The sequence below is a fragment of the Parapedobacter deserti genome (assembly GCF_042646065.1).
GTDB classification, from domain to species: Bacteria; Bacteroidota; Bacteroidia; order Sphingobacteriales; family Sphingobacteriaceae; genus Parapedobacter; species Parapedobacter deserti.
This window is the reverse complement of record NZ_JBHRTA010000058.1, coordinates 1-49,340: the sequence shown is the minus strand read 5'-3', so window position 1 is coordinate 49,340 and position 49,340 is coordinate 1. Positions and strand designations below refer to the sequence as shown.

Annotated in this window: 30 protein-coding genes; 20 read left to right on the top strand and 10 right to left on the bottom strand. The window is 46.5% G+C overall.

The window, feature by feature from the left end; all coding sequences use genetic code 11:
• Nucleotides 1–268: 268 nt before the first annotated feature.
• Genes ACFOET_RS18590 through ACFOET_RS18580 form a run of 3 tightly spaced genes read right to left on the bottom strand, consistent with a single transcriptional unit; the run spans nt 269 to nt 6,320 of the window.
• On the bottom strand, nt 269–2,539 hold the full coding sequence (locus ACFOET_RS18590; RefSeq protein WP_379025474.1) for a dienelactone hydrolase family protein: 2,271 nt from the start codon (nt 2,537–2,539) through the stop codon (nt 269–271).
• A 25-nt stretch (nt 2,540–2,564) separates the two neighbouring features.
• Nucleotides 2,565–5,324: an isochorismatase family protein gene (locus tag ACFOET_RS18585; RefSeq protein WP_379025472.1), complete on the bottom strand. Its 2,760-nt coding sequence runs from the start codon at nt 5,322–5,324 to the stop codon at nt 2,565–2,567.
• Nucleotides 5,325–5,342: 18 nt separating this feature from the next.
• Nucleotides 5,343–6,320 (bottom strand): metallophosphoesterase, encoded by a 978-nt coding sequence (locus tag ACFOET_RS18580; RefSeq protein ID WP_379025470.1) that lies wholly within the window; start codon nt 6,318–6,320, stop codon nt 5,343–5,345.
• Between the two features lie 381 nt (nt 6,321–6,701).
• Between ACFOET_RS18580 and ACFOET_RS18575 the strand changes: the two genes are divergently transcribed.
• From ACFOET_RS18575 to ACFOET_RS18565, 3 genes are all read left to right on the top strand, one after another.
• Nucleotides 6,702–7,610: an AraC family transcriptional regulator gene (locus ACFOET_RS18575; protein ID WP_379025468.1), complete on the top strand. Its 909-nt coding sequence runs from the start codon at nt 6,702–6,704 to the stop codon at nt 7,608–7,610.
• A 172-nt stretch (nt 7,611–7,782) separates the two neighbouring features.
• Nucleotides 7,783–8,523: an SDR family NAD(P)-dependent oxidoreductase gene (locus tag ACFOET_RS18570; protein WP_379025466.1), complete on the top strand. Its 741-nt coding sequence runs from the start codon at nt 7,783–7,785 to the stop codon at nt 8,521–8,523.
• Between the two features lie 26 nt (nt 8,524–8,549).
• Complete coding sequence (locus tag ACFOET_RS18565) at nt 8,550–9,812, top strand: MFS transporter (RefSeq protein ID WP_379025464.1); 1,263 nt, start codon at nt 8,550–8,552, stop codon at nt 9,810–9,812.
• A gap of 49 nt (nt 9,813–9,861) precedes the next feature.
• Here the strand turns inward: ACFOET_RS18565 and ACFOET_RS18560 are convergent, their stop codons facing one another.
• Complete coding sequence (locus ACFOET_RS18560; RefSeq protein WP_379025462.1) at nt 9,862–10,893, bottom strand: LacI family DNA-binding transcriptional regulator; 1,032 nt, start codon at nt 10,891–10,893, stop codon at nt 9,862–9,864.
• 364 nt (nt 10,894–11,257) lie between these two features.
• On the opposite strand from ACFOET_RS18560, the gene ACFOET_RS18555 reads away from it, so the two are divergent.
• The 9 genes from ACFOET_RS18555 to ACFOET_RS18515 all read left to right on the top strand — a co-directional run bounded on the left by ACFOET_RS18555 (nt 11,258) and on the right by ACFOET_RS18515 (nt 25,065).
• Entirely contained in the window at nt 11,258–12,844 is a 1,587-nt protein-coding gene (locus ACFOET_RS18555) for an alpha-L-fucosidase (protein ID WP_379025460.1), read from the top strand.
• A 53-nt stretch (nt 12,845–12,897) separates the two neighbouring features.
• On the top strand, nt 12,898–14,070 hold the full coding sequence (locus ACFOET_RS18550; RefSeq protein ID WP_379025458.1) for a PHP domain-containing protein: 1,173 nt from the start codon (nt 12,898–12,900) through the stop codon (nt 14,068–14,070).
• A 358-nt stretch (nt 14,071–14,428) separates the two neighbouring features.
• Entirely contained in the window at nt 14,429–17,596 is a 3,168-nt protein-coding gene (locus ACFOET_RS18545; protein ID WP_379025456.1) for a SusC/RagA family TonB-linked outer membrane protein, read from the top strand.
• Between the two features lie 49 nt (nt 17,597–17,645).
• The gene (locus tag ACFOET_RS18540) at nt 17,646–19,361 is read left to right on the top strand and encodes a RagB/SusD family nutrient uptake outer membrane protein (protein WP_379025454.1); all 1,716 of its coding nucleotides are present in this window, start codon (nt 17,646–17,648) and stop codon (nt 19,359–19,361) included.
• 10 nt (nt 19,362–19,371) lie between these two features.
• Complete coding sequence (locus ACFOET_RS18535) at nt 19,372–20,562, top strand: Sb-PDE family phosphodiesterase (protein ID WP_379025452.1); 1,191 nt, start codon at nt 19,372–19,374, stop codon at nt 20,560–20,562.
• 54 nt (nt 20,563–20,616) lie between these two features.
• The gene (locus tag ACFOET_RS18530; RefSeq protein WP_379025450.1) at nt 20,617–22,254 is read left to right on the top strand and encodes an endonuclease/exonuclease/phosphatase family protein; all 1,638 of its coding nucleotides are present in this window, start codon (nt 20,617–20,619) and stop codon (nt 22,252–22,254) included.
• 408 nt (nt 22,255–22,662) lie between these two features.
• Complete coding sequence (locus tag ACFOET_RS18525; RefSeq protein ID WP_379025448.1) at nt 22,663–23,070, top strand: hypothetical protein; 408 nt, start codon at nt 22,663–22,665, stop codon at nt 23,068–23,070.
• Between the two features lie 101 nt (nt 23,071–23,171).
• On the top strand, nt 23,172–23,444 hold the full coding sequence (locus ACFOET_RS18520) for a hypothetical protein (RefSeq protein WP_379025446.1): 273 nt from the start codon (nt 23,172–23,174) through the stop codon (nt 23,442–23,444).
• Between the two features lie 214 nt (nt 23,445–23,658).
• Entirely contained in the window at nt 23,659–25,065 is a 1,407-nt protein-coding gene (locus ACFOET_RS18515) for a tail fiber domain-containing protein (protein ID WP_379025444.1), read from the top strand.
• Nucleotides 25,066–25,150: 85 nt separating this feature from the next.
• On the opposite strand, the gene ACFOET_RS18510 is transcribed toward ACFOET_RS18515, so the two are convergent.
• From ACFOET_RS18510 to ACFOET_RS18490, 5 genes are all read right to left on the bottom strand, one after another.
• A complete protein-coding gene (locus ACFOET_RS18510) occupies nt 25,151–26,371 on the bottom strand; it encodes a metallophosphoesterase (protein ID WP_379025442.1) in 1,221 nt (406 codons plus the stop codon).
• Between the two features lie 32 nt (nt 26,372–26,403).
• Entirely contained in the window at nt 26,404–28,167 is a 1,764-nt protein-coding gene (locus tag ACFOET_RS18505; protein WP_379025440.1) for a SusD/RagB family nutrient-binding outer membrane lipoprotein, read from the bottom strand.
• 9 nt (nt 28,168–28,176) lie between these two features.
• On the bottom strand, nt 28,177–31,725 hold the full coding sequence (locus ACFOET_RS18500; protein ID WP_379025438.1) for a SusC/RagA family TonB-linked outer membrane protein: 3,549 nt from the start codon (nt 31,723–31,725) through the stop codon (nt 28,177–28,179).
• Nucleotides 31,726–31,899: 174 nt separating this feature from the next.
• Nucleotides 31,900–32,874 (bottom strand): FecR family protein, encoded by a 975-nt coding sequence (locus ACFOET_RS18495; protein WP_379025436.1) that lies wholly within the window; start codon nt 32,872–32,874, stop codon nt 31,900–31,902.
• Between the two features lie 73 nt (nt 32,875–32,947).
• Nucleotides 32,948–33,535, bottom strand: coding sequence for an RNA polymerase sigma factor (locus ACFOET_RS18490; protein WP_379025434.1), 588 nt, complete (start codon nt 33,533–33,535; stop codon nt 32,948–32,950).
• Between the two features lie 319 nt (nt 33,536–33,854).
• Between ACFOET_RS18490 and ACFOET_RS18485 the strand changes: the two genes are divergently transcribed.
• The 8 genes from ACFOET_RS18485 to ACFOET_RS18450 all read left to right on the top strand — a co-directional run bounded on the left by ACFOET_RS18485 (nt 33,855) and on the right by ACFOET_RS18450 (nt 49,093).
• Nucleotides 33,855–34,415 (top strand): RNA polymerase sigma-70 factor, encoded by a 561-nt coding sequence (locus ACFOET_RS18485; RefSeq protein ID WP_379025432.1) that lies wholly within the window; start codon nt 33,855–33,857, stop codon nt 34,413–34,415.
• 116 nt (nt 34,416–34,531) lie between these two features.
• The gene (locus tag ACFOET_RS18480) at nt 34,532–35,587 is read left to right on the top strand and encodes a FecR family protein (RefSeq protein WP_379025430.1); all 1,056 of its coding nucleotides are present in this window, start codon (nt 34,532–34,534) and stop codon (nt 35,585–35,587) included.
• A 110-nt stretch (nt 35,588–35,697) separates the two neighbouring features.
• Complete coding sequence (locus ACFOET_RS18475) at nt 35,698–39,297, top strand: SusC/RagA family TonB-linked outer membrane protein (RefSeq protein ID WP_379025428.1); 3,600 nt, start codon at nt 35,698–35,700, stop codon at nt 39,295–39,297.
• Nucleotides 39,298–39,317: 20 nt separating this feature from the next.
• Nucleotides 39,318–41,099 carry a RagB/SusD family nutrient uptake outer membrane protein gene (locus ACFOET_RS18470; protein ID WP_379025426.1) on the top strand — a complete coding sequence of 594 codons (1,782 nt, stop codon included), beginning with the start codon at nt 39,318–39,320 and terminating at the stop codon, nt 41,097–41,099.
• A gap of 184 nt (nt 41,100–41,283) precedes the next feature.
• A complete protein-coding gene (locus tag ACFOET_RS18465) occupies nt 41,284–42,276 on the top strand; it encodes an endonuclease/exonuclease/phosphatase family protein (protein WP_379025424.1) in 993 nt (330 codons plus the stop codon).
• 154 nt (nt 42,277–42,430) lie between these two features.
• Complete coding sequence (locus ACFOET_RS18460) at nt 42,431–44,950, top strand: phosphocholine-specific phospholipase C (RefSeq protein ID WP_379025422.1); 2,520 nt, start codon at nt 42,431–42,433, stop codon at nt 44,948–44,950.
• Between the two features lie 58 nt (nt 44,951–45,008).
• Nucleotides 45,009–48,266, top strand: coding sequence for a TonB-dependent receptor (locus ACFOET_RS18455; protein ID WP_379025420.1), 3,258 nt, complete (start codon nt 45,009–45,011; stop codon nt 48,264–48,266).
• 20 nt (nt 48,267–48,286) lie between these two features.
• A complete protein-coding gene (locus tag ACFOET_RS18450) occupies nt 48,287–49,093 on the top strand; it encodes a S1/P1 nuclease (RefSeq protein ID WP_379025418.1) in 807 nt (268 codons plus the stop codon).
• A gap of 101 nt (nt 49,094–49,194) precedes the next feature.
• On the opposite strand, the gene ACFOET_RS18445 is transcribed toward ACFOET_RS18450, so the two are convergent.
• A partial coding sequence (locus ACFOET_RS18445; RefSeq protein WP_379025475.1) for a winged helix-turn-helix transcriptional regulator occupies nt 49,195–49,340 on the bottom strand: 146 nt, incomplete at its 5' end.

Here is a 49,340-nt window from a genome sequence, read left to right as displayed (position 1 = left end):
ACTTTTGCCTTGAATGCTGCGCTAAACTTTCTGCGTTCCTTCTTCATTTTACAACTGCTAATTTAGAAATTAATTCAGTTGTCTAATATTTGGGGGAAACCGCAAAGTCTATTTGAATGAAAAATTTAAGTGGGCGGTGAATAATATGGAAAGTAACGGCTTTTACCAACTTAATTGCAGGAGCTAACAAGAACGTTTGCCAAAAAAGAAGCAAGCCCAGGTTGAACCCTGGGCTTCTTAGGCATCTGGAAGTTGACTATGTCGATGTCTAGTTTAGCGGAAGAAACCTGTAAATAAACTTTAACGCACTCTTTTCTTCGGTGATGTGGCCGCCGACAAAGTACGTAAGCGGCACGTAATCTTCCGGTAACCCCGATAGCATATAATGCCGGCGTACCTTTGCATGTTCCCCGGCAACCATGTCATCTCTCCCAACATTGTCGAAGGATCCGCGCTGGGCCATGAAAGGTCTCGGAGCGATTAACGCCACTTTTTCTGCGGTATCAAATGTGTGGCCGAAATCCCAGTCTTGGATTTCGTATTCCGAATTGTACATGTAGCTGAAAGGAATGTCTATAGATGCACATTTTTTGACCCACTGGTTGAAGTTGGCAACGCAGATGGACAGTTTATAATCGGTAACAATGGCTGGAACCCGAAGTGCCGTGGTGCCGCCGTAAGACAAGCCGAAAAATCCGATTTTTTCGTCATTGACAAATTGAAGTGATTTCAGCCATTCGATAATGCGTTGATGCTGGCCGGTGATGAACGAAAACATAGACAAGCCTAAGGGATTCGCTTTCCGTTGGATTTGACGGAAATAGTGGTCTCCGACGTACGGATTGGCCGGCATAAAGGTAATGTATCCATTTTCAGCAAGCGTCAAAGGCATCGCTTTGAAATAATCGTACTGCCGAGTGGCGGTGTTGGTATTGATTAGGTAATAAGGGGATTGCTCAAGCCCGTGTTGGCATACTACTACCGGACGTTGTTCTCCCGGCTTTATGGCATTGGGCACCACTAAAATCCCCCAGGTGAATACTTCATCCCATACGTTCAGTTTCACGACGTAGCTCGTCCACCGTTCGTTTTTTTCAAGTATGCATGCCTCCGTGTTGAGAGGCCCCGACGGTATGGGAAGTTTGCCGATTTGGTTCCATAGAAGCGTTCGCAACGAGTCTTTTGCCACCTCCTGATTGGTATAGTCCCCTTTTAAGTTGTCCCAGAAGAAGCTATCGCGTGCGTTTTCACACAATTGCAACACGCGTTGGACGAGTGCGGTCATCTCAACGACATTATTTTGCTGTAGTTGCTGGCTGTCGATCCATTCGTTGACCGTTGGAATCGCCTGTGTTTTGCGCAATTTATTGCTGTTGGCGAAAAGGCTTATCGCTTGGTCCGAGAACGGTTGGCTGAGGGGACTCTGCCCGTCGGCTACCCAGTTAAGGTGCGGTTGGTTTTCGGGCACAATGGCTTTTGCCCGAACAAATTCAGCCCATACTTTTTCTGTATCAGGCGTTCCGATACGTCCGGGAGCCCCTCGGCCTCCAAACGAGGTGACGCTATCGACCAAAGCATGTTCGATCACGAGTTTTCGCGGCCAACACATCGCCGCCAATTCGGCGTCACCAAAGTCTTTCAACAAACCGAAGACATTTCGGTACACAGGTTCCTGCCATAGATCAGACCGGTTGTTGAAATAGCCGCTTATCACGGTCGTCGCAATGCGGGGGTCAAGTGCTGCGGCGTAAAGCGCTAACATCCCACCTTCACCGTAACCGGCTACACCTATCGGGCTGTTTGAAGATTGCTCTAGTTGCTCCAGCCAATCGATAGCCGCAAATATTTTTTGTAATTCATAGCCGATGACATGCCTTCCCAGCATATAGGCTTGTCTGTAAATCCATTCGCGGTGGGTAAGCGAGCTGTGCAAGCCTAGGGTGGCGTTGCCAGCATACGCTTGGCCGAGGTCTACCAACAACGGGATGACTACCATCCAGCCCTGGCTGGCCAATCGCTGGGCGCGGGCAAAACCTGGAAGGTCGGAAGCGACGATTCCGGCCAGGTGTTCTGGAGGCATGCCGGCATCGGGAACCAGTACAGCACGTCCTTTCACGGGCCCCTTTGGGTAAATTACCAATCCACTGGCTGAAAGTCCTTCCAGCACGTTCCAATGCACCGCTTCCATGCGATATCCCTTATTTTGAACCCGTGTTTGTTGATCGGTTGCTTGGTAGTAGCCCAACATCTCTGGTTCCAGCCGTTTGTCCACAACACCGAGTTGCTTGGCCAATAGGACGCGCTTGGATGCGACAAATGAATGGAAGTCATCGACGGAGTGGTGTTGCGCCCATTCTTTATCGCGGGAAGAGGTCACTTGTGAGACATACCTGTCAAGGAATCTGTGAATAGAAGAAACCATGTCTCCCGTTAACTGCTCGGTCTCCGCTAGCGGTTTATGGTCGAAAGGGATTTGTTGGCCGTGAGCCAGATGTCCGATTGATAACACAAAGCTAAGTAATGCGGTTTTAATATACATTTGGCGATATTTAGTCATGATTAAATTATTTTAGGACCAAAAGCCGGTCGTCCCGGTCGCCTTTTACCGAAATGACCAGGTGATCGCCATCCTCTTTAAGTTCGGCGTTCAGTTCACTGCTTTCGGGAAAGGTTGTGTCGATTTTGCCAAAGCCGGCAAAGTTTTTTTTTATACGGATTTGGTAATCCCCATCATCGATTAGGTGCAATATCCATCGGCTTTGGTCGGGCTGGTGTGTGAGGACGACCTGTTTGCTGTTTTTAACCTGGATTGGAAGTTCGCCGACATAGCGATGTGTTGCTTCGTTGAGTATGGCCGCTGCACTCGCAGATGCAACGTATATCGCCTTTCCCTTTCCGCAATCGTTGATGTGTATCAAAGGGATTTGTTGGCCTTGATGCGATAGCGATTCCACAGTTTTGCCACGGATAGGGCGTACATGGGTCAGGTCTGTGATTTTTTCGGTGGTCGATGCATACGTTACAGGCAGCTCATCTTGTATGGGGATATTGCGTATTAATTGTACGCCCATCTCCTCTGCTAGGGCAAAGTCGCCCAGTTGTTCGCCTTCTTCGTTGTAACATAGCGCATCACCCATTATGACTAGGTTCCCGCCATTGTTGACGTATTCTTTTACTATGTCCAGCTCGGATGTGGTAAGGCCGCTCGTATAAGGTAGTATCAATATGCGTAGCTTTGAAAGCTCTTTTTTTGCCAGATCAAGTACGTTGATGTATTCAACGGGCATGCTTGCTTGAAGGTAGTTATTGGTGATATTTTCGCAAGCCTGCATATATGTCTTTCGGTCATAATGAGGGAATCGATATCGGGTGTTTTCTGAAAAGAGTATACCGACGTCTGACAAAGGCGTGGCGTTCTCCAGATAGGGTTGGACTTCGGATACCATCTTGAAAAACGGCGATAGGTCTTCCTTCACCCAGGTTAGTTCGTCTCCTACCGGCAGTGCCGTCTCTTGGTCAACCTTGATGTACTGATAACATCGGGCACCTAAAGCCATGATTAATCGCCTTATTGGGCTTTTTAGTGTCTGGCCTACGATGATGCCTTTTTTATCCAAAATGCCACGCAATGCAAGTAATCGGAATGGGGTGCCATATTCAACGTAGGCGATATCATAAAGACGTCCGGTGTTGATGTCGGCTTCCATTGCTGGGTCAAGATGGTTTTGCCATACTTCTACATTGGGTTTTACGGAGCGGCATGCGTCATTTAGTTGATGTGCAGCCCTTTTCAGTGTGGCGATATTGAACGTTAGGTACCTGCTTGAATCCGCACTGCTACGGATTTCATGCCAACTTGTAAATTCCTCCTTGTAAACTTGCTTATAGTACGATTTGCAACCATTGCAATCGCATCCATAGGGACTGACCATGAAATCATAACGTATCCCATCGATGGGGTAGTGGGTAAGTAATTCTTTGCTATAATTCATGACAAGATCGAGGTACCCGGGCGCGTTAAGGCATAACCCGCGTCCGCCAAACTGGCCCTGGCTTTCCATGCCGCTCCGGATTTGCGGTAGACCCACATGATCACGCATGAATTTGAAGTTGGCACCCAGCGTGACGTACCCAAGTGCACTAATATCTCTTTTATGGAGTTCGTCAACCACTTGGCCGAACCAATCGTAGCCTAAACCAGGGAATAGCTCGCCATAGTCGGATACGTGCGTAGTATAACCGTGATGGGGCACCGCAAGTACGAGAACTGCATCCATGTTGGCTTGTTTGCTTAGTTCAGCATACTCGGCTGGGCTTGATTTAGTGAATTTTAAGGGTAGATTGATTAATTCCCGGCCTTCCCAGTTGTAATCATAACAAAGTTGCCTAAAAGATTGTGTGGGCCCCCGGGGTATGTAATTTTTGACGTACTCAGTATCAAAGGTGCGAGGAGGCGCAGGCCGGGCCTTTTTAATGGAAGCTTCTCGTCCACTGGCGAGCAGGAGTTGGTTGCCCGATATCGTAGGGCAGATATGTTGCTCGATATGCTCGATGGTTCTTTTTGAGCCGTATTCAGGTGTTAATTTCGGATCAAGAGCCTTTCGGTCGGGGTCATAACCATTTCCGCTTATGGCTGCTACAAGGTCTCTGACAACGATGCATTCGTATCCATAACGCGTCATCGGCAATACGGAAAACGAGCGAGTCCATGTAACGCACATGTTGGAAGCCTCTCCGACATACAGCAGTGTTTTTATGCCTCTTTCCCGGCATAAAGCGTGTATCTCTTCAACATTATCCGATATCAGGTCATGCTCATTGATCACTAGGTCTTCGTGCTGCCTGCTCCATGCCGCGTATTCCTGGCAAGGTCTTTCTGGTCCGCATTCACAACCACCGGTTCTCCCCCAGGGTAGTGGCTTCGGATCAAAAACATTTACTGGCACAGGTGCAGCGTGCTTTGCTCGCATTGCTTCGCGCTGCGGGAACTCAGCATAGAAATCGACGGTTTCTGACGGTGCAAAAATAATTTGGATACCAAGTTCCCGTGCAGCTTGGAGCGTGGCGTTGAGGTGTGGGATGAGTTCTTTTGATTCTTCCGTGAACGACTTGCACCAATGTTTATCCCACATGTCAACCACAATGATGGCCGTCTCACTGCCGTGGTACACTTCGTTTCGTACGTAAATGGCATTGGTCGATGAGTCACGTGTTTGAAGTGTCAGGTAAAGCGGATTGGGTTGCTGCGCAAAGACCGCTTGAATCATACCGAACAACATCCAAAGTGACCCACCCAAATAAAGGAAGTTAGTTCGCCTTTCCATTTCTAAAGCTTATTTGTCTTAAAACGAGGCATTTGTAAGAATGAATTGGTGTTCTTCCGTGGTTTTATATTCATCGATGTGTGGCGAATAGGTTTTTACGGATATGGTTTTCTGTTTGGGGTCAATGGTCAATATCCGTAAGAAACCATTACCACCATTTATGGAGCCCTCCACACCGCCCTGAAAGTTGGCCAGCATTTGGTATACGTTGTTACCATGGTCGCCCTCACTAACCAACGTGCCAACACCGTCGTTGAGCACATGACCACTCACCACTATGCAGATGTTCGCATGTTTTTTGACCAATTTTTCCCACATTTCCTCCCCGTTATTTACCAAGTCAACACTATCCTTTCCCAAGCCATAAGATTGTGGCAACCAGTGATGGCTACGGTCGGGGCTCATGCGGGTCTCGTCAGAATACATGTAAGCATGGGTATTGATGATAATCTTATGCTGTGGGTGGGCTTGGATTACCGTATCCGCCCATTTCAACACACTATTCCGTGGCCCGAACTCCAGATTCAGGACTAGCCAATCCATGCCTCCACCGGAAAACTTGCACCAATAGTTGTCTAACTTTCCTGCTTCCATGGCGCCGCCGAAGTAAGGCATGGTGCTATAACGATCGAAAGGGAAGTATTGGTTGAAATAACTGAGGTCGCGGGTTCCGGCATGTCCCTTTTCGCCATTATCGTGGTTGCCGGTAGCTAGGGCGTACGGTACGATGTTGTCCATATGTTGTAGTGCTTCAGCGGCTACTTTCCACTGTTCGGGGACATTGTGGTTGGTAATATCACCTTGCTGCAAAACAAACGCAATGCTATCTTTATTATTGACAATCCACTCGGTCTGTGCCTGAAAAATTTCAGGATAGGATTCAGAATATACTTGGGTGTCTGGAAGAAGTACAATTCTAAAACTCTTTTCCTCCTTACAGGACAATGACAGGGTCAACAAGATACCGATCATCAGGTTGTTAATTTTTTTTTTCATAACGGGATGCTTTTACTAACACATTGGATTGAAGTCCAAAAGTAGGACAAAGATCCAAAGCGGTATATTAATATTTTAGCCCAACCCTCCTTGATTTTAGCGCTTGCGATGAAAGGAAAGAAATCTCGAAAGTCTGAAAAGCTTTTTTCAGAAATGATGGTACCCAGGATTTGGTAAACAAGCTTAAGCGAAAATAACTGAAATTATTTAGGAAATCGATTTCTTGATTTTTTCTTTATACTTTGATAACATGCAACTGGTTACTTTGTCGTGAAAAAATAATGCCTATATATGAGGTATTAATGATTTTACGATAGATGGTTTATTTTTTGTGTAAACATTATATTTTTGAAATCGATTTCCTAAACATTGAAACTAACCATGGAAACAAAACTTACTAAGCACTTCCAACCTGTATATCGAAACCTAGAATGGGGGATGTCTTCCGCCGTCAACGTGAAGATCGACTCGGGCAAAAACTTGATGGAAACGTTCCATTATCACCCGCAGCTGGAACTGATATCCCTTCGCAATTGTAAAGGTAATGTCATCGTGGGTACAAAGGTCTGGTCTTTAGAACATGATGAAATATTATTGATCGGCAAGAATACTCCCCATGGATTTTTCTATCGTCATGAAATGGATTCCCAGGATGGTCAACAAGCTCCTCATGCAGTGGTTGTACAGTTCGATGAGTATTTCATGGGGCGGGATTTTTTCGCTATTCCAGAGTCACATAGCATCAAACGGCTATTGGCTGCGGCGCAAAATGGTTTGCTAATTAGTAAGGGAAAAAGGGAGCATGTTGCTAATCTCATGGAGTGTATGTTAGATAAGCATGGCTTTAACAAACTACTGACGCTGTTGGAAATATTAAGTTTGGTGCAGGAACATGAAGACAACTATGAAGTGATGCGTGAAACAGACCGGTTTGCAGATAAGGTGCCGGTAAACGATGATATGCGATTGAGGGAGGTTTGGGATTATACAGCAAAGCATTACCATCAATCTGTCCGCATCGATGAGGTGGCTTCCCGAATAAACCTGACCAAAGAATCTTTTTGCAGGTTTTTTAAGGTGAAGACAAGTATGACATACATGGAATATCTGTTTTCATACCGGATTGACAAGGCCAAGGCAATGATTATGGAAAATAGGCTGTCTATCAAAGAAGTCGGCTATGCTTGCGGCTTTCTCAGCCTTTCCAATTTCTACTACCAATTTAAGAAGATAATGCGTTGCAGCCCATTAGCGTATCAAAACGAACTATTCGCCAAGCTACGTGAATGAGGTGGTATCGATGGTAAAAATCAGGATACGATAGCTAAAATTTCATATGCCAAATAGCGCAAACTCCTCTTTTTTTGCAAACAACGATTTAATCTATGTTAACTAAGGTCATCTTAGGTGACCTAAGACCTAAAATTATTGTTTGAAAAATACGAATTAACTATTTGGTTAGATGAAGAGCATTAAAAAAGTGATGATGATAACGGGCGGCACGCATGGCATTGGGGCGGCTACCGCGAGACACATGGCTAAGCAAGGAATTGATTTGGTATTGGTAGCCCGAAACAGTAGCCCGGATTTCGTGGATGAATTGCACCAGCTGGGGAGCGAAGTCCTGGTTTTCGAAGCTGATTTGACAAATGAAAGCGCATGTGCAGAGGCCGTGGCCTCCGCGCAACACAGGTTTGGCCGGATCGATGCGTTGGTGCACCTGGCTGGTGGTGCTGTGCCCGGAGGCTTACTGGACGTCTCGACGGAAGCATGGCACCATGCGTTCGATATACACCTGCACGCGGCTTTCCATCTCTGTCGTTTTGTGGTTCCGCTGCTAAAAAAGAGTGATGACGGTTGTGTGATCTTGGTATCTTCTGCTGCTGGAATAAGGGGGGTAAAGAATGCACTGGCTTATGCCGTTGTTAAAGGGGCTTTGCCGCAGATGGCTAGGGCTCTCGCTTGCGAGCTAGCCGATCAGTCCATACGGGTGAACTGCGTATCGCCTGGCGTTATTCGGACACGGTTCCAAGAAATGTTAACCCCTGAACAGATAAAAAATAATATCGATAACCGTATACCGTTACACCGCGAAGGTACGCCGGATGATGTCGCGAAGGTCATTGCGATGCTGATGGAAAACACCTATATCACCGGAGAGAATATTGTAGTGGATGGTGGATTGACCATGCGTATAGCTTGATGCGACTAAATAACCGATACTGATTTATGAAAGGCAATAGAAAATGGTGGATGCTTGCATTTGCCTTCACGGCTACGGTTATCAACTACGTTGATCGCTTGGCATTTAATTACTTAAGTGCAGAAGGACCTCTTCGGGAAATTATCTCCGATGAGGTATTCGGCTACATTGGTACCACCTTTTTTGTTGCATACACGTGTTCAAATCTGTTTTCGGGTTGGATGATCGATCGGTTGAAAACAAAGTTAGGCTACCTACTGAGTATGGCGGTTTGGACTACGGCGACATTATTGCACGCCTTTGCAAAGACTCCTATTCAGTTTGGTGCTTTTCGGTTTTTATTGGGTATCGGTGAAGCGGGTAACTGGCCGGCTGCAGTTAGATTGATTGCGGAATGGTTCCCTCCCTCGCAGCGATCAACGGCGTCAGGTATTTTTAATAGCGGTAGCGCCTTCGGGGCCATCATTGCGCCGATAGTGATTGGCTGGCTGGTCATGCATCTTAGTTGGAATTATATTTTTGTCTTATTGGGGGGGGTAGGATACCTTTGGATGGTACTCTTCTGGTATACATATCATGCTCCGCCTATCGATGCTGCTGCGGAGCAACCAAAAAACATCCCGTTGAAGGTATTGTTTAATAATCGGTTTGTTTTTTTCTTTACAATCAGTAAGTTCTTCATTGATCCGGTATGGTATTTTATTACGTTTTGGATAGGACGTTACCTAGTAGATGTTCACCAACTGGATTTCGCCCAAATGGCGTGGTTGGCGATGATTCCGTTTGTCATGGCGGATGTTGGCAATATTTTTGGCGGAGTCTTTACGCAATTTATGATTAGTAAAGTGGGCTTACCGGTAGCGCGAGCGAGAAAGATCGCTGTTGTGGTTTTTGGAGTGTTGCTCGTTGGTTCATTGATTGCTGCTCCGTTACTGATTACTTCGCCTTTGATGGCCATTGCCTTATTAGGGATGTCTGCATTTGCCAATACGGCATATACGGCAAATTCATTGGCTTTTCCTGCAGACGTGGTACCTACGCATGCTACCGCGTCGGTATGGGGGATTGCAAGTGTCGGGGCGGGATTGGGCGGAGCTTGCTTCCAGGCACTATCCGGTATCAGCGTGGCTTCTTTAGCCGCAAGGTTCGACTATACCATTGCTTACCATACGATATTTATTGGCTATGGTTTACTAGCGTCAGTAGGATTCTGCATTGTACTATTTTTAATGGGGCCACTGCAAAAGGATCCCCTATTAGAAAAATGGGGTATAAGTCCTCCTGAATAACCCTTGGTCGCATAGAAAACCTTAACCATGGGCATTAACACCGCCCCACTTACTTCTTCCGTATAGAATCTCGACATATGATGGTGCAAGGAACGGTTTTAGTAATCGGAACATTCGATTTCTGGCTGTCCATTAATTCGTCGAAGTAAATTTTTGCCGTTTCAATCCCCATTGCGCGGCTGTTTTGGTCGACAGTGGTAAGGCTTGGTACAATCATTGCCGAGAAGGGCTCGTTTGCAAAACCGATAACTCCGACGTCATCCGGTATGGAAAGCGCCTTATCAAAGACAGCTTTCATCACGCCAAAAGCAATGTAGTCCGAAGCAGTTAAGAATGCATCTGGCGACAGCTGGCTATCCAACAGTAGACTTGCCGCGTCGTAACCGTTTTGTTCGCTATGAATGCCTGCGACAACATAATCGTAAGGTATCATCATGCCGTTTTCTTTCAGCGCCTGCAAATAACCTTCTCTCCGTTCATTATAAACATCCATCTCGAATGAACCACCCAAAAATGCTATATTTTTATACCCCTGCTTCAAGAGTTCCTTGACTGCATGATATGCAGCTGTTTTATTGTCATTGACGACTTGATGACAAGAAATAGACTTATTTACACGGTCAAACTGAATCAATGGTATGTTACGCTTCATTACTTCTTTCAAGTGATTGTCACTTTTGGTTTCGATACTTTGTGAAATAATGATACAATCGACATTATTGGTGATCAACGTTTCTATAGCCTGCTTTTCCTTGGCATAAGACTCCTCGGTTTGACAGATGATCAACTGATGGCTGTGGTCAAAGCATACTTCTTCCATCCCCGAAATTGCATTGGAAAAAAAAGCACTATTGATTTTGGGTACAATGACACCGATGGTTCTTGATGTACCTTTACGTAAGCTGGCAGCTTGCGAGTTGTGTCTATAATTTAATTCACGTGCTTTATCACGGACAAGAATTTTGACCTTTTCACTCACACTCGGGGAGTCATTCAATGCTTTTGATACCGAAGATGGTGCAATATTCAGCGCTTGTGCAATATCATATATCGTTGGTCGTTTGTCATTTTTGCTTTTCATTGAATAATTTGCGTTTTAACGGAAATTCATGCAGGTTTCATCCAATTAGCGTGATTGGGATGCGTTATTGGATCACCTAACCTATTACAATACCTAAGTTAAGTGCAAATATAGTGCAGTATCGTAAATTCTTTCCGTAAATGATAATATCCCGGATCAGTTAGTTAAAATGCTGAACCGCGTGCCTTTTGCATACATGATCTGCTAATATTATGGAGTGCAAAGATAAAATCGCGAACTCCATTGAGTAAAAGTATGGAGAACTTTGTGCCAAGTTATGAATCTGCATTTGTAAATACGGATGAGAAAGACAAACCCGGTGTCCAAACGCACTTGAGATAATGATCACTGAAATTTACTGTTAATGAAAAGAAGAGACTTTGTAAAGTGTGGTATTGGAGCGGGCTTAGGAGTAATGGTTCCTTGGCATCCGTCGTTGTCTTGGACCGGTGAAAATCCACCTGTCGGTCTAAGACCTTCAAAATTTTCCCATCGGTTGCCCAAAAGTGATGGCCATTATAAAGTGACTGCGGGGTATGTCGAGGAAAACCCAATTCCCGATTACACATGGGCACCGGATGAGGCATATGAAGAGTTCATGGATATGAAATTCGGCATTAGGCTTCATTGGGGATTATATGCAATCTTTCAGCAACCCATGGAATCGTGGCAGTTTTTGGACATGTCTTTTGAAGAACGGCAGGCATACCAAGAGTTGTATAAGTCTTGGAACCCGGGAAAGTTTGACGCAACGGCCTGGGTAAATTTCTTTGCCGACAGTGGCGCACGTATGTTTTCTTTTACGACCAAGCATCATGATGGGTTCAGCATGTATGATACTTCAACACGGATAAAGAGCCGCGTTGACTGGATGGCGGAAGGTGGTCCGGCGATCGTAAATTGCGATTTAGCCTACAGCATCATGGAAACACCCTTTGGAAGGGATGTAACCAAAGAGTTATGTGAAGCTGCACACCGAAAGGGATTGAAAATTGATCTGTATTTCTCCCATCCAGACTGGTATGACACCGATTTCCGGCCGTATAACTACCACCCTATCCAAGTGCCGAGTGCCGGTCAATTGGCGATAAGAGGAAATGAACCGGAGATGGCAGAACCAGCAAAGCGATTTCCCAAAGCCGGGTTGGTCATGAAGCCGGACCCGACGTCGGCAGAAGTGGACCGCATGATGGATCGTCACCGCAGGCAATTAGAAGAAATCATTACCAAATACGGTGAGGTTACGATGGTGTGTCTGGATCAATGGCTGGGCCCCACGGTATGGCCCAGGTTACGGGATACATTGTTACATCTAAGGAAGTTGAGGCCCAATGTGATGTATCGGGCGCGAGGAATTGGCAATTATGGAGATTACTACACGCCGGAAGGCTTTGTTCCCGGTAGTAAAGAAAATACGGACACACCGTGGTTTGTTATTTTTCCCTTGGCATATTCATTCTCTTATGACCCTAATCCGGCGAACCATAAAGGTACACAATGGATGGTTAGGAATTTAGTCGATATCGTAGCTAAAGGGGGAAATTTTATGGTCGGAATTGGCCCCGATGGAAATGGAGAATTTCACAAAACCGCAATCAATCAGTTGAAAGACTTAGGCAACTGGTTAAAAATCAATGGAGAAGGGATTTATAAAACTCGTCCGCGCGATGGTGATCTTTGGCATGAAGGAGCACATGTTTGGTTTACCCGCTCAAAAGATAACCGTACCATATATGCCTTTGTCGATAAGATCGAAGAAAATCAAATAGCATTGTCCACAATTCAATCGAGCGGTATCGAGCATGTCAATCTTTTGGGTGTCGAAAGTTTGGTTGCTTGGACTGTTAAGCCCGGTGGCGAACTGGTTATTTCAATGGAGAGCGATGCGATGAGTGAAATGCCGGCGGTATGCGAATGGATGATGTGTTTTAAAATAACATTAAAGTCGTAAAAGGGGATTGCGACCGAAATTTCAACAAGACTATTATCTAAGGCACTAACTTGATGAAAAGAAATATCAGACGTGTAGTCGTATTATTGGTGTTATTTAGCCTTGGCGATTTGACTACCACGAGCGCCCAAGAGTGGTTTAAAGGTGCTCTTCACATCCATTCGCTTTGGAGCGACGGAAATAACTTTCCCGAGGTTATTGCAGAATATTATAAGGAGAGAGGGTACAATTTCCTGACCGTTACGGAGCACAATGCGATGCAGATCGGTACTGGATGGGCTTCCATAAAACCGGGGTCATCAACGAAGAGAAACATGTTTGACCATTATCTTCAGAGGTTTGGAGAGGATTGGGTAGAATACACGCGGTTCCCCAACGATTCAATTCGTGTCAGACTAAAGGCGCTTGCAGAATATCGGTCCCATGTAGAGCAGCCCGGAAAATTTCTTTTAGTAAACGGGGAAGAAATAACATCGCCTTTCGAGAAGACAGTTCCGGTTCACGTAAATGCTTTTAACACAACCAACGTTATTTCAAAAAAAACAGGCAAGAGCAGAAGCGAGGTGATGGAAAATGCTGTAAATGCTGTATTGGAGCAGGGGACGCTGACGGGCAAAACGGTATTTAGTTTTATCAACCACCCTAACTTCTATTGGGCATTGAATGCTGCGGATATAATGAACGTTAACGACGTCCATTTTCTCGAGATTTTTAATGCGGGGTCTACAGGAAACTATGGTGACGATGAGCATGAAAATGTAGAAGATATGTGGGACCAAATAAACGTTAGACGGGTTTTGGACGGAAGACCTTTGCTATATGGTGTTGCAACCGATGATATGCATGGATTGAATCAAGCTGACCGGGCATGGGTAATGGTATCAGCAACAAGTCTTCATGCCGACAGGTTAGCTGAAGCAATGCTTCTTGGTGATTTTTATGCCTCAACCGGTGTTTATTTGGAGACGGTCGAAGCAAACAGGAAGAGGCTGGCTATCAAGGTGAAAAAAGAGGAAAACGTGAATTATAAAATAGTATTTCTAGGGGTCAGGCGAGGCGAAGATCGGACGACAGTGTTTAGCGAAGTAGAAGGAGAAGAAGCTTCCTATATCCTTTGTGACGACGATTTGTTTGTTCGGGCTAAAATTATATCCTCCAGATTGCATAAGAATCCTTTTCAAAAAGGCGATACCGAAGTCGCGTGGACACAACCTATTTGTCATTAGCAATTTTTCTCACCCTTCCCCAATAGCTGATGCATTAATTGCCAAAAGCAACCCATTCCCGTATTAATTCCGGTTGTATCTAATATCCTTGCTTCAACGGATATAAGTGGGCAATAGACCTCTGAAGCGTTTCGTATTGCCCTCGCTTACCGTTTGATAAAATAGCGGATTTGAGAGGTAATATTTTGAATCAATGGTGACGAGTACCAAATTACCTTTGTCAGGTGTTTGATACGAGTTATGTTTTTCAAATGCATATCACCAAACACCACCGAGGCCTTACGATGCAGTATGTTTGAATATAGCATCAAGGATGAAAGTCAAGTTTTTTACGATAAAATTTTAAATAGCATTAATTATGGAAAAACAATGTGCATACAATTGGATAGTATTATTCAGTATGTTGCTTACCTTTTTTTACGTGGCGATGCCGTCTATGGTTCTAGCGGACAGCAAATCTGCTGAAGCGACTCAGCAACGGGAAATCCAAGGGGTGGTATTTGACAGCAGAGATGCACCTATTCCAGGAGTTACGGTGACGGAAAAGGGGAGCGCCAATTCGGTTAAGACAAACGAAAGCGGACAGTTTACAATCAGGGTGCCTGATTTAGACGCAACACTCATCGTCCATCACGTAGGTTATCAAGAGTCGGAAGTGCCGGTAACCGGTTCTTCGTTGACCATCAGGATGATAGAATCGAATACTTCATTGGATGAAGTTGTGATAGTTGGCTTTGGCACTCAGAAAAAAGAGAACTTAACGGGGGCTGTAACACAGATCAGTGGTGAGCAAATTCAGGAGCGCATGGCTCCCAGTGTGACTTGGGCTTTGCAGGGTGTGATACCAAACTTAAATATAACGAATAATGCATCAGGAGGTGAACCGGGCTCCACACCAAATATTAATATCCGTGGTACGGGATCTTTATCGGGGAGTAGTCCGTTTATTTTGATCGATGGGGTTCCAGGCGAACTTGCGAATGTGAATCCCAATGATATCGAGAGTATCTCTGTTTTGAAGGATGCTTCCGCTTCTGCAATTTATGGAGCACGGGCCGCATTCGGTGTCATCATGGTTACTACCAGAAAGGGCACGGTTGATGCGGCTCCTAAAATTTCGTATAATACACAGCTTGCACTCCAATCACCGACGGTTTTGCCGAAATGGGTGAGTTCCTTAGAATGGGCGACCACAGTTAACGAAGCGTATAAAAATGGCGGGCAAGGGCAATATTATTCCGACGAATTAATCGAGCTGATGCGGTACAATATCGCAAATCCCGGAGAATTGCCATTGACTGTTCCCAGTGCGGCAGATCCGAATAGGTGGGACAATGCAACCTATCAAAATTATGATCCTTATGAATACTTCTATAAGGATTACGGATTTAATCAAAGTCATCATATCGATGTTTCGGGAGGCGGTAAGAGCGTAACTTATTTTTTATCCGGCGGGTACTATCAACAAGGAAACCAATGGCGATACGGCGACGAGCAATTCGATCGCTATACACTGAATTCCAATATCTCCGCGGATCTCGCAAGTTGGCTGAATCTGTCTGTACTCTCCAAATATACGAGGTTGAGTACCGATATGCCGCATGTCTACCCGTTGATTGGTGATTATTATCATGATATCCCTCGACGTTGGCCCAATAATCCGCCGTTTGATGAAAACGGAAATTATTTCGTCAATACATTGGCCCTAATGGCAGAAGGCGGGCGGGATTTAGCCAACCAGAACCAGCTTCAAAACACCTTTTCGATTGAAGCAGAACCGTTAGCCGGCTGGAAAATCAGTGGATCGTTTAGCCTCCGGTACAATTTCGATAACTATTCAGATCATCATAAGACGGTGAAGCGATACTTTGTTGATGGAACCGAGTATAACGAAGGATATTCCGTGCCAAACTGGATAAATCTAGCAAATTCAAACACGTTATATCACACCGAAAATATTTATAGTAGTTTTGAAAAGCAAGTCGGAAAACACTACTTTAAGGTAATGGGCGGCTTCCAGGCGGAGCTGAATCAGTACGAGTACGTTTCGACAAGGGCCAATGAATTGGTATCGGACAATGTTCCGTTCGTCTCCACAGCAACAGGAGTGATCAATACGTCAGGAAGCAAGTATCACTGGGGAACTGTTGGGTTTTTTGACCGTATCAATTATAACTACGATGAGAAGTACCTGATTGAGTTTTCGAGCAGGTATGATGGATCTTCCCGTTTCGAGGATGGTAAGAGGTGGGGTTTCTTCCCTTCCGTATCCGTGGGCTATAATATCGCCAAAGAAAATTTTTGGGAAAGTATGCAGCAGCATGTTTCGTCTTTGAAACTGAGGTTCTCCTATGGAAGTTTAGGTAACCAGGTTACCGGGAGCAACTACTATGCATATTTGTCCGGCTTATCAATTAATAATCAGCTGAATCATATCATTGGCAACGAGCGGCCAATTTACCTCACGGCACCAGGTTTGGTTTCTTCGGATGTAACGTGGGAAATGGTATCAACGAGGAACTTTGGTTTAGATGCCGAGGCTTTCCAGGGGCGGCTTTCGCTTACGTTTGATCTATACAAGCGTTTTACCGATAGGATGCTCGGCCCCGGCGAATCCTACCCTTCGTTGCTCGGGACTTCGGCACCGCTCAGAAACAATGCAAAAATGGAGTCGAAAGGTTTTGAAATGACCATAGGCTGGCGAGACCGGGTAGGTGGCGTTTCGTATCAAATTGGTGGAATGCTGTCTGACAATCTAAGTAAAATTACAGCCTATAAAAACGATTCAGGAATACTAACCAGTCATTACAGCGGTAAGACCTTAAATGAAATTTGGGGATTAACCACCGTCGGTATTTTCCAGTCTGATGAGGAAATAGCTGCGGCTGCAAATCAATCCTATTATTTCAGTACATGGGTTCCAGGTGATGTCCATTACAAGGATATAAACGGCGATGGAAGGATTAACATTGGCGCGAATACACTATCGGATCACGGGGATAAGACAATTATAGGGAACAGCACGCCCCGCTATAGTTATGGCCTAAATCTCGGTGCCGAATGGAAAGGTTTATATGTAGATATGTTTTGGCAGGGGGTGGCAAAAAGAGATGTTTTCATGGATAGTAATTTTTTCTGGGGAGTGACAGGCAATATTAACCAAGCCACCATTTTTGAAGAGCACATGGATTATTGGCGGGAAGATAATACGGATGCTTATTTCCCGAGGCCGATTATGACTGGTCAATCTGCCAAGAACCGGCAAGTACAGACCCGCTATCTTCAAGATGCCTCATACCTTCGACTAAAGAATATGCGTGTTGGTTATAATTTTTCGAAAAACGTTGCCGGAAAAATTGGACTTGGGGACCTGCAAGTTTATTTAACCGGAGAAAACCTTCTTACTTTCAGTGATATTCTCGGCGTATTTGACCCGGAAGGTGATGTGGCTGGTCAGTATGGAAATGGTAAAACTTATCCATTGGCCAAAATGATGTCTTTTGGGCTCAAAGTGGGGTTGAAATAAAATTACAAATGATTTTGGCGAGATCAAGCCTGATTAAAAATTTAAAAAGATGAAAACTTTCACATTGATTATTTTAGCCTTTATCTCAATATCTTCATTGAGTTGCTCTAAATATTTAGACCTGAGTCCGCTAGATCAAGTTGTAGACGCGGATTATTGGAATTCAGCCGATGATATTAAATACTACGCAAATCAATTCTATACCGTTTTTCCAAGTCATGCTGGTTATTCGTTAGGAATATATGCGTTAGATAACAATAGTGACAACATGGTGCCGGGCACCTATAATCAACGGCTTGCCGGCCAGAATACGGAGAACAGTTCGAATGGCTTCTCCTGGAGTTTTTCCGGTATCCGCAGTGTTAATCATGGTCTTGCTCATTCCGTCGGCGTACCGGGTAACCCAGATCAAGTAAGTAAATATCGGGGCGAACTTTATTTTTTCAGAGCGTTCATGTATTTCACATTGGTGAGGGGATATGGTGACGTTCCTTGGATTTCGAAAACATTACTTACTGACTCCGAAGAATTATATATGGACCGGACCACTCGGACGGTAGTGGTAGACTCTATTTTGAATGACCTCGATTCTGCCATCGCTTATCTGCCACTCAAAGCCAATGCCGAAACGGATCGGTTAAATAAGGAAAGTGCACTGCTTTTTAAAAGCCGAGTTGCCTTGTACGAAGGTACCTGGCAGAAGTATCATGCAGGGACGGTGTTTGGCACGGCTGGCGCAGATTATAGACATTATTTGCAAGCAGCTGCCGCTACCGCCAAGGAATTGATTGATTTGCCATCCGCAAGTTTATTTATTTCGGCAGATGTCAATTATTTGTATCGCTCCATGTTTGGCAGGTTAGATTTGAGTGACAACCCCGAGGTTTTGTTATATAAGAAATATGACGAGTCGATGGGTATTTCGCACCATATGACAAATTATATCCGTTCAGGTGCCAATACGGGGCTGTCTGTGTCGCTGATTGATGACTATTTGTGTATAGATGGAAAGCCGATTGCGATCAGCGATTTATATGAAGGCAACGAGACGCTTTCTGATATTGTCGCCAATAGAGACCCCCGGCTTACACAGACGATTTGGACGCCCGGAGATACCGTTGTATTAAATAGCGGTATCGCCACCATTTATAAATTTCCCAGGCTAGACGTTTCTGGCGAATTAAGGAGCGTTTCAGGCTTTGATTTCAAAAAAGGAGTGGCAGAAGATCCTTCATCGGTCAACCGGGAAAATCCGGCAATCCTTTTCCGATATGCGGAAGCGTTGCTCAATTATGTGGAGGCTAAGGCGGAGCTGGGAGAAATAACGCAGTCTGACGTGGATATTTCGATTAATGAGTTACGTCGGCGGATTAACATGCCTCACCTGGTAATCGGTGATATCGTTGAAGATCCAAATTGGTTGTATCCTGACAAAAGCCCGATTATTAATGAGATCCGAAGGGAACGACGTGTCGAACTGGCCAGTGAGGGATTTCGGTTTGATGACCTGGCGAGGTGGGCTGAAATGGATATACTCATAGGGGCAAGACCAAGAGGAATAAAGTTTCACCAGGAAAACTATCCAAGTTTAGAAGTCGGAGTTGGTGTTTACGTAGATGAAAACGGGTATGTCGATCCATATCAAAATGGATTAGCCAATGGCTATCAGTTTAACCTCGATCGAGATTACCTTACGCCTATTCCTCCTAATCAGTTGACGTTAAATCGAAATTATACACAAAACCCCGGTTGGAGACAAAATTAAAATTAAACATATGTATCTTGTTAAAATTTCTTTATTACTGCTCACAGCAGCAACTTTGACTGGTGGCCCATTTGCTTATGGGCAGGAGTCGTCTGCAACAATTTCACTGGCCGAGTTCCGGAAAGCACCGCAGCGAAAATTGATTCAAATACCTGATATCAATGGATATAAAGTTTTAAAGGCGGACTTCCATATGCATACTGTGTTTTCTGACGGATTTGTTTGGCCGTCGATACGCATCCAAGAAGCGTGGCAAGAGGGCTTGGATGTTATGGCTATAACAGAGCATATTGAGTTTACACCGAACTCGGGCATTCTGAATACTGACCCCGATAGGTTATATGAGTCGATAGCGAACACCGTACAAAGCAAAAACCTAATCCTGATCAAGGGAGCGGAGATCACCAGGAAAACTCCTCCTGGGCATTTCAATGCGCTATTCGTTGGCGAGCTGGCTGGCTATGAAAGGGATCAGTCTAATGCAATGGACGCGATCGCCATAAAAAGGGCTCACGATCAAAAATCTTTTATTTTTTGGGATCACCCCGGATGGCAAGATGCTGCCATACCGGGATCTTACGAATGGACCCATTTTGTGGATAGCTTGGCCAAAGCCAGGGTGCTGGGTGGAATAGAAGTTGCGAATGCACAGTCTAATGGGTTGTACAAGAAGGCCATAGATTGGGCGTTAGATCACGACTTGGCGATTATGGCCAATTCAGACCTTCACAATGTGTCGGGCTATGATTTTAATTTTGACCTGCCCTATGTCCATCGGCCAATGACGTTGGTGCTGGCCAAAGAAAAGTCTGAGAATAGTGTCAGAGAGGCTTTGGAGGCCGGTCGGACAATAGCTTGGGCAAGCAAATACCTTATCGGGAAAGAAGAGTACCTACGTCAATTATTTAATGCTTGCGTTTCTGTCTCGCCATCTCTGCATAGCACGTCTTACACCAATAAAAGCACCGGTATTACCACTGTAACCGACTATTACGAAATCGCAAACAACAGTGACCTTTATTTTGAATTGAAGTTAAAAAGTGGCGATGGCAGCGGCAGTGTGATTTTGCACCCACGTTCAGCACAGACCATAGCGGCAAGAAACGGGATTCAGCTTTTGGAGTATGAAGTGATATCTACCTTTGTGCGTAGTGATCAACATCTTAAGGTAGATATCCATTTAAAAAAGGGAAATAAATAGTGTGAGCGTGAGGGACCTGTTGAAAGGCAAGAACAACCGTAATTAAATAAGACTATGGGGACGAAAGTAATCAGGCTGGTTCTTTTATTGGGCATAACAGGTTTTCAGTTTGTCAACGCGTGTCCGGCCTTAGGTTCGGAAAACGGATTGGTTTTTCATGAATCTTTCGATGAGCGGCGCGCAGACTTTAAAAGAGCGTCTGTTGATCATGCGACCAAAGTTTCTTTGCAAAATGTTTATCAGTCGCTGTACACCGAAGGGATAAAGGGAAAAGCATTAAATCTCACAAATGACGCGCCCATTCGTTCGCCATTTGTCATGGAGAAAGAACAAGGCTTGACGTTTTCTGCAGCGCAATCTTTCTCGCTAATCATTTGGATACGGACGAAAAGGTCAGCTCATCAGGGATTGCCGATTTGGACCAATAAACAGGCTGGAACTAGCGATTCTGTGGGTTGGTGCTTAGGTACACAAGATAACGGTGCTTGGTATTGGAACATGAGCGATGGAAACACTACGTACAGTTACGAGCCGACGGCCGAGCGGCAGGCTATTAATGATGGTGAATGGCATCAGTTGGCCATTTCTGTCGATCGAGAGAGTCAAGAGGTCTGGATGTATAAAGATGGTAGGAATGTGGCGATTTACAGATTAGAGCAGGGTAATCTCGGCAACATGCAAAGTGCGTTCAGGACAATTATCGGTGGTTCAGATAGCTATTATGATTTCGGTAGCCGCGGTGAGTGGACGGCGTTCAACGGGCTGGTTGATGAAGCGTCTATGTATGACCGCCCGTTGACCGTAGCGGAGGTGAGGACCAACTACGAAGAAATCCTTGGCCGGCAAGTCGAACCGGAGCTGCCAAAACCGGACCGCCTGAAGGTGCTGGTTTGGAACATTTGGCATGGGGGGCATCGGTTCGGCCAGCATGTAGGCGTGGAGCGCATATGTGAGGTGCTGAAGCAAGCGGACGCAGACATTATGGGATTAATAGAAACTTATGGTTCCGGGGCTATTATTGCCGACTCATTAGGTTACTATTTTTACCTGATCAGCGACAACTTGAGCATCATAAGCCGTTATCCCATTGAGGAGACGATAGCGGTCTATAAGCCCTTTTATTCCGGGGGGGCTATCTTGAATTTGGGCGGTAGCAAACGACTGGCCTTTTTCAACGTGTGGCTGTGGTATCAACCCAGTCTCCCTCCAATATCCAAATGGAACGACACGGAGGTGGTGGACGAATTTCATGCCGCGGAAGAGCGGCGGGTGAACGAACTCAAATCGATCGTAACGGAAATTGACAGCTACGTGAAAAATGCAGACAGCATTTCTGTTATCGTGGCAGGCGATTTCAATAGCACATCCCATCTGGATCATACCGCCGAAACCGCCACGCTGTACGGTGGTGTGATATTAGAACGGCCGGTATCCAAATTGATGACGAATGCCGGCTTTACGGACTCGTACCGTATTTGTCATCCAAGCGTTACCATGCGACCTGGATTTACATGGTCGCCGATGTACAATGATAATGGGCTGCTTAAAGGAGAAGTTCGCCCAACACGCATCGATTACATTTACGCTAAGGGTGCGAAACTGCAGCCTTATTATTCCCATGTTCTCGATTTTCACCCACTGTTCTGGCCCTCAGATCACGCCAGCGTCGTGACGTCTTTTTATCTTGATTAGTGTGCTCCCCACCAACCCCATCTCATAATATTCCTACAACTTCTTATGAAAGTTCCCGTGTGCTCTAAGACGTGGCGCAGATCTTACAATGATTCAGCAATACCAAGCTCGGTTGAGCGAGCACGAAGCGATTCACCTGTTAATATTTGCCAACGTTTCAAAAATTGCTGCGACACTGTTTGAAATCGCAAATGATGCACTGTCCGGAATCGGACAGTGCATCATTTGAAATTGAAGTTTCAGCTCACTTGAGCACTTTTGATAATGGCAGTGTTCTTGTTTCGCGGATATTAGTTTATACCCGCCTCATTTCAGTACAATGGCCATACTTTTCCGGTTTGGCTTAGCAGTAAGCAGGAAGCGACGCCTTTAAACTACTACTATGCCGATGCGGCGTTCATTCATGACATGAAGCTGGAATTTGTAGCGGACGGTAACTTTCATGCTTCATCACCGTCGAGCGACGAACGGTACCTGTTGGTAAATGAGCAAGCGGTCAAAGGGCTTGGGCTCAAAACCCCAACCGACGCCGTTGGTCAGGAAGTTTGGATCAATGATACCACCAAACTTGAGATCGTAGGGGTGTTAAAAGATTTTAATTATGAAAATGTGGGGAGGCCCATCATGCCGTTGGCATTCCGCCATAGAAAGAGCGCTTATAACTATCTATACATAACCGTAGACAATACGGATACACATGATTTAACCATGCGTATTGCCCAGTCGCTGGCGGACCTTTCTTTCTCACAGTCATTTCCGGTATCGTGGCTTGATGATCAAGGCGATCAGAAGAGGTTTTCGAACACGCAGCTATAGTGTCTGCCTTTCGAACATTTTAATCAGCGAATGACTTTGCCGCGAGAGAAAGATCAAAATCCAGGGTTGTAAAAGCAGATGACTTTGGCTCATTTGTTAGTATGGACGAAGCTGCTATCACAGTTAGGGGAAAGTCAACGACTGTAAAATATCGAGTGGTCGATAAGATCGGACTGCAGTATGCTAGGGTGGAATTCCAAAGCGGCGACAAGTATTTTTTCTACCGGGGGATGTATGGAAACGAAAAGAAGTGGGAAAACAGGTGTTTGCGTAGCGATTTGGTCGACGTGTTGTCTGATCCGTTCAACTCGGTTGAGGCGGTTAACCTTGGCGAGCACGATACGAATTTGGAAACGGGTAATAAAAATTTTTAGCGAAGCAGGGTATTGAATATCCTACCAAGCGCAGCCTTGGCCAGCCCCGCAAACGTCCAGGTAAGCAAATGTGTACAAGTGTTTTAATATCAGTTAAATTATAAGCTTTTTATAAAAATCAACGCATTACTAGTAAATAGTTATATAAAACGTCCTATATTAGTTCAAGCGATCACTTACACAAGCATTGCTCAGTATCAATAAAACACAATCTATGAAAATGAAACTTCTATGCGCACTTCTATTAGCAGGAATTACAACTGTTCATGCCCAGACCGGGATCGGTACTACGACCCCCAACAGTGATGCGAGCCTTGAACTTGGTGCTACCGATAAAGGCTTTCTACCCAACAGGGTTGCCTTGACCAACACGGCTGTATGGGGCCTGACTAACGGCACTGCTGCTCATGGCATGGTTGTATACAACACCAATGCTGGCATAGTCGGTACATTAGCTTATCCTGCAACAGGCACAGGGTTATATTACTGGGACGGAAACGGCTGGGTGCCCGCCAATAACCCCGGAGATCCCGATTACGACTGGTTGAAGGCAGGCAATCTGTTTCCGACTGCTGCGGGGGACAACTCAACCGATATTTACCATATCGGCGGTAGGGTGGGTATTGGCACCGCTAACCCTGTTAATACGATGCATGTAGTGGCTACTGCCGATGAAAGCACTACTGTTGCCAATAATATTGTGGCCCGCTTTGATCCTTTGGGCGGACAGAATTTTGATAAGGCTGCCGCGATCATAGTGAACGGCGGACGGGCCGTATTTGGTTATGACCGTGACTCTACAGGCGGCAAGTATGCTTTTTTAAGAGGAAATAACGCTGCCGACATTCGTTTGCAGGTAATAGATCCAACTGCTGTATTGCACCCAAAGTCACTTTTTATATCGGGTAATCACAGCCCCGGTTTTGTTGGTATTAATACTGATCGACCGCAAAGCCAACTGGATATTCGGGGAACTACAAGAATTTTGGCAGGCACCGGCACACAGACAGGAACTATGTGGCATGGCACTTCCAATTATAATGGATTTGAAGTTATGACATTGGATAACGGCGATGCATTTGCAAGTATACAGCGTTCCGGAATAGGGGGTTCGCTTTATCTTACCAAACCCGCTGGAACTGTCGCCAATTCGGCTTTTATGGCTTTCATGGTAGGTGGTGCTCATGTTGGCATAGTTCAATACAATGGATCGGGCGTTACTTATCAAACTACTTCAGATGTCAGGCTGAAGGAAAATATCCGTGTCTCTCAATACGGATTGTCTACTGTAAGTCAGATGAAGGTATATGATTACAATTTTAAAGCCAGCAAGGAAAAAACTATCTCTACCGGATTGATAGCGCAGGAGCTGTACGAATTGTATCCGCAGGCTGTCAGCGTGGGTGGGGAGGATGCCAAGGCCAACCCCTGGATGGTTGATTACAGCAAGTTAAGCCCTGTATTAATAAAAGCAGTGCAGGAATTGAACAAAAAAATAGAAACGATGGAACAAGCGCTGCAAGAGAAAAACCGGCAGATAGCTGAACTGCAAGCAACTGTAGAATCAGTAGCACAACTCACCGAGGAAGTGAACAAAATAAAACAAGCTGTAAGTAAGTAATAAACGGCAAGGATATGCGATTAAATACACCATCGCTTCCCTGCTATGCAACGAGGAAGCGATGGTTTAAAAAAACAAGATTGCGTTACTTGCTGATGGTAAATGAATCAAACAGTTCTCCCGATACTTTGTAAGCGTTGTATTCGAGATTCCTGTCCGAGATTTGAATCGTTTGGTAGAATTGCGTTTCGGTCAGCGCTACATCCATCCAGCGATCTGAATCGCTTTCATACATTTTGGGGCCAGCAACCGAAACCACGTACATCGGTCCCTTGGCGTGAGCACCTGGACCTCGGCCCCGGGCATACGTATGGTCGTGCCCCTGCAGAACCAAGTCGACTCCATATTGGTCAAATAGCGGTTTAAAAAGCTCGCGCAGTTCCGCATTGTCGCGGCGTTTGGAGGTGGAATAGACCGGGTGGTGCATCATGACGATGGTCCATTGCTGATTATTATTCTTGAGTATATCCTCCAGCCAGCGTAATTGTGCCTCCCTTGCTACCGAATCCAGCATGATCAACTGACTGTTTAGCGCAATGATGCGAACCTTTTGGTAATCCAGAAAATAAACGGCTTCCGTATTCGCTGGCCCGTTTTGCGGCAAGGTAAACTGTGCGCTCCAATGCGGATCCAATAGTAGGCGTTTTTGTTCGTCCCGAAAATATTCGTGGTTGCCCGGCGTGGGTACTGCTGGGATTATACGGTGTATAAATCCGGCTCCGTAGTGCCATTCTCCCCATTCAGTGTCGGTATTGGGGCGGTTGATCAAGTCTCCCGTATGGATGATAAAGCGCGCATCCGGTTGTGCTCTGAATGCTTGCCTGACGGTACGTGACCATCTTGATTTCAGATCATTTTGTCCATCGCCAAGGTAAATAAAGGAAAAACTGCTGTCGCTATCTGCAACATCCGCCGTACGGAATTGATTCCACTCACTCCAGCGCGCGCTATCGCCTACGCGGTAGACGTATACTGTGCCCGGCTTTAAACCGGAAAATTGTACATGATGGTAGCGATCCTGAACATCTCCGTTGCCTGTAAATGGCTGTGACACCGCCGGATATTCCTGAACAGATTTTTCCATATCCGGGGAGGAGTCTTCCTGTTTGATCTGTGCTTTGGCATCCTGTATAGAGAGGTCGGTACGCCAAGTCACGGTCTGCGTTTTGGAGGGGTCGCCCGACCAGGTCAGCACAATTCGGTCGGGATAGGGCGTGGACCTAAATTCCTGCGCGAATACCGCATATGCATTTAAAAAGAATAGAAGTAGGCAGATCAGTTTGCATATTGAATGAGATTTTATCATGTTATTATCGATTTATTTTAACTATATATTCATTACCATGGGTTGTCGGTGCCCTGTAGGAGCCACATCTTTGACCACTGTTCATTGGTAGCAGGCGACAGACGGCTGACGGCAGCGTCGGTATTGGCTTTGTTGTAATTCAGTTCGCTGTCGCCGTACATGTACCTTATCGGAATTTGTTGCCCTTTGGGGCCTTCTACGATATTTTTGCCGAGGTTCGGATACCCGGTGCGTCGCCAGTCAAACCATCCTTCCAATGTGGTAAATGCAGCCGCCCACTTTTGCTCCATAATGAGTTCCAAGCGATCGGTGCTGTTACGGTATTCGGCCGCTAGGCTAGTGCGAAAGGCAGTCGAGTTGAAAGGCATAATCGCGTGCGTCTCCGGGTTGTAAATGGTGCTACCGCTTCCTGCAACTCCATGCTGCTCTAGCGAGGCGAAAATGCCTGATAAGTATGCTTCTTCAGCATCAGCCTGTATCCATCCTCTTTCGGCCGCTTCCGCTAATAGGAAGTGGACTTCCGATGCCGTGACCATGTCAGCCTTCACGGTTGGGTTGGTGTTTTGGCGGAATTTTGGAGCCAGATAGGAAACAAATGGATTCGCTGCCCCACCGTTATATACGGAGCCATCAAGACCGTTGGCCTCGCGGAGCTGGTTGGCGTCAAACCCATTATAGGCATTTGGGTCGGACAATGCGATTTTGAGTCCCACAAATAAGGAAGTGTCAATACCCGGATGCAGCGTGCGCATAAAGCGCTTTACTTTACCATCCGTATCTTTGGCAATCACGACGTCAGCGCCCTTATCACGCACTAGGGTTTGGACCGCGACCGGCTGAATCCAGGCGACCAGCCGAGGATCCCGTTGCGCTGTTAAAAACTCCACCAGGGTGGCTGCAGCTTTTATGCGATAGAATTCGTGATCATTTGGTGCATTCAGCCGGCCCATTGGATACGAATCTGCGGCATTAGTACCGGGAAAGGCCAGCGATGCGTTTTCAGTCGCCTGGAGCAGGAGCGGGTAGTTGCTTGGATCCGCAACCATCGATGCAAATTCTTGGCTGATATCAGTGCCCAAGGCCTTCATTTCCGTTGCTTTGGCCGAAAGCCTCATCAGGTAGCGCAGGCGCAACGAGTTCGCAAATTTCCGCCACCGCAGCGCATCTCCTGCATACAGCAAATCGGCATCCGCAACCACCGTACCTACAGCACGGTCCACCCGTTGGAAATAGGTGTTTGCCGTCTGGAGATCACGCAGCAGACCGATGAAAATGTTGCGCTGTTCGTCAAACGAGGGTTGCAGGAATTCACTGCCCCTATTGGCCTCTGTGTACGGAATATCGCCCCATAGACTTGTCTGGATTCCGTACCAGAATGCCTGCATCGTCAGCGCGGCACCTTTCAAAAAGAGCGAGTCCGGGCTGTCATTGGCGCGGGTCTCTAAATATTCAGCGTTTGATAATGGTTGATGCATGCTTCTGTAATCCGACGAAACAGCATTCCAGCTAAACTGATTGGACACCACAAATTCCAGGAAATCGCGTTGAGTATATTGCATTGCTTGCGGGATAACACATTGAGTCACATTTCCCGTAAACGATAGATTACTCAGGCTGGTCGTTGTACGGGCCAGCACACCGGAAAGGACAAATGCAGGATTTACTTTATCGTCCGTCAATGCGTTGGGATTCATATTCAATTCCGTGAGGTTTTCCTTGCAACTGTGCAACACAAAGACCAGTAGCATGAGTCCTGAAAAAAAGCGAAGGCGAGTGATATTAAATTTCGGTTTCATACGTCAAGATTAAAATTGAACACTAAGTTTTAGGCCCATATTCATGGACCACGGATAGAAGGAAGCCCTGTCGAATCCCATCAGGTAGTTGCTGCCGGATGAAAACTGACTATTTCCATTCATCATGGTGGATTCCGGATCAATTTTGTTTTTGGCTTTCGTCCACAAAATGACGTTTCGCATATACCACGAGAGCGTGAGACCGCGCATGGACAAACGGGCTGCGAGGGGTTCAGGCAGGCGGTAGGCCACCGTCAATTCCCTAAGCTTGATAAAAGAGGCGTCATAAATCCAGCTTTGCACACCCTTGCTCCAGTATCCTGCTCCTGGATCGGCAATGAGATCCGCACGAAAATAGCGTGTGCCATCTGCTCCAAAGTTCTCAAGATACCCTCCGTTGCCATCGGAAATCACACCAGGAAAGAAGGCGCCGTTGGCCAATTCGTTGTTTCCATGCGCAAAGCCGCCGAGATCCGCGTTTCTTCCACCGACCCAGGTAAGTCCTCCCATTGCGTTGTATAGGTCCGGATTAGACCGAATTTCTTCCGCTAGCTGGGCGGCGTCGGCAAAGGAGTGATTGTTTAGAATGCCACTGAATGTGCTGGAACCGTTGCCTTTGTACCAACTCGCTGTGCGGCCATCCCGTGCAAGACGTTTCATACTTTCCGAATAATACTCACCACCCTGGCGACAGTCAAAGCTAGCGGATAATGAAATCCGCTTGTACGAGAGGTTGGTTTGGAGGCCAAGTGTATAGTCCGGATTGACGTTACCCAGGTGAATATATTCCGGGTTGAGCTGTACATAACCGTTGCCGTCCAGCAGGGGCCAGCCTTTATAGGTGCCCTCAGTTACCCGCAGCACGTCAGGTCCCCACATGTCTCCAACCGTTCCATCAACCTTTGTTTGGCTAAAGATATTGTTGCGCGACCAAAATTGATGGTTGCTCACTCCTTCAGGGAGCTTGGTGAGTTTGCTGCTTTCCTTGGTGAAGTTAAAGGCCACATCCCATTGCCAATTGGTACGCCGAATAGGTACTCCCCGCAAGGTAACCTCGATACCGTTGTTTTTGACAATGCCTGCGTTCACATTTGTGGCGGTAAAGCCCGTAGCGCCTGTAACCGAAATGCGGGAGATCTGGTTCTTGTTTTCCAATTGGTAATAGGTCGCATCGAGCCCCAGACGGCGTCCGAAAAAATCGGCTTCGAAACCTACTTCAGATGAAATAACACTTTCCGGCAAGAGATTTTGCGTAGGCAGCGTACCCGGCAGCACATAGGTGGTCTTGCCGCCCCATGTCGATTTGGATAATACCATCGACAAGGCATACGGATCGGTATCCTTACCTACTTGCGCCCAGCCACCTCTTAGTTTAAGCATGTCGACCGCCGCGGGCATCCTGATCATGTCCGATACGATTGCACTTAGCGATACGGATGGGTAGAAGTAGGAGCGGTTGTGTTCAGGCAGCGTACTGGACCAATCATTTCGACCGGACACTTCCAAGAATAGCAGATTTTTATACCCAATAGACGCGAGGCCATACAAACTCGGAATACGCTTATTTGCCTGGCCTACCCCGTACTGTACTGCAGCCCGGTCGATGTTTCCTGCCGTATACAAACCCGGCAGCTCAAGCCGTTCTCCGCTGATGCTGGATACTGTATTGTTTTGAAAGAAAAGGTTTCCTCCGGCGGATAGGTTGATGGTTAGGTCTGTTAACTCCTTTTTGTAATTCAATAAGAAGTCGGTATTCAGCTGTTGCGATTCTCTCCCGATGTAGGCGTAAGCACCTTCCGGGAATGATTTTTCGGAAATGGCGGTACGGTTTTGTGTAGTGTACGACTCGTTAAACCCTCCTATTCTCGTCATTAAGCTTAAATGAGGTGTAATCGCCCAATCGAGTTTTATATTGCCATAGGGTCTGATTTTTTTGAATGTGTTGATATTTTCATTGGCCGTAAACCATGGATTGTTAAAACCCCGCGCCCATGTTGACTGGCTGGCACCAGGTTCGGCCCAGTAGTCTTTGAGGTCATGAATACTCAGCCAATTGGGCGTGAAGTACAGATCCTCGTAGGGGTAATTGTCGTAGGATAGTCCGCGGTTGTTGTCAGAACCTGAATTAAGGTAATTAAAATTCATGCTCACTTTAAGCCTTTCGTTAATCGCATATTCCGTGAAAATACTGACGGCGTCCTTGCGGAGATTAGTGCCGGGGTAGATACCCGTGGCGCGGGTATCCGACAGGGATAGGGAAAAATTGATCTTCTCGCTATGGTGGCTTACCCCTAGATTGGTGATGAAGCTGTTTCCGACGTCCAGAAAATCGCTGACATTATTTGGATGTGCCGTCAAGGGGCTTGCTCCATCGCTTCCAAACCGGACAACTTCCGTACCCATTTCAGGCCCCCACCACAGGTTGCTGGTCTGATCAAAATTGCCGTTGGATCCATTAGCAAAGCGCTGCTGCTGTGGGATATATTGATATGGAACCGTGGCCGTATATGCGGTATTGAAGTCGATGCCTAGCCCACGACTATCCTTGCCTTTTTTAGTCGTTACCAATAGCACCCCGTTGCCGGCCCTGGATCCATAAAGTGCTGCTGCACTAGGTCCTTTCAGCACGTTTACACTTTCGATATGGTCCGCGCTCAGATCGGACAGCACACTTACATCGGTACCTGTCGGCACACCATCGACCACTATGAGAGGAGAATTGTTTCCAGACAGCGAGGTATAGCCCCTGATCAGGACGAAAGGTTCGCTATTGAGCTCCGAAGTGGGATTGACGACGCGAAGACCTGTTACCCTCCCGTTTAGCGCATTGACCACATTCTCCTGAGGTACTTTAGCCATGTCTTCGCTGCCTATCTCGTCGACAGCGTAACCTAGAGATCGTGCCTTTCGTTTGATACCCAACGCCGTCACAACCTCTACCTCAGCCAATTCATTTAAGATGGGAGCCATAATGATGTCTCGGTTTACCCGTTGCCCCGCAGTTACGGTCACTGGTGTCAGTCGCTGCGTAGCATAGGCAACATAACGAACTTCCAGTGTGTATTGTCCCGGTTGCAGTGCTGCGCTGTAGCGTCCATCTGTATCCGTAGGATAATTTTTGCCGTTTTCAACGATCAACACCGTGGCACCCGCCAACGGATTCCCCTGTTGATCAACGACACGGCCCTGTATGTGGCCCGGTTGTTGTAATTTATGCAACATGATGGTTCCAGCCTTTTCGACAAAACCAATATGTTTGTCTTCAAAGAGGCTGCTCAGCACCGTTCCAAGTTTTTGGTTTTTAAACCTAACCTCTTTATAGTTGATTTTCTCGAGCCCCAGGCTATTGGTGAATGCAAAATCCACACCCGTGGTACGCTGGATTTCAAGGATGATTGTAAAGGCATCCGTCGAGCCGCAGGTGAGGTCAACACGTTTTTCCAAGAGCTGCCCATAGCTGTCCGTGGCCATTAGAAACTGGCTGGCAGAAATGATCGATATCGTTGTAATCAATATGACGCGCATAACTTTCCGGGCTAATGGTATACGTAAATTCATTATTTGGTTAAAAATATATTGCTCCGGCCACGGCGACATATCGCCGTGATTTTTGTACTTTTGGAGCGTGAGTGATTAATATAATTACCGCAGATGATGGCTGTAGTGCAGCGACCAAACTTTGCTACAGCCCATCCATTATACAGGTGCCGCACTTTGCAGCGCCTGTTTGTGTTAATAAATGGCTATTGTTCCGTCTTCCTCCTCTTTGTATTTTTTATTTAAGATGGTGCACATGAGCGATATGGCTTCGGTTTTGTTCATCGTAGGCTTTAGTGTGAGTGTGTACAAATGCGAAGCGACTTCCGGATCTTGTGTGTTGAGCTTTATACCGTAAAGATTCTGAAATCCCCGGACGACATCTTTGAAGCTGGATTGATGATAGATCAGCCGCCCTTCACGCCAGGCCATCACATGCGTCAGTGATGCCTGCCCAATCTGGAATTTACCCTCATTTTTATGATACGTCAGCTCCTCATTTGCGGTTAATTTCGCTAGCGATGCGGTTGTATCGTGCCTTACCGCTACGCTACCAGTGCGCACAGCGACCTTAATCTGTTCCAGATCTTCATAAGACTGGATGTTAAAAGACGTTCCCAATACACGTATGGACAGCCGTTGTGTGTTTACAATAAAGGGCCGCGAGGTGTCGCTTTTGACCTCAAAGAATGCTTCTCCTGTCAACTGTATAGCTCTGTTATCTTTGTTATAAGCAGGTGAGATTTCCAATACCGAATTTGCATTAAGGTATACAGCAGAGCTGTCGGGCAGCAGTATGCGCTTCAGATTTCTGACGCCCGTCGTGATCTGCCGTGGAGCGCCATGTTGTTGCGTGTCGTTTTTCCAAGAAAGCAAGCTTTGACCTATTTGGCTTTGATAGCACAAAAGTCCCACACTCACTACAACGATCATACTCGCCGCCACTTTCAATAGGGGGTGCAGATACCAAGGTGTATGTATCCTTCGCTGTGGATGATGTTGCCAAATCCGCGCCCGGATGGCTCTTTTACTGTGTTCGTCTTGGAGGCCTGGCACGACTGGCGGCTGATCAAAGGTTTCGTACCACTCGTCTACGATATAACGTTCAGCCTCGCTGGCGGTACCCGCGTCGTATTTTTTAAGTAAATCCTGTAGTTTCCTGATCTTCACTTTTATCGTGTTGTTCTACTATAGTAGTGCGGAAACACAGGCAATGGTACTTCAATAAAATATTGTGAAATTGTTAATTTAATATAAACAGCGTCAGCGCCGCATAAAAAGAAGGCGGAATGTGCGGATGCTGTTCGGCAATGACACGGCGAAGACGCCGCAAAGCTTCGGAGTTGTTGTTTTTGACGGTTTGCTCGGATAGACCGAGTGCTTCGGCAACCTGAGCGACCGTTAGATGCGAAGCACGCATAAGAAAAATTTTACGCATGTTCTCGGGCAAGCGGGCTACGGCCGCATCAAGCGTTTGATGTACTTCTCCGGCAGAGAGGAGATCCAATATTTTGTCTTCAAATTGCTCCATGTGCAAAACAAGGTGTTCCATGCTACTTTGGTGTAATTGGCGCAGCGCGGCACGTTTGATCACCTTGTATTTTAGCGCTGACCGGAGGTAAGCCGACCAAGACGTAGTGATGGTCACTGTATTTCGACGTTCCCATAGTTCGGCAAAGAGGTCCTGAACGAGATCCTCTGCCTCAGCCTGATCGCGCAGACGTACGTATGCCTGGCGGTAGAGATCCTCCCAATAGGTATCTACCAGACGGTCGAAAGCCTTTGGGTTATCGTCTCGAATGTTTTCGGCTAGCACTACCAAATCCGCCATGTATGCATTTTTGTGGCAGCAAAGATAGGTACTGCATGTTACGCCAAAATTAATTCTCTAGAATCCTAGTTGTTTGGCAAAATGTCCAACTTACCAAACTATTACAATACTTCGTTTACGACTTTTTGTGTGGATTGCTGAGATCAGCCGAGTCGCTAATTCCTGTCATTTCTGCTATAGGAAATTGGGGCGACAAGCGGAGCTATTGTTTAATCGAAAGATAATATAACAGTAATTGAATGGAAACCTATACAACCCCCTAATAAACTAATTTTGCAAAAACTTCATCCTTGGCGTCAAACCAAAGTGCAGAAATGATATGCAGGATAACGTCCTAGAAAACGAATTACTATCACGACTCCGCAAAGGGGATGAGCAGGCTCTATCTAAATTAATGGACCATTACTTTGTTCCATTATGTAGTTTTTGTAATGTGTTTATCGCAGATATGGCTACTTCAGAGGAGCTTGTGGCCGATGTGTTCTATACCATATGGACTAAACGCATGACGCTGGAAATCCATACCAATTTTAAATCGTACATATATACAGCCGTCAAAAACAAAGCTTTAAAAAAAAAGAAAAATCTATCCTCATCGAGGTCAGTTCCTTTGGATACCATGACGTCTGATGTAGTTGATCCACAGAACGCCTTGACACAACTCACACTACAGGAGTTTAATTGCGACATTAAGAACCTGATTCAAACACTCCCCGAAAAACGGCGTGTTATTTTTGAACTCAATCGGTTCGAATCTTTGTCTTATAAAGAGATTGCAACGTTATTGCATATTTCGGAGAAAACAGTACACAATCAAATAAGTCTCGCTATTAAATACCTGCGCCCCCGTATAAGTTCGCTGCTGAACAACATATCCTAAACAAGCCGCATTACAAATTTTCATCTCATAAAGTTGTTCCATTCTTAATAATTTGTTAATCGACTAGGTCGGGAAGAAATATCCAAAAAAGGATCTTACTGATAAAAGCGAATTAAATGGGGGGCAGTGAAATTCTGGAACTTATTGCGAAGCACCTTTCTAATGAGAGCACGACGGACGAGGATATTGTATTGGCCTCATGGATAAATAGCTCCGAAGCAAATCAACGACTATACGAGCAGGTTAAACGGGCGTGGGCTGAAAGTCAACCTGCCTCAGATCCCGAGCGTTTAGCACGAGGCAAAGCGATGGTTTTTGGGCGGATTAGAGAAGAAGCCTCTCAAGCAAATAACTACTCCCTCCCGACCCCTCGTTGGTGGAAGAAAGCGCCCATTGTCCGTGTAGCAGCAGCTTCATTGCTCGTCGCCCTGAGCTGGTTTGGCTATATCGGGATAGCCACGCTATCTCAGCAGCGCTCAACAGCCTTCGTAAATGTGGAGAATAACGGTGAACTCAAAGAAGTGCTACTTCCCGATGGAAGTACCATATGGCTCCATTCGGAAAGCCAGATTCAATATGCCGACAATTTTTCCGGGAAAACCCGTGAAATTTTTCTAAACGGGGAGGCTTTTTTTGATGTAAAGAGAGATGTATCCAAACCTTTTATCGTTCATGCCGGATCGTTGACCACCCGGGTGCTGGGGACGTCCTTTACTATCAGGGCGTACGCTGAACAGTCTGACGTTGAAATCACAGTATCTTCGGGAAAAGTGTCTGTATCCGATTCAGCCGGTGTAATCGGAGAGTTGGAAAAGGATCAACAACTATCCTATCAGAAGTCCACTGGCAGGTTTACCAGTCAGCCGGTAGAGTCGCACAGTACAAGCCTTTGGAAGAGTGGTGAACTCGTTTTCGATATGGAAACCTTCGAGGAGGTCGCCCGCATTCTTGAGCGTCGGTACAATGTCCAGATACAATTTGACAATAGTAAAATTAAAAACTACCCAATTTCGGCTCGGTTCAGCAAGGATGAACCCCTTCAGCAAATACTCCATATGCTGGGACTCGTTACCGATACCGAATCAATATTCAATGACGGGACAAACATCATATGGATACGCGAAAAAAACAGGAAAAACAATAATGTAGATAATAGGCCTATGGAAAAATAATCATCAAAATATGGAGCCAGAACGGATATCCGGCTCCAATATCTTTCATCACTGTCAATTGAGAAAGACAATCAATAACCCGCAAGAATCATCAATTTACTTCAAATTTAATGAAAAAAAATAGTTACTTAACACTTACATACTGCTGCAGGGCATGTTTCAAAAAGCGAAATCTTATCGTTATCGCTACGCTGTTGGTACTTCTGGTGAATGTATGGAATGCCCAGGCCAGTAGTGAAGACTTACAAAAGGAAGCTGACAAAATTACCCTAAGCCTAAAAGAAGGATCGTTGACGCAAGCGCTTAAGCAAATAGAAAGTGTATCCGGTCAAAAATTTGTTTACAACCCCGATTTAACAGCACCCTATAGCATAGAGAAGCAAGAGATCTTACAAAAGGATCTTGATTCCGTGCTGACCAACCTGATTGCTGGAACAAATTTAACGTTTACACATGTTGGCGAAAATATCGTGATATTACCAAAAAGTTCGGGCCAGAACAGGACCGTTTCCGGAAAAGTGCTCGATATCCAAGAACAGCCCATTGTCGGCGCAACCATCTCCGTAGAGGGATCAAACCGGGGTGTCATAACCGATGAAGACGGGTCATTCAGACTGTCCATTCCTCAGGGGGAAACTGCGCTGGATGTACGGATCGTAGGCTACATCAACAAAACAGAGCCGATATCTGATTCGCAAACCGATCTGGTTATTTATCTGCAGGAAGATGTTAAAGAACTCGAAGAAGCCGTGGTGGTCGGTTATGGCACACAAAAGCGTGTCAATCTGACCGGTGCTGTCTCGGTCGTAAGCGGCAAAGAACTCGCGGATCGAGTCACGCCCACCGTAACCGGCATGTTACAGGGAATGGTGCCTGGTGTCAACGTGACCACGAATGCGGGCAAACCCGGCTCGACGCCGGACATCAATATACGGGGTATAACCTCGATCAACGAAACGGAACCGTTGGTGCTGATTGATGGTGCTGTAGGTGACCTGAACCGCATCAACCCGGCCGACGTCGAGTCGATTTCCATCATCAAAGACGCTTCCGCCGCAGCCGTTTATGGCGCGCGTGCGGCTTTCGGTGTTATTTTGGTGACAACCAAAAGCGGAAGTAGCCAAGACGGAAAAGCCACGGTCAATTACAGCTCGCGTATGGGCTGGGAGGAACCCACCACGTCGAAAGACTACGAATACCGCGGATACTGGTCGGTGTTTTTGGTCAACAAGTTCTGGCAGGCCGACTCGGGGAACAAATATATCCAATACACCGATAAGGATATGGAAGAGTTGTGGGCACGCGTAGACGATAAAACTGAACATCCCGATCGGCCGTGGGTCATTGAAGACGTTCGCGACGGTAGAAATCGTTGGATATACTACGCCAATCAGGACTGGTGGAACGGCCTCTTTAGCAACAACAACCCCTTCCAGCAACATCGTGTCTCATTAAGCGGTGGCTCAAATGACGTAAAATACTTGGTATCCGGTTCCTATCTTCGCCAGCAAGGGATGCAGAGGCATCATCCTGACGTGTTAAACCGCTACAACATGCGCTCCAAAGTTGATTTCAACATCAATAAGTGGGCTACCTTATCAAGTAATCTCGCCCTATATGATTCCAAATACAGCAACCAAAACGGTATTGATGGCCTCATCCACAATGCCGCCAACCACGCGCTCGCAAATTTCCCATTCTTCAATCCCGATGGAACAGGTATCTACGATACTGATGGGTTGATAGGAACGTATAAAGTGGGAAATGGTCGCCAAATCATGTTGGTAGATGGGCTGCACCCCACGATTGATTCTGACAACGATATCTCAAGCACAACACGTTTGGTGATGAACCCCATCAGAACTCTGACCATCACGGGCGACTTCACCTATCGATTCTACCAACGTCGCAGCACTGCCCGTGGTAACCCACTGTCATACCGTGTATATCCCGATAGTCCTATTGAGGAGTACATCACCGGAGCAGGTATCAACCGGTTGACTGAAACTGTCGGCACGAATAGATACAAAGCGTTCAATGCTTATGCAAACTACGAAGATACCTTTAACGGAGCACACCATCTTACTGCGGTGGGTGGGTTCAACTACGAAACTCACCACACTAAAAACGTGCGGGCCGTTGGCGAAAACCTTGTCGTGTCCGATATAAACGACCTAAATCTTGTGGGGACCGACGCCAATGGCGCCGTTATCACTAGTGTCGGCGGGGGCCAAAGTGAGTGGGCGTTGTTAGGGGTTTTTGGTCGAGCCAACTACGACTACAAGGGGCGCTATCTAGCTGAATTCAGTGGTCGCTATGACGGCACTTCTCGCTTTGCTCCGGAGAGCCGATGGGGATTTTTCCCTTCGGCATCAGTAGGTTGGAGGATCTCGGAAGAACCATTTTTCAAGAATGGTGGAGCCGGTAATCTGATAGATAACCTCAAATTGAGAGGTTCTTTCGGTAGCTTAGGTAATCAAAACGTGTCGAGCTATTATGCTTATATTCGATTGGTGTCGATCAGCAATTTGAATCAGCTGTTCGGTGGAAACACACCTTCCAAACAAGCCGCGCTGGGAGCCCCACTGGCCGATGATCTCACTTGGGAGACTGCCGAGCAATGGGATCTGGGACTCGATTTGAATATGCTGAATAACCGTTTGAGCATGACCACCGATCTCTATATACGAAACACGAAGGATATGCTTACGGTCGGTGTAGCTTTGCCTGCAGTCTATGGGGCGAACCCTCCCGAGATGAACGCCGCCGACCTGCGCACCAAAGGCTTCGAGTTTTCTGTCAACTGGAGAGATCAATTCAACCTGGCTGGAAAACCATTTCAATATGGCTTGGGTTTTAACCTCAGCGATTACAAAACCGTGGTCACCAAATATGACAATCCCGAAAGATCATTTGCTAAAGATCATTATGTTGGACAGGAGTGGGGTGAAATCTGGGGCTATAAGACTGACGGGTTCTTCAAAACCGATGAAGAGGCAAGACAATACGCCGAAGAGGTGGACTTGAGTCTACAATCTTCGCGGTTAACCGGCGGCTGGATGGCGGGAGACCTCAAATTTCTCGATCTAAACGGCGATGGCGTTTGGGGAGTTGGTGCCAATACCGTAGACGATCCGGGTGACCTTGCGAAATTGGGCAACTCACTCCCGTCACTATCCTACGGCATTAATGCGAGCATACGTTGGATGGGTTTTGACGCTACCGCCTTTTTCCAAGGTGTTGGCACCCACCATGTCTATCTCCATGGTAATACCAGAGATTTCTGGGGGCACTATTCAGCGTCTTACGGATCCTTTATGCCCTATAACTTTATCGACAAAGTATGGTCGGAAGACAATCCCGATGCCTATTTCCCGAGAGCGAGAGCCTATCTGGCAACCGGCGGTTACCTGGCCAAGACCAATGATCACTACCTCCAAAACCTAGCATATTTGCGCCTTAAGAACTTGACTGCCGGCTATACGTTGCCTGTAAACCTTTCAAAAAGGTTTGGCATTGATCAGCTTCGGCTCTACTTTTCAGGCGAGAACCTAGCATATTGGTCGCCACTAAAAAAGAACACAAAATACCTCGATCCCGAAACAGCGTATATCTACCGTAACAGGCAGTTGTCCGACCAAGGAAAAACTGATCAGGCCTACTACCCTTGGTCTAAAACATTTACGTTTGGCATAGATATCACTTTTTAATAAAAAAAATTACGATAACAATGAATAAAATACTTTCAATATTGTCGATTACAGTGCTTTCCGCAATTTTATCGAGTTGTGAAAAACTGCTCGACAAGCAACCACTGAGTCAGATTCCTGAAAGCGGCTACTTTAGAACTGAGCAAGACCTCGAGTTCTTCACCAATCCGTTATACAACATGTTAAATATGGACGACCGCCAGCAAAGTGATCATCTTGTACAGATGACGCTCTCAGAAATAATTATCGGCGGAAACCGTCGTACGGTGCCCAACTCGGGCGGTGGATGGGATTGGGGCGACCTGCGGCGAATCAACACCTTTCTCGCTCGCGTTGACCAGGCCGAAGACGAAGCGGCGATTAGCAAATATTCCGGCGTGGCACGCTTTTTTCGCGCCATGTTCTATTTCAACAAGGTGAAACGATTTGGCGATGTGCCCTGGTATGATACGGAGCTGGGCACGTCTGACGAGGCGCTTTATAAGCCACGCGACCCGCGTGAATTGGTGATGACCAAGATGGTTGAAGATATCGATTATGCCATTGCCAACCTTCCCAGCGAAGTCAGTGTTTTCCGCGTCAACAAATGGACGGCATTGGCGCTCAAATCGCGTTTTTGCCTCTATGAAGGCACTTTTCGAAAATACCATGGCGGTGATGAAGCCGACAAATACCTGGAACTAGCAGCCGCTGCCGCTAAAGAGGTGATCGATGGGGGCAGGTATAGGCTCTACACAACCGGTGGAGAGGAAAAATCTTACTTCACCCTCTTCAGCCAGGACGATGCAGACCCGGGCGAGTTTATTTTGGCATACGATTACAGCTCCAGCCCTCGTGTCAACCACAATGCGTCATCGTTTACCATGTCTGCAGCGCAAGGGCGCCCCTCGTACACCAAAAAGTTTGTCGACACTTACTTGATGAAGGACGGTTCTCGCTTCACCGATCAAGACGGTTGGCAAACCATGACCTTTATCGACGAGGTCCAAAACCGCGACCCCCGCTTGTCTCAAAGCATCCGCAACCCTAAATTCACCTTATCGGACAATAAGCCGTTTCCGAATAAATTTTCGACATCGGTCAACGGATATCACCCAATCAAGTTCTTGCAAGATGAAACACTCGGGTATGATGTCCGTGTAGGCTACTCGTCAAACGACCTTCCGATTTTTCGCTATGCCGAAGTACTGCTCAACTATGCGGAAGCCAAAGCAGAATTAGGCACATTGACCCAAACCGATATAGATATTTCGATCAAACTACTCCGGGACAGGGTGGGAATGCCCAATCTCGATGTAGCTACGGCAAACGCCAACCCCGACCCATACCTCTTATCGAACGAGACGGGATACACCAATGTGACCGCTGCCAACAAAGGGGTGGTCCTCGAAATCCGCCGCGAAAGAGCCATCGAACTTGTTCAGGAAGGTTTCCGATTGGACGACCTGGTACGATGGAAGGCAGGATATTGCATCGACCAGCCTCTGCTAGGTATCTACTTCCCTGGCCCAGGTGAATATGACCTGACAGGTGACGGAAAAACGAACCTTGTACTCTACACCAAGGGCAATAAGCCGGCTGACGAAGTGGGTGTCGAAATGTTTGAACTCGGTACCCCGGTCAATAATGGGGGTATGATCCTCACCGAAGGTACTAAAGGTAATGTGTTCTACCATAACAACATCGCGCTGGCAGGATTCAACGAACAAAGGGATTACTTCTATCCGATCCCCATCAACGAACGCTCGCTTAACAACAACCTCGATCAAAATCCTGGTTGGGTTGACGGGCTCAATTTTTAAATTGGTAAAACCTGCATGAACTGACGCTCAAAAAAGAGCATGATTGACTCAGCTCATGCAAGCCGAATCGCCGATAGAAAACAAATTTAATCAGATGAAAATTTGGGAAGGTGCCCGTTCAGCACTGCCTGAGGCACCTTTCTATTTAGTTTGAAGGTCTTACTATTCCAATCATATGGCTTCCATGAAGAAACTAACATATATCGTTTTATTTGGTTTATTGATGGGATCGTGTGCACAAAAAGCACGGATCCCCGCCCGATCAACCGGACAGGTGAACACGGGCAGTATCGTAAAGCCAATTGATTATACTTATCCTGCGGACTCTTCTTTTAAAGTCATTTCCTGGAATGTGGAACATTTTGTGGATCTCCACAATGACCCTTATATCAACAACAGGCGTGAAGACAATCCTCCCGAAAATATGCAGCGGCGTATCTCCCTGTTGCTGAAAGCCCTGAGAATGGCAGATGCCGATATTGTCGTGCTACAGGAATTCGAAAGTGCCAAGTTTCTTAAACAACTGGCACAGGATTCATTGGCTGATATGGGCTATATTTATTTTGCTGATGCGCCTAGTCATAATTGGTACATGAACGTGGTGGCGATGAGCAGGTTTCCGATGGGACTGATGACCACCTACGGTTTGGCCACGACCTCGCTACCAGGCTTCGTGAACGAGCAAGGCAAGGCTGAAACCCAGAACCACATCAATACCCGCATGTGGTCCGTAGATGTTTTTCCTTCCGAAAGCTATTCATTTTTGCTCACGGGGGTGCATTTAAAGGCGGGGCGGAGCGATAGGGATGTCGCCATGAGAAAGGGACAAATTGCGCTGCTTACGGAAACCTTTAATCGCTATTTGTCGCTCAACCCACAAACGAACATGCTTATGGCCGGCGATTATAATGCAACCCCAGATAGCGAAGAAATAGCGATGCTCACCAAGGACCCTGCGCTAAAGAATCACTTTGTCGATATCATTGACCCCGAGGTCTTGTCCCATCCATCAAATGCGCCCACAAGACGCCTGGATTATATTCTTGTCAATGAAAACATGAATAAAGAAATCCTCGACGGGGGGGCAAAGGTTATGCAGTTCTTCCCTCCAGAGACCATGAGGCTCATCAGTGATCATTTACCGATCGTCGCCAGGTTTTTAAAAGAGGACAAGTAATGATTTTGAAACCTGCATAAATTGCCTCAAGCAAAAGGATACGAATAATTTATGCAAGCTTCATCACCGTTAAAAAGCAAAATGCGAAACATTCATGAATACGATTGAATGCAAACACAAATGAATAATTTCATCAGACGGAAAAATTCATAGCATGAACAATTCGAGAAGAGATTTTATCAAAAAGGCTGCACTACTCTCCGGAAGCGCGGCTTTAGCAGGCATGCTTCCACCAACTATCGCAAAAGCATTAGCCATTGATCCGGCACCGGGAAGCACGTTTTACGATGCCGAGCATATTGTTTTTCTGATGCAAGAGAATCGTTCCTTCGATCACCTGTACGGCACATTGAAAGGTGTACGCGGATTTAACGACCCTAGGGTTATCGATTTGCCAAATAAGAACAAAGTTTGGTTGCAATCCAACAAAGAAGGCAAAACATATATCCCTTTCCGTTTAAACACGCAGACTACAAAAGTGCCATGGATGGGCTCTACGCCACATGGCTGGGCAGATCAAACGGACGCGCGCAACAAAGGGAAATATGATAAGTGGCTGAATGTCAAAAAGCCCTATAACAAGAAGTACGAAGACATTCCGCTGACGCTCGGCTATTGTGATCGGGCAGATTTTCCATTCTATTATTCGCTGGCAGATGCTTTCACTGTTTGTGATCAACACTTTTGTTCCAGCATCACCGGCACACATCCAAATCGCTGGTACTGGATGACCGGAACCATTCGGGAGCGCAATGTTGTAGATGCAAAAGCACATGTATGGAACAACAGTGACTATAATAACCCGACGCTAAACTGGAAGACATACCCCGAACGACTGGAAGAGCAGGGCGTATCCTGGCGGATTTACCAAAACGAACTTACCATGGGTTTTGGCTTGAGCGGCGAGGAAAGTAGCTGGTTGAGTAATTTTGGAACCAACGTAATGGAATACTTCCATAATTATAACGTGCGTTTACACCCGAGTGGCATTGCCAACCTGCATGAGCGGGAGAAAATTGCACAGGCAGAGATTGATCGCATCGGAGAAAATCCGGTGGAAGAAACTGATCAAAGAAGATTAGCCGCGGCTAAAAAGGTACTTGCGATGATCCAGGAAGGAAAGAAGCGCTATACACATGAAAATTTCAATAAGCTGTCAGCCTACGAAAAAGCCTTAAATAACAGAGCCTTCACAGTCAACAGTCAGGATCCCGATTTCCATAAGCTAACGACTCTTCGCTATGATGACGAGGGAACGCCGCGGGAATTGAATGTGCCAAAAGGCGATGTGTTACACCAATTCCGGGAAGATGTAAAAAATGATAAACTGCCTACAGTCTCCTGGTTAATGACTCCGGCAAATTTTTCGGATCACCCAGGACGCCCGTGGTTTGGTTCCTGGTATGTGAACGAGGTGATGGAAATCTTACTTGAAAATCCGGAGGTATGGAAAAAAACAATTTTTATCCTTACCTACGACGAAAATGACGGCTTCTTCGACCACGTGGTTCCTTATGCTGTGCCAGACCCTTACAAAGCGAATAGCGGTAAGGTTTCGGCTCCGATTGACCCGAAGATGGATTGGGCGTTAAATACACAGCAAACCAATCCTTCGAGTAGGAACGACAGATTACGCGAAAGTTCTTTAGGGTTAGGTTATCGCGTGCCGCTAGTCATCGCTTCACCGTGGACAAGAGGCGGATATGTCAACTCGCAGCTGTTTGACCACACCTCTTCCATTCAGTTCCTTGAAAATTTTCTCGCCAAGAAGTTCGAAAAAAAAATAGAAGAGAAAAATTTAACAGCTTGGCGGCGGACGATTTGCGGCGACTTAACATCTGTTTTTCGCCCGTACAATGGAGAAAAATTCAGCGACCCGCAGTTTATCGATAAACATGCATTTATGCACGACATCCATAGATCACAATTTAAAGATGTCCCGCAAAACTACAAGAATTTATCGGCTGCCGAAATTGATCAGATTAACGAAAACCCGTCGGCATCCGTGTTTTTCCCACAACAAGAAAAGGGTGTTAAGCCGTCTTGTTCGATTCCTTATGAACTGTACGTACAAGGAGCGTACGATCCCGAGGCGGAACGCTTCGAACTATCCTTTACCGCCGGCAATGCAGCATACGGCCCCTTGTCCAGTGGCTCCCCCTTTTTGGTTTATGCCATGAATCCCTACGAGAATGAAGTGCTACGCACATGGGAATACGCTGTAGCTCCCGGCGACACCTTAAAAGATGACTGGCAACTCAACGCATTCGACAGCAATGCATATCACCTCCGTGTATATGCGCCAAATGGATTTTATCGTGAATACCGGGGGCGGCAGAAACAGTCCGTCGTAACCGCCAATTGCCGATACGAATCGTCATCAGACAGTACAGCAGGAAATTTGACAGGCAATCTGATAATTGACCTCCATAACCCAACGGCGGAAACACAGACTGTCCTGTTGGAGGATCTGAGTTACAAACAAGGAAATCTCCAACAGAAACTGGCACCCGGCCAAGCTTTGTCTATCACCTTAAATTTACAAAAGCAATATCATTGGTATGATATACGCGTCAGTCTTCTGGGCAATGATGATTGGGAGGAACGTTACGCCGGCCATGTCGAAACCGGAAAGCTTTCGAAAACCGATCCACTCATGGGAGGGATTGTCTAATCGGAAAAAAGACGGTCTGAACACCCGATAAAAAAGCATAAAAAACAACAAAGCACACATGAAGAAACTATTGATCCTATCAATACTGCTCCTGGTCTTCAGCCTTGGAAATAGTATTGCACAAAATGTAACAACAGCCCAGATGAGTGGCAAAATTGATACCGAAAACGGACCCTTAGCAGGTGCTTCCGTCACGGCGGTACACCAGCCTTCGGGTACCAAATATCAGATTCAGTCCAATAGTGAAGGGCGGTTTACCTTAAGCAATCTCCGCATTGGAGGTCCATATTATGTATTGGTAAGTCACGTTGCCCATCAGCCGCAAAAGGTCGACAATATTACGCTCTCTTTAGGTCAGGATCTGTACCTGCCTATTATGATCTCCGGCGGTATGCAACTGGATGAGGTCGTCGTCAACGGAGCTGGCGATAACCTGATGAATTCCCAACGGGGCGGAACGGCGTTGAATATTTCGCGCGAAGCGATGGAAACAATGCCGACCGTGTCGCGAAGCATTAACGACCTGACCAAAGCAATCCCCCAGTCCAACGGCACGAGTTTTGGCGGAGCAAATTCCCGCTTTAATAATTATACGATTGACGGGAATATCTACAATAACAACTTCGGGGTAACCGGCGGACAGTTTGCGGGCAGCAACCCGATCTCGCTCGATGCCATCGAAGAAGTGCAGATCAACCTCGCGCCTTTTGATGTACGCCAGGGAGGATTTACCGGCGCCAATGTCAATGCCGTTACGCGTTCCGGGTCGAACCGGTTTACTGGATCCGTATATCATTACTTGCGAAACGACCAGATGACTGGTGACAAATCGTTTGAGGAGCGGCTCAACAAGGGGGACTCCGAAAACAAGATCACAGGATTTCGTTTAGGCGGTCCCATTATCAAGGACAAACTATTCTTCTTTGTAAACTATGAACAAGAAGGCCAATTGGCGCCCGGCAACAACAAACGGGCGTTACGGGACGGTGAGTCGCCTGATCCAGCCCGAAACATTATCCGCGTGCCCTTCGAACGCGCACAGTACGTACAGGACAAATTACAGGAACGCTATCAATACAATACCGGCGATTTCGAAAATTACCCGTTTGCAAATAACAGCAAGCGGTTCAATGCCCGTTTAGACTGGAACATCAATGACAAGCATAAAATGTTCATCCGGTTCAATGATTATAAACAGTTTCGGAATGTTCAGAGCAACAACAACAGCCTAAGCTATCTTCCCAGCTCGGTCAGTATCACAGGAAGCCGTAATGGCAGCGAAGGGCTCAATTTCTTCAATTCGACCTACACGAACAATATTCAGGTTCGCTCCATCACCGGGGAACTTTCTTCTATCCTGAGTAACCGTATCTCAAATCAGTTTTCAATAGGCTATAGCAGTGTTGAAGATCCTCGAAGAGGAGTGCCCGGCGGTCAGCCATTCCCCTTTATCGATGTATTGGAGCCCGACACGGATGGCCAGCTGAAATACTATTTTTCTGTTGGTAACGAACTCTTCACCGTTGGTAATGTCGTTTCGAATAATACCTTCAATATCACAAATAACACCCATATTGCATTAGAAGACCACTTTGTGACGGCAGGTGTTAATTTCGAGTACATGACTTTCGAAAACGCATTTAACCCCATGTTCAACGGTTATTACCGCTACAGTTCGTACGATGATTTTGTGCGGGCCGTAATCGACCGCGATCCTACAGTACAACCTTATGCCTTTGCACAGGGATATAGCTATGGTGATCCAGCTGTTCCTCCTGTCGATGCGACGCGCTTTGCGCAGCTGAGCCTGTATGTACAGGATGAATTTAGACCATTAAGCAATTTAAAGTTGACATTGGGGCTTCGTGCCGATATGCCATTCTACCCGATCTCTCTTCCGCCGAATGATAGGCTGTTGCAGTTTGAGCTGACCGATCCTAGAGACGGTTCTACCGTTATTCCCGATGTTTCGCAGCTGCCGAAAGCAAAGCTTGTGCTCTCGCCGCGCTTCGGATTCAACTACGATGTCTTTGAAGACCGCAGTATGCAGATCCGCGGCGGTACGGGGATCTTTCTCGGTAGAATACCTTTCGTGTATATCTCCAACCAGGTGAACCGGAATGGTGTGACCCGTGGCGGCTATGGCATGACCGGTGATGACTTTACCGCAGATCCTAGACCATTTAATCCCGATGTGGACGCCTACCGGCCGGATCCGTCTACGCTGGAAGCACAGGTTTCTAACGAGATTAACCTCACCGACAAAGATTTCTCCTTACCGAAGATATGGCGAAGTACGCTCGCGCTGGATAAAACACTTCCGGGTGGCTTTGTAGCTTCCGTAGAGGGTATTTTCTCGATGGATATGAAACAGGTGACGGCAGAAAATTTGGTATTGCCTGAGCCACATGGTTACTTTCAGGGCGCGGACCCAAGACCGTATTACACATCATCAACGACGAGCAGCACATTTAGCAATGTGTACATGTTGCGTAACGCAGAGAAGAACGGTTATTACTACTCGTTGACCTTTCAGTTGAACAAACGCTTGTGGAGGGGGCTCACCGGAAACGTCGCCTATACCCATAGCCGCGCCAAAGATTATGGCTTCAGTGGGGGAGCACAGGCCGCCGAGATCTGGCCCAGAACCGTGCGCGAGAACCGCAATAACCCCGAGCTCGGATACAGCAATACCCATTACCCACACCGCCTGATGGGCTGGCTGAGCTATAAAACAGGTAGCACCACCATATCCGTGTTTTATGATGCCGGACAGAGCGTGTACAGTTACACTTATCAAGGCAACTTCGGCGATGGAGCAAACAGGCTTCTGTATATCCCGAACAATGCGTCTGAGTTACGGTTTGAAGAGTTTACCGTAAATGACGAGATGTACACTCACGAAAGACAAGCTGCGCTACTGGAAGCCTTTATTGATCAGGATCCGTACCTGAAGGGACGTAGAGGGCAATATGCTGAGCGGAACGCAGCGAAGTATCCCTGGAATCATACTTTCGACCTGCGCTTGGTTCAGGATTTGAACATTGTACGTATTAAAGAAACTAATCACCGTCTGCAGCTTTCCTTTGATGTGCTCAATATCGGAAACCTGTTCAACAGCAACTGGGGCGGACGCAAGACGACCGACTTTGCGCAGCTTCTAAGCTACCGTGGGGTCAACGATAACCAAGAGCCTGTCTATCGTATACGATTGGCTAACGGAACTAACGAGCCACCGACAGAAACATTTAGAAATAGTGTGAGCCTGTCCAACACCTGGAGAGCTCAGGTAGGTATTCGGTATATTTTTGATTAATCATTTAAGAAAACATAGACATGAAAAAGCAACATATGATAAAAATATTCGTCCTCGCCCTTTTGGTGAGCATCGCACCCCTGCTGAGCAACGCATGGGGAGCGAAAGGACATCGTGCGATAGGCCGTATTGCCGAGCAGCACCTAAACAAAAAAGCGCTGGCCGAAGTGCGTCGTCTGCTGGGCGACGAATCGATGGCGATGGTCGGCACATGGGCCGATGAGGTGATCCGCACAGAGAAATACAAAGACAGTCAGCCTTGGCATTATATCAATATTCCAAAGGGATTGGATCGAGCTGGCGTGCACTCCTTTTTAGCCGAGCACCGAGACAAAAAAACAGCCTACTCGGGTATCCAAGAGATGATAGCCATATTAAAGGATAAAAGTAAATCGTCTGACGAGCGCGCCGATGCGTTGAAATTTCTGATCCACTTTGTTGGCGACATGCACCAGCCGATGCACTGTGGCCGTCTGGAAGATCGCGGTGGAAACGACATACCCGCATTGTGGCGGCGAGACTCCACCAATCTGCACGCGATATGGGATAGTCAAGTCATTGAAGGGATAGGACTAAGTTTTTCGGAGATGGCGGAAGAATACGATCGCATGGACCCGGCATCGATCCGCGAGATACAGCGGGCATCGATCGAAGATTGGTTTTATAGCTCCTACCAGATCAGTGAACGTATTTACGGCGAGATTGAAGCCAATCCCTCCGCGACGCAAAATACCTATATGTATGTCCGTCAACACCGCGACGACATCAAGGTAGCCATACGCAATGCCGGCTATCGCCTCGCGGGATTGCTCAACGATATCCTATAGCCTGGTGCTACTGCAATTGAAGGTGGCTGTCACGATTTGTGGCGCCACCTGTTCTTGTAGCTACAAGTTGCCTACGGCAACAAGTACATCAAAACGCACCATTAAACTTCCTCTTCCAACTCCTGCAACCTTTCCTTTACCAATTCCGAATGGTCCATTCCCCACTCATTAATCTGGGATAAAAGGGGAAGTAAGCTATTGCCAAAGGCTGTGAGCTGATATTCGGTCTTTTTGGGATAAACATCTT

Coding starts and splice junctions, on each gene's coding strand:
- ACFOET_RS18500 (WP_379025438.1), bottom strand. CDS start 31,725: ATGAATTTACGTATACCATTAGCCCGGAAAGTTATGCGCGTCATATTG.
- ACFOET_RS18550 (WP_379025458.1), top strand. CDS start 12,898: ATGAAAAGAAATATCAGACGTGTAGTCGTATTATTGGTGTTATTTAGC.
- ACFOET_RS18505 (WP_379025440.1), bottom strand. CDS start 28,167: ATGAAACCGAAATTTAATATCACTCGCCTTCGCTTTTTTTCAGGACTC.
- ACFOET_RS18510 (WP_379025442.1), bottom strand. CDS start 26,371: ATGATAAAATCTCATTCAATATGCAAACTGATCTGCCTACTTCTATTC.
- ACFOET_RS18490 (WP_379025434.1), bottom strand. CDS start 33,535: ATGGCGGATTTGGTAGTGCTAGCCGAAAACATTCGAGACGATAACCCA.
- ACFOET_RS18525 (WP_379025448.1), top strand. CDS start 22,663: ATGAAGCTGGAATTTGTAGCGGACGGTAACTTTCATGCTTCATCACCG.
- ACFOET_RS18475 (WP_379025428.1), top strand. CDS start 35,698: ATGAAAAAAAATAGTTACTTAACACTTACATACTGCTGCAGGGCATGT.
- ACFOET_RS18470 (WP_379025426.1), top strand. CDS start 39,318: ATGAATAAAATACTTTCAATATTGTCGATTACAGTGCTTTCCGCAATT.
- ACFOET_RS18560 (WP_379025462.1), bottom strand. CDS start 10,893: ATGAAAAGCAAAAATGACAAACGACCAACGATATATGATATTGCACAA.
- ACFOET_RS18570 (WP_379025466.1), top strand. CDS start 7,783: ATGAAGAGCATTAAAAAAGTGATGATGATAACGGGCGGCACGCATGGC.
- ACFOET_RS18515 (WP_379025444.1), top strand. CDS start 23,659: ATGAAAATGAAACTTCTATGCGCACTTCTATTAGCAGGAATTACAACT.
- ACFOET_RS18450 (WP_379025418.1), top strand. CDS start 48,287: ATGAAAAAGCAACATATGATAAAAATATTCGTCCTCGCCCTTTTGGTG.
- ACFOET_RS18485 (WP_379025432.1), top strand. CDS start 33,855: ATGCAGGATAACGTCCTAGAAAACGAATTACTATCACGACTCCGCAAA.
- ACFOET_RS18585 (WP_379025472.1), bottom strand. CDS start 5,324: ATGGAAAGGCGAACTAACTTCCTTTATTTGGGTGGGTCACTTTGGATG.
- ACFOET_RS18455 (WP_379025420.1), top strand. CDS start 45,009: ATGAAGAAACTATTGATCCTATCAATACTGCTCCTGGTCTTCAGCCTT.
- ACFOET_RS18540 (WP_379025454.1), top strand. CDS start 17,646: ATGAAAACTTTCACATTGATTATTTTAGCCTTTATCTCAATATCTTCA.
- ACFOET_RS18480 (WP_379025430.1), top strand. CDS start 34,532: ATGGGGGGCAGTGAAATTCTGGAACTTATTGCGAAGCACCTTTCTAAT.
- ACFOET_RS18555 (WP_379025460.1), top strand. CDS start 11,258: ATGAAAAGAAGAGACTTTGTAAAGTGTGGTATTGGAGCGGGCTTAGGA.
- ACFOET_RS18535 (WP_379025452.1), top strand. CDS start 19,372: ATGTATCTTGTTAAAATTTCTTTATTACTGCTCACAGCAGCAACTTTG.
- ACFOET_RS18545 (WP_379025456.1), top strand. CDS start 14,429: ATGGAAAAACAATGTGCATACAATTGGATAGTATTATTCAGTATGTTG.
- ACFOET_RS18565 (WP_379025464.1), top strand. CDS start 8,550: ATGAAAGGCAATAGAAAATGGTGGATGCTTGCATTTGCCTTCACGGCT.
- ACFOET_RS18460 (WP_379025422.1), top strand. CDS start 42,431: ATGAACAATTCGAGAAGAGATTTTATCAAAAAGGCTGCACTACTCTCC.
- ACFOET_RS18465 (WP_379025424.1), top strand. CDS start 41,284: ATGAAGAAACTAACATATATCGTTTTATTTGGTTTATTGATGGGATCG.
- ACFOET_RS18580 (WP_379025470.1), bottom strand. CDS start 6,320: ATGAAAAAAAAAATTAACAACCTGATGATCGGTATCTTGTTGACCCTG.
- ACFOET_RS18575 (WP_379025468.1), top strand. CDS start 6,702: ATGGAAACAAAACTTACTAAGCACTTCCAACCTGTATATCGAAACCTA.
- ACFOET_RS18530 (WP_379025450.1), top strand. CDS start 20,617: ATGGGGACGAAAGTAATCAGGCTGGTTCTTTTATTGGGCATAACAGGT.
- ACFOET_RS18590 (WP_379025474.1), bottom strand. CDS start 2,539: ATGTATATTAAAACCGCATTACTTAGCTTTGTGTTATCAATCGGACAT.
- ACFOET_RS18520 (WP_379025446.1), top strand. CDS start 23,172: ATGGACGAAGCTGCTATCACAGTTAGGGGAAAGTCAACGACTGTAAAA.